We start from the raw sequence: 57,395 nt of genomic DNA on the forward strand, positions 1-57,395 counted from the left end.
GCGTTGGTGGCACGAATGTTACCCAAAAACTGGTTACCCAGACCCTCGCCTTTGCTGGCGCCTTTAACCAAGCCGGCTATATCAACAATTTCAATAACGTTGGGTACAATGCTTTTGGGTTGTACTATTTCGGTAAGTTTGGTTAAACGTTCATCCGGTACCGTAATTACACCTACATTTGGTTCAATAGTACAGAACGGAAAGTTAGCCGCCTGCGCTTTGGCGTTTGATAAGCAATTAAAAAGTGTTGATTTACCTACGTTTGGTAAACCCACTATTCCACATTGTAAACCCATATTTTATTATAAACAGTAAATTCTAAACTCTAAATTCTAAATATGAAGTCCTAAAATCAAATTCTGTCGATTCTTTAATTCTGAAAACGACGTAGCCCTCAACGGAGTTAATTCTGATTCAGACAACTAATTAAAATTCGCGCAAAGATAACACAAAATTTTGCCTATAATTTGAAAAAATAAACGACTTTTGCCAGCGTCAAAATAAGGCGAAACAGATTAATAATAACATGTAAACAACAGGGGGACACTTATGAACGAAATGGTTGAACAAATAGAATTGTTGCTGGAGCAGGAAAACAATAAACAATTAAAGGAATATTTGAACAACCTAAATATATCGGACGTTGAAGAGCTGATAGGTGAACTCCCCGAACATGGCCCCCGGTTTATTGAAACCCTGTCGCTTAACCGCGCTGTTAACGTTTTCCGGATATTGGATTCCCCTACCCAGGAACGGATCATCAAAAAACTATCCGGTCAAAAAGTAGCCGACCTGATCAACGCCCTGCCTCCTGATGATCGTACCGCCCTTTTTAGCGAATTGCATGGCGATGCTGTTAAAACGTTGATCCTGCACCTGTCGCCTGATGACCGCAAAGAAGCACTCTCTTTATTAGGTTACGAAGAAGATAGTGTTGGCCGTTTGATGACCCCCGACTATATTGCCGTTAAGAAAACCTGGGATGTTACCCGTGTATTATCCCACATACGCCGTTACGGTAAAAACTCCGAAACCATTGATGTGATCTATGTAATAGATGAAAATGGCGTGCTACTTGACGACATCAGGATACGGGAGATATTATTAGTTAAACCCGAAACCAAAGTAAGCGACCTGATGGATGGGCGCCTGATATCCCTCAGCGCCAGCGATCCGCAGGAAGAAGCCATTAACATATTCAGGATGAATAACCGCGTGGCCCTGCCTGTGGTTGATAATGAGCATATATTACTGGGTATTGTAACGGTCGACGATATTTTGTGGATAGCCAACGAAGAATATACCGAGGATATCCAGAAGATAGGTGGTACCGAAGCTTTGGATGAACCATACCTGGATATTAACCTGTTCCTGCTGGTTAAAAAGCGGGTTGGCTGGTTGATCATTTTGTTCCTGGGCGAAATGCTGACTGCTACCGCCATGGGATTTTTTGAAAAATCAATTGAAAAGGCTGTGGTACTGGCCCTGTTTATCCCATTGATTATATCAAGCGGTGGCAACAGCGGTTCGCAGGCCTCTACCCTCATCATTCAGGCCATGGCCCTGGGCGAAGTTACTGTTACCGATTGGTGGCGGGTAATGCGCCGCGAGCTGTTGTCTGGCTTAATGCTGGGCCTAACGCTTGGATTAATAGGATTTATGCGTATTTACATCTGGACCATGTTTTCGCCCATTTACGGACCGCACTGGATATTGGTAGGCTTAACAGTAGGTTGTGCCCTGGTTGGTGTTGTATTGTGGGGATCATTGGCAGGCTCCATGTTACCGCTTATCCTGAAAAAATTAGGAGCTGACCCTGCTACATCCTCTGCGCCATTTGTGGCTACCCTGGTGGATGTTACCGGACTCATCATTTACTTTAGCATCGCCGTAATGATCATGAAGGGTGTGATGCTGTAATGGCTGATTAATTATTATCACCCTCGCTCAGCTCCAGTTGAGTGACGATTATTAAGATTAACGCGTCATTGCGAAGTACGAAGCAATCTCTACTCAGACAGGTTGGTTATGCAATTCTATTTGCTCTGTATAGCATAGAGATTGCTTCGTCCCTCGCAATGACGCGTTGGGTTGTTGTGCCTGGGGCATCCGGCTTAACATAATGCTCACTCACCACTCACCACTCACCACTCACCACTCACCACTCACCACTCACCACTCACCACTCACCACTCACCACTCACCACCTAACTCATGTATGAACTTACATTGCTGTAATCAATATTGGTAACGTTGCTGTAATCGGGCACAAAGCTATCTTCGTTGCCGATGGCCATATCCAGCTCAAAGCTTGATGGGTATGGCGTATTAAGCAAACTGCCTTTAGGGATGTAAGGGAACAACTCTCCGTAGGTTTGAATCTGGCTGTGGTTAATACGGCGATAGATAAACATACGGTGCAGGTCGCAAGGTTTTACGAGACCGGCGGCACCAATCATTTGTATGGCGCTGCTTACCGTTTGATTATGAAAATTGGCTACCCGTATCTTTTTATCATCAACCACCAGGCCGCGCATCAGGCTTCTATCCTGGGTGGCTACACCGGTGGGGCAGGTATTCATATTACATTCCAGCGCCTGTATGCAACCCAGCGCAAACATCATTCCGCGGGCACTGTTGCACATATCGGCACCCAGGGCAAAATTCTTTACCAGGTCGAACCCGGTAGCTACCTTGCCGGAAGCGATGATCTTGATATATTTTTTAATGTCGAAACCGGTTAAGGCATCATAAATAAAAGCCAGGGCTTCGCGCAGCGGCATACCTACCGAGTTGGAGAATTCAAGGGGTGCCGCTCCGGTACCCCCTTCGCCCCCATCTACGGTAATAAAATCGGGATAGATGCCCGTTTTAACCATAGCCTTGCATATCGCCAGAAACTCGCTCTTATGACCAACACAAAGCTTAAAACCGATAGGCTTACCACCCGATAGCTCGCGTAGTTTTTTAATAAACTGTGTTAAGCCTATAGGATCACTAAACGCGGTATGGTATGGCGGCGATACCACGTCCTGCCCCATCTCCACCAACCTGATCCGCGCAATTTCGGGCGTAACCTTAGCAGCGGGCAATATACCGCCATGACCAGGTTTAGCTCCCTGCGACAGTTTGATCTCGATCATTTTTACCTGCGGCAAAACGGCGCGTTGGGCAAAGGCATCATAATCAATAGTACCATCGGTATGGCGGCAGCTGAAATAGCCGGTTCCTATTTGCCATATAATATCGCCGCCGGGTTTTAGGTGATAATCACTCAGACCACCTTCGCCGGTATTATGCGCGAAATTGCCCAGTTTGGCGCCGCCGTTCAGGGCAAGGATAGCGTTCTCGCTCAACGAACCAAAGCTCATAGCCGATATATTATAAACACTGGCCATATAAGGCTGCTTACAATCGGGCCCGCCTACCTTTACCCTTGGCGACAGATCAAGTTTATGGTGATCAATCGCCGCTATACTGTGATTAAGCCATTCGTAACCATCTTCATACACATCCAGTTCGGTACCAAAGGGACGGGTATCATCAACTTTTTTAGCACGCTGATATATCACGCTGCGGTTTTGGCGGTTAAAGGGCGTACCATTAGTATCGCTCTCAATAAAATACTGGTATATTTTGGGTCGCAAGTCTTCCATCAGAAAGCGCAGGTGACCAAACACGGGGTAATTGCGTACAATGCTGTGCTTTTTTTGAACCAGGTCATAAAAACCTATCGCATATATAGGTACCATGATTACGAACGACCAGGCGGCTGGTTTCCATAGTATTGTCCACCCGGTGAGCGCGGCAAAAATCACAAAGAACGAGATAATGAAAAGCTTCTTCATAAATAGATTATTTAATATAAAAATAACTCCTAAAGTTAAACATTAGCGCAATTGTATGGTTAAACTTGTACTTGATTGTCGGCGAATTGTAATGAAATGAAATTAGATGTTTAAACATCTAATTTGTTATTATCTTTGACTCAACAAAACAAATAAAAAAATCATGGCAACAGAAACAGCAACAAAATGGGTTATTGACCCTATGCATTCAGAAGTACAATTTAAAGTAAAACACTTAGTTATATCAACCGTAAGTGGTTTTTTCAAAAGCTTTGGCGGCGAAGTAATTACCGAAGGCGATGATTTTGACAATGCCGAAGTAGATTTTACATTAGATATCGATAGCATCGACACCAACCAGACTCAACGTGATGAGCATTTAAAAGGCGGCGAATTTTTTGACGCTGAAAAATATCCAAAGATCAGCTTCAAATCAACCTCATTAACCAAAACCGATGATGATGAATATGAATTGAAAGGTGATCTGACCATAAAGGACGTAACCAAACCGGTAACCCTTAAAGCTGAATTTGGTGGCTCAGCAGCCGATTTTTATGGCAACACCAAAGCTGGTTTTGAAATCACCGGTAAAATAAACCGTAAAGAGTTTGGTTTAACCTGGGATGGCGTAACCGAAGCAGGCTCGGTTGTAGTTGGCGAAGACATTAAATTGCTCATCAACCTACAGCTAACCAAACAAGCTTAATTGTTTTAATACTGTTGCTGTGTTTTAACATTTAAAAGCCGGCGTTGTTGCCCAGGTAACAACCCGGTTTATTAAAACACTCAACAGGTTAAAATACGATGATGATGAAAAAGTCACTTGCCAAAGGCAAGTGACTTTTTTTGTTGACACGATTAAAGGATTAACGGGATTCTAATAGATCAATAAAAACAGAGGTCATCCTGAACTTGTTTCAGGATCCCACAGGAAGGGTTAATTAGCATGCAGAACACTTAGTGCATGGTGTCTTTATACAAACACCAGCCGGTTCTCTTTTTATCAGAGAGCCGGGCTGTTTAGTTAATGACAAAGTCTGATCAAAATCGATCGCCTGACATGTTTTTAAATTAATACCTTTTAAAGTTTTTAAAACTGCTCAAAACCGCGTTGAAATTTGTTAAAAAGTGTTAAAATCGATGGTTTTGAATGAATTTATGAACGGTTTTTTTCCTGTTTTGGCCAGAAAAGTGTTAAAATTTGAGGTTTAAAAAGTTTTCATTAGCCAAATATTAAAATCTGCTTGCTGATATTTAACACCCCCATTTTAAACCAACTTATAAGTATATTTGTTATACAATCATGCTTATTAAAATATATCCCGAAAATCCTAACCCTAAAGCTATAGAGCAGGTGGTTGAAGTATTACGCAAAGGTGGCCTCATCATATACCCTACCGATACCGTTTACGGCCTGGGTTGCGATATCACCAATCATAAAGCCATTGAAGCCATCTGCAAGATCAGGAACATCAAACCCGAAAAGGCTAATTTCTCCTTCATATGCTATGATCTGAGCCATATATCTGATTATATCAAACCGATTGACAATACTACCTTCAGGGTGCTTAAAAAGGCCTTACCGGGGCCGTTTACCTTTATATTTAATGCCAGCCATATGGTGCCCAAGCTATTGAGCTCCAATAAAAAAACAGTGGGTATCAGGGTGCCGAATAATGAGATAGCACGTGAGATCGTGCGGGTTCTGGGTAATCCGATCCTATCTACCTCTATTAAAGATGATGATGATATTATTGAATACTCAACTGACCCGGAACTGATCTATGAGAAATATGAGGACCTGGTTGATATCGTGATAGATGGTGGTTATGGCGACAATATCGCCTCTACCGTAGTTGACTGTACCGAAGGCGATTTCGAGATCATCCGTGAAGGTAAAGGAGATCTGGAGTTGTATTTATAGTTTTTGGAGAGCAAAGAACAAAGATTTTTGGAACAAAGACAAACGCATGAAAAGAAAGTCCTTGATCCTTGCTCCAAAAATCCTTGATCACTCTATGGTCGTATATTCTGTATAAACGCTGGTATCTTTTCCATATAACCATCTTCAGCCAGCAGCTTTACAAATTTACTGCCTACAATGGCGCCATTGGCATATTCACAGGCTTTTTTGAAGGTTGCATTGTCTGAGATGCCAAAACCAATGATGGTTGGATTTTTAAGCTCCATGGCTTTAATGCGCTTGTAGTAATCCTCAATACTATTGGTAAGCTGCAGACTACCACCTGTTATAGACGACGACGACAGCAGGTAAATAAAACTATTGCTCAGTTCATCAATTTTACGAATTCGATCTGGTGACGTTTGCGGTGTAACCAGGAATATATTACTCAGGTTATTATTGATAAAATGAGTCGAATACAAGGCTTCGTACTCATACATGGGCAGGTCAGGTACAATAACGCCATCCACACCCAGTTCAGCCGCTTTTTTGCAGAAATGCTCAACGCCGTATTGTGCAATAGGGTTAAAATAACCCATCAGCAAAATTGGAATGGTAACCCGTTTGCGCAATTCGGTAAGTTCCTCAAATAGTTGGTTGAGGGTCATCCCGTTTTCCAGCGCTTGTTCAGAACTGTGTTGTATAGTTGGCCCATCAGCTACAGGGTCGGAGTATGGGAAACCTACTTCCAGGAAATCAGCACCCGCTTTTTCCAAAGCCTCAGCAATATCAACTGTGGTGTTCAAAGCAGGATGACCCGCAGTATAGTATATAGATAATAGGTTATCTTTCTTTGATGCAAAAAGCTGGTTAAGGCGGTTCATTGTGGTGTAGCTTATAGTTGATGGTTCATTGTTCATGGTAATGATTGGTTTTATAGTTGACGGTTGCACATTGTTTTTGCTATGATCCATGAACTATTATCCATGAACTAATTTAATAACCGAAATATTTAATAAATGTATCCAGATCTTTATCGCCACGGCCCGACAGGCAGATCACGACGTTATCAGTTGAATTAAATTTCATTTTTTCGAGCTGTGCCAGCGCGTGTGATGATTCGATGGCAGGGATAATACCTTCCATTTGTGAGCAAAGTAAACCGGCCTTCATGGCTTCGTCATCGGTAACACTCACATACAAGGCACGGTTTATTTTATACAAATGCGCATGCTGCGGACCAATTCCCGGATAATCCAAGCCTGCCGAAATGGAATATGGTTCAACCACTTGTCCGTCGGGTGTTTGCATCAGTATGGTGCGGCTGCCATGCAGAACGCCTTCATGGCCGAGGAAGGTTGTAGCAGCTGAATGACCGCTGTCCACGCCTTTACCTGCTGCTTCAACAGCTACCAGTTTCACCTGTTCGTCATCCAAAAAATGATAAAACATCCCCATGGCATTACTGCCGCCACCCACACAGGCCAGTACGTACTCGGGTAATTCTTTACCTGTATGTTCTGCGAGTTGTTTTTTGGTTTCTTCGGATATGATCGATTGAAAACGGGCCACCATATCCGGATAAGGATACGGGCCAACCACCGAGCCGATAATGTAATGAGTATCAACCGGGTTGGCTATCCAGTCGCGCAGGGCTTCGTTGGTGGCATCTTTGAGTGTTTTACTGCCCGATGATGCTGGTCTTACCGTAGCACCCAGCATTTTCATACGGGAAACGTTGGGTGCCTGGCGGGCCATATCAATTTCGCCCATGTATACCACGCATTCAATACCCATCAGGGCGCATACCGTAGCAGTTGCCACACCATGCTGACCTGCGCCAGTTTCGGCAATGATACGTTTTTTGCCCAGGCGTTTGGCCAGTAGTATCTGCCCAATGGCATTGTTGATCTTGTGAGAGCCTGTATGGTTCAGATCTTCACGCTTAAAAAATATGTTAGCGCCATATTTTTCCGAATACCTTTTGGCATGATACAGCGGAGATGGCCTGCCTACATAATTTTTCAGCAAATCATCAAACTCCGCCTTAAAGCCGGGATCATTGATGATGGTAAGGTATTGCTGCCTTAGTTCTTCGACGTTTGGGTACAGCATTTCGGGGATATACGCTCCGCCAAAATCGCCATAGTAACCATGTTCGTTAACTCCGTATTTCATCTGTAATAGTGTGTTTTTTGATGATATCAAATGCTTTTTCCAGTTTCTGGATATTTTTCAAGCCTGGCTCGTCTTCAAATCGGCTGTTCAAGTCAACCGCGTAAAATTGCGGATGTGTTATATTTTTCACTTCCTCTATATTATCCAGACTTATGCCGCCAGATAAAAAGAAGGGAGTATCCAATGTATATTTATTCAAAATATCCCAGTTAAATACTTTACCAGAGCCGCCATAAATAGTGGTTTTTGTATCGAACATCAAATAATCAACTTTGTTGACGTAAGCAATAAGTTTGCTGAAATCAAAGTCATTATCAATCCCAAACGCTTTTATAACGGTTACCCTGCCTTTAAAAGCATCAGCAAATTCCGGGCTTTCATCGCCGTGCAGCTGTATCGTATCAAAACCATACCGCTCAATCAGCGCGTTGATGGTTTCGGCAGTTTCATTTACAAAAACCCCGGTTTTGTGGATAGATGCAGGTATTGTTGCCAGTGCATCTGCAGACAACGCACTGATAAAGCGTGGCGATGGCCCATAGCAAATAAAGCCCATGTAATCCGGTTTTAAGGCGGCTACGGCTTTGATGTTTTCTGGTTGCTTTAGGCCACAAACTTTGATCCTCATGCTTAGTTCATCAATAAAAGATTAAAACTATTTAACGCTTTCTCATTCAACAAGGCTTCCTCTGCTTCATAATAGCAATCGGCAAAGCTTTTTTCAGGAGTGATGGTTTTGATAGCGAGCGCCGCGTTAGATAACACCACATTATTCTGGGCAAATGTGCCCTGATTGTTAAGTACATCAGTAAATATTTTAGCTGATGCAGCTACAGTATCCCCACCGGTTATTTGTTTGGGGTCCAATTTCTCGAAACCCAGGCTTTCTACTGTATTGATCTTTTCGCCTTCGGCAGAGAATGTTTTGAAATCGCAGGTGAGCGAAATCTCGTCATAGCCTTCCAGCGCATTCACGATGGTGTATTTGGTGGTTGATTTTTGATATAGATAGGCATAAACCCTCGCAAGCTCGAGGTTAAATACGCCCACCAGCTGATTCTCTGGCTTAGCAGGATTAACCAAGGGGCCTAACATATTAAAAAATGTTTTCACCCCCAATTCACGACGTATAGGGGCTACTGTTTTCATGGCCGGGTGAAACAAGGGCGCGTGTAAAAAGCAGATATTGGCTTTATCGATACTCGTTTTTAACTTATCGGCATCATTGGTGAACTGATAACCCAGGTATTCTATTACATTGGATGAACCACAACCCGATGATACCCCATAATTACCATGCTTGGCTACTTTATAGCCCGCACCGGCCACTACAAATGATGCCAGCGTTGATATATTGAAAGTATCCTTACCATCGCCACCGGTACCGCAAAGATCTATCAGTTGACCGGTTTCCAGGTCGATAGGCAAACAAAGCTCCAGCATCGCATCGCGAAAACCTTCCAGCTCATCAACAGTAATACTGCGCATGCAATAAGCCGTCATAAAAGCTGCCATTTGCGAGGTGTTATATTGTCCCTGTGCAATGTTTATCAAAATATTTTTTGAAGCTTCCCTGGTAAAGGTTTTGTGTTCAAAAAGATGATTTAGTATCTGTTTCATGCCCCCTAACCCCCTAAAGGGGGAATTTTTTAATGGTTAATTACTTTTCCCCTTATGCTCCTCTTTTAGAGGCCTGGGGGAATAAAAAAAGGGTTACCTTATGGCAACCCTTCTGAATATTATGTTAAAAAACAAAAAACGGAATTGCCTTACGATTAATCGTTAAGCCACCACCAGTTATTGTTTAATACTATCATTTTCATTTGTGCCACAAATATGGAAATAGTTTTTACTAAAAGCAAACAGAATGATAAATTTACGCAAAAGCCGAAAAGCTTACACTTCAAATGAACCATAATACACGAAAAGTAAACCCGGAAGACGATCTTGGCTTTGGCACACAGCCGGTTATAAAAAGTCAGCCGGTAATTAATAAAGACGGATCTATCAACGTAAAACGTACAGGCCTCCCCTTCTTTAACCGGTTAAACAGCTACCAGAGCCTCATTAATATGAGCTGGACAAAATTTTGGCTGGTTGTTTTAAGTGGTTATTTGGTGGCCAATATCATCTTTGCCTGTATATACGTTGCCCTTGGACCAAATAGTCTGGACGGCAAAAGTGGTACTACGTTTTTTGATCACTTTATGGATGCCTTCTTTTTTTCGGCACAAACCATATCTACTGTTGGCTACGGGCATATCAGTCCGCAAGGGATGGCGGCCAACAGCGTGGCGGCGTTGGAGTCCATGATGGGCTTATTGGCCTTTGCTTTAGCTACAGGTTTACTTTACGGCCGTTTTTCAAAACCTACCGCCAAGATCAAATACAGCGAAAATATTCTTGTGGCCCCTTACAGAGGAGATAAAACCGGCCTCATGTTCCGACTGGCCAATGCAAGACACAATGTATTGATTGATTTGCATATAGAAGTTAATTTTTCTTATAACGAAGAGGTAAATGGCAAAACAGAGCGTAAATTTTATCAGTTGATGCTGGAGCGTAAAGCGGTAAGTATATTATCCATCAACTGGACTGTAGTACATCCCATTGATGACGATAGTCCGCTGAAAGATTTTACACGGGAAGACTTTGAGAAAGCCCAGGTAGTTTTCTCGGTACTGCTCAGAATATTTGACGATACCTTTTCGCAAACCATCCACTCCCGTACTACCTATACTTATAAGGATATGGTATGGGATGCCAAATTTAAACCCACATTTGACCGTGATGAGGATGGTCGGGTTGTATTGCACCTGGATAAGATCAATGATTTTGAGAAGGTTTCGTCGGCTCAATACCCAACTTAGCTTTCATTCTCCCTGAGTTTTTTTATTTCTTCAAGTGCCATTACATCTATTTGATCTTTTGGCCGATTGATGACTCTTTTATTCTCAATTAATTGATTTATATGGAGGAAGGGGATCATTATACCATCAATTTCTGCAATAGAAGCCATTTGCAGGCATTCATCAAATGAATAATTTTCAAGCCCTTTCATTTCTGTAAGAATATCTAATCGAAGATTGTTATTCAGATGAAAATCTGTCCACCCGGCTAAAAATTGCATATCTTCTATCATCGGATAGTCACCGATATTACACTCTATAAAAACTTTTCGAAGTTGTTGCCGATTTGATAGATCATCTTTTAACCAGATATCTAAATCACCTGTAAAACGTTGATAACCGTGCATATTTATGGCGTATCCACCAATTAGAATATATTGCACCTGATGGTTTTGGAGAGATTTCCAAAAACTTAATATGTCCTCATCAAAAACATCCACTAATTATTTGCTGATAAAGGGTTTATGTAAAATAGATGCTTTGCTCAGAGTCTGTTGAATTTTATATAAACGGGTGGTCATTTGAAAGCGCTCTTTATAAGTGCGTTTTAAACCCTCTTTTAAAAGCCGTATCTCAGCTTCACTAAAAACCTGTTTAGCCTTTTCCATACTATCAAATTTAAACAAAATGTCACCAATAAACAATATGGATGCAGAGCCTCAATCAGGAAATAGCTCAATAAATTGATGAGTTATTTCAGCAACGGATTTTTCTCTTTCGCGAAAACATTATACACCATCTTGTCCAAAAATGCCGGCAGAAATTTGCTAATGGCTACGGTTAGCTTACCCTGTGTGGTCATGATGAGGGTACGTGAACGGTTTTCGATGCCATCAGCAATGATCCGGGCAACTTCTTCGCTGCTCATCATCTTATTCTCGTCCATAGAACTTTCACCTTGCTGACTACCATCTTTTGCCAAAGCGGTATTGCGGATGTTTGACGCCGTAAACCCAGGACAAGCCGTAAGCACATGAACCCCTGTTTTTAAATTCTCAACCCGCAACGAATCTAAAAAACCGTTCATCGCGAATTTAGAGGCCGAGTAGCCTGTGCGGCCGGGCAGACCTTTATACCCGGCTATGGATGATATGCCCACTATGCTGCCCTGGGTTTTCAAGATTTCGGGCAAGGCATATTTGGTACAGTATACCGTTCCCCAGAAATTAACATCCATCAGACTTTTTAATACTTTCAGATCAGCATCCTGAAACAAGGCCCGCATAGAGATGCCCGCATTGTTGATCAATACATCTATTTTACCAAATGTGGTTAGTGTTTGTTTGATCAGATGAGCGCAATCCTCCTCAACGGCTACATCGCATTGCACGGCAAGAGCTTTAATACTATATTGCTTTTCCAGATCCTGTGCTATTTCGCAAAGGGTAACATACTGACGGGCAGCCAGTACTATATTTGCCCCGCGTTTAGCACATTCAATAGCCAATGATTTGCCAATGCCCGATGAGGCGCCGGTGATGATAATGGTTTTATTATTCAACTTCATACGATGGAGGGTAAAGCTGCGGTAAGCCCTCCACTTTTATTTCGGGCACCTTAAACAAGTATTTGGTGGCGAATATAATCATAGCCCCATAAAATTCCCTGATATAAGCACAGCTAAATTTAGCTTTACCCCTTGTATTAAAGTTGATGATATACGTTTTTGGAAAATAGTAGTTTTTAAACCCCGTAAGCCTTACCCTGTATGACAGGTCAATATCATATCCATAAATATGGAAACGCTCATCGAGTACACCCGCCAGGTCAAGGGCTTCTTTGCGGTACAGCATAAAAGCGCCATTCAGCACATCGGTTTCAGAAGTTTGAAACTCTTCTACCCAGTCTTTACGCAGAACATCAGTCAGGCGCGATTTTGAAAAATACTTAGCCAGCCCGGTCAGTTTAAAAAATATGCCCCAGGGTTTAGTAAAGCCATGTTTCGACTCTTTCAGGAAACTACCATCAGGTGTGATCATACGAACGCCAAGTCCACCGGAATCGGCATGCGCATCCATAAACTCCAGTGTTTTCTCTATGGTCTTTTTGCCTGTAATAGTATCCGCATTGACCATTAAAATATACTCTCCCGAAACCAGTTTTAGGGCCTGGTTATAGGCTTTGGCCATACCCCCATTTGTGGTATTGGCTATCACCTTTACTTCCGGAAACTCTTCCTGCACCATTGCCAACGACCGGTCGGTTGAACCATTATCAACCACAAAAACCTCATTCACGATGTCCTGGGCGGCTCTTACCACAGAGTTAAGTGCCAGTCGGAGCATGTTGCAGGTATTATAATTAACAATGATAACCGATAGTTTCATTTTTTACTTTGTCAGTGAGTTTTCATACGGAACACGTGTAGCGATAGATCGCCCGAGGGTAATTTCATCAACGTACTCCAACTCACCTCCAAAAGCTATGCCACGGGCAATGGTGGAGATAGTAATATTAAAGTTTTTTACTCTTTTATGAAGATAGAACAAAGTAGTATCCCCTTCCATAGTGGCGCTGAGGGCAAAAATGATCTCTTTAGTTTCATTTGCCTTCAACCGTTCTATTAAAGTATCCACCTGCAGATCTGATGGCCCGATGCCGTCCATAGGCGATATCAGGCCGCCCAGTACATGATATACACCGTTGTACTGGTTGGTGTTTTCAATAGCCATTACATCACGGGTATCCTCTACTACGCATATCAGGCTATGATCGCGTTTATGCGACGAGCAGATCTCGCATACCGATTGGTCTGAGATGTTATGGCAAACGCTGCAAAACTGTATCTCGTTGCGTAACTTACTGATAGCCTTGCTAAACTGCTCCACATCCTGCTTATCCTGATTCAATAAATGCAGTACCAGGCGCAGGGCGGTTTTTTGTCCTACTCCCGGCAGTTTGGCAAATTCGGCAACGGCATTCTCCAGCAATTTGGACGAAAAATTCATAGCACGAAGTTAATGAATAACCCGCAATTCAGAAAAACCGGGTACATCCTTAGTTCTACTTTTAAAGTGGGGATATTTGGGGTGTAATATTCCGCGTTCAAATTCTTCGAGAGCTACCAGACCGGCACTGCCTTTTGTTAAAATAAGGGCTCCAAAACTTTTTAAACCTCAAATTTTAACACTTTTCTGGCCAAAACAAGGGCAAAAACGTTCGAAAATTCATTCAAAACCATCCATTTTAACACTTTTTAACAAATTTCAACACGGTTTTGAGCAGTTTTAAAAACTTTAAAAAGTATTGATTTATTGATTGTCAAATGGCTACATACCAAACGGTCGGTTTTTGGCTTGGTTTTCTCTTAACTAAACAGCCCGGTTACCCTTTTTGCAAGGTAACCGGGCTGGTGATTTTATAAATATACGGATTTTTTTGTATTATTTGTCAGATAGCTTTTGAGTTCCTTTTTTATTTCAATTCAAGGCTGGATATATCCTTTTTGCATTGGCATAATAAAGCTGGTAGAGTACGTCTTCGGGTAAATCGATTCCCTTAAAAATGCCTTTTACTTCTGCAGATTCACCATATTTATTTGTTGTAAAATACTGCCAGTCGTTGATCAGGGAGCTTATTAGTTTCTCGGGGTTATTATAGGCATCCGTACCATACATGATACGATCGGCATATTTAATGAAAAAATTACGTACCCCATCGTAGTCCTTAACAGACTGCATTTGCAAATGCCCTAAGCGCGAAGATAAATCAACATAAAAGTTACTGTATTGGTCAAAACGTTTGGCAAGCTCTTCATAACTCCATTCCAAACTCCCCAAATGAGCGCCAACTAATGTCAGCTCCGGATATTTCACCATTAAATGATCTCTTGCCGCTATCTGCGTTTCATAGGAAGGGATTTCCGGATGTAAATAAGCATGAAATTCCGGATTTTGGGTATAATATGCTTTGTTTCGTTCAGACGTCATTTCTTCAAGGGGAAGCCAGCAATTCCTGGGTTCTCCCAGATGGGTAAGTACCGGAATTTTATTTTCACTTAAAAAAAGAAAAAGCGGATCAAAAAACTGGTCGTCGATCATTAAAAATGACTTATCATCTGATTTTAAAACCTCCATACCAATATTTTTCCAGATCTTAACACCCACTGCTCCCTGGTCAATTGATCTTTTCAGTCCATTTGATACCTCCTTAAACCAATTTGGATGCTGCCATCCTTTCATCTCAAAACTGGCTATGTAAGCAAAATGTGCGGGTGCTTTTTTTATATAGGATAAAGCCACGCTTTCCTGCACTTCCATTGGCGGAAAAACACTCGCATCTGTATTGATGTTAATGTATTTCAAGTGATAGTCGTTCGCTATTTGTTCATACACCGGATCATAAAAAGTAGAGTGAAAATGCGCGTCTATTTTGGGGAAATGTTCAAACTCAAGCATAACTATCACTCATTAAAACCGTTTTGTAAACCCGTAATTTCTTAATCTCCATGCCCGGTTTCTGTTTATCAGATTTTGTTTCAAGTTTATTGGATACACTAACAAGTAACTGGATTAAAAACAGAGCGAATCCATCAACGGGAATCCAAGGTCTAAAGATATAAAACCACTATTGATAATTATCACGCAAACGATTGATCAATTCCAGCCCGTTTCAGCAAGCGTCCTGCTTGTGGTACACTTGAATGATATAAACTTAGCACAATAGCCACAAGGCCGCCGCTTGTAACAGCTAAAAAACTTTCCGCGCGTCATTGCGGTACGAAGCAATCCCTACATAGGCAGTACCAATCAGAAAAGTTCGCTCTGTATAGCTTAGAGATTGCTTCGTACCTCCAATGACGTGTGGTTTTATATTACTCCCACAACTTGATCTTAACTATTATCCTTCCCGCCAAAAAACTCATACCCGGGCAGTATATACGCTGCTACGCCGAACAGGATGATGGGGATAAGCAGATCGACGGAGGTAAACTCTTCCAAAACGTAATGCCCTACTTCCAGGGAAATAAAATAGAATATCCATACCACGATAAAAAATCGGCGTTTGAAGGATGTGAGCAGCGCTATACCTATTCCCATTTCAATAAAAGGGATCAGGCCCAGGTAAATATCAAACAAGGTCGATGGCAGGTTGATACGAAGGTTTGGATTGGTAAATTGTTTGAGGTAGTATTTATGGAAATTCCCATGGCTGCAAAATTTGCTGATACCGGCAACCAGCAGGGTAATGCTCATGGTAATGCGCAACAGCAGTTCCGCGTTTTTTAATGTTTTTGTACTGATAGCGTTTTCCATGCTTTTGTGATAATGGCTCTTTGTTTACACTGAATACTAAGTGGTTAAAACAAAGTTATTAGATTTTGCCAAATCGCAAACGCTGGAATTTAATCTTTCGAATACTCCAGCAGATCGCCCGGCTGACAGTCCAGCGCCTGGCAAATGGCTTCGAGCGTACTGAAACGAATGGCTTTTGCTTTGCCGGTTTTGAGGATAGAAAGATTGGCCAGCGTAAGATCCACCTTTTCCGAAAGTTCATTTAATGACATTTTCCGTTTAGCCATCATCACATCCAAATTTACAATGATTGGCATGGCTTATATGGTTAATTCGTTTTCTGCCTGAATTTCGACACCTCTTTTAAAGATCTGCCCGATCACAAAAAGAGTAACACTCATAAACAGCCATACATCAGCGCCGCCCAGGCGCAAATATTGTACATCGGGCATGGCTACCCCCTGCCCAACCAGCCAACCGGTATATTTAACGCCCCACCAGGAAAACAAACCGATCATGAAGGTAATGCAGGCTATATTAAAAATAAAACGCCTTACTTCCTTATTGAAAGGCTGAACCATACTGAAGTTTTTATCGTGCATAATTTTGATGATGAGGTAAAACAACCAGGCTTTTAGTACGGCTACAACGCTCATCAGCAGCATCTCGGCAAAAAAGTACCCGGTATTGTATTGTAAAAGGGCCGACAGATCGGTTTCGTGCCAAAGATGCTTCACAACAGCGGGGTTCACCAATGCAAAAAATGCATTTACTATAAAGCCACCGGCCTCAACACATACGCCAACAAATATTACCCACGAAAGGATGAGCAATACGTTTAGTGTTCGTTTGGTAGTAATTTCCATAAAGTTCCAGTTTTAAAGAATGATAGTACAAACGTAATATTATTTATCGAAAAATAATAAATTTTTATTGAAAAAAATCAAACAGTTATCGACTCACCCCGACGTCGCTGCGCTCGTCACCCTTCTCTCCGCTTCGCGCATAGAGGGGTTTTCTTTCTTTTTTTCTTTACCCTCTTTACGGCAAGCCGCAGAGAGGGTGGTCCAGCGAAGCGTAGACCAAGTCGATTCTGCGACTTGAATTAACGCTACAGGTTTGATACCCGACGAGATTCGAACCTTTATATCGAACATAATGCTTAATTTGTAACACCGTAAATCAGATCCAAAAACTAATTATCAATGAAACCGGAATACAAAATATTACTGATAGGGATATTGGCTATTACCCTGCTTGATGGGCTTGGTTCAATCGCGTCCAAACAATTGGGATTTAAGTACACCTCCTTAGCAGTGCTCTCCTTTATCATTTACGCCGCGGTTGGATTTTTTGCCACCAAACAAAGGGATTTAAAAACGGGAATATTAATGGCAGCAGCAACCGGCCTTTTTGATGCCACCGTCGGGTGGAAAATCAGTATGGTGCTTGGTGTAAATGCCGGTGTCGATGTAACTCCTTTACTCTGGTTTATCACTATCCTATTTGTAACCGGTTCGGCAGCCGTATGCGGCCTGCTTGGTGGCTGGCTGACAAGGTTTGTGAAAAGAAGCACATAAGAATAACTACCTGTTATGCAATGGCGCGGTGATAACACCACAAGTGTTCGGAAGATTAAAGGGTAAATAGACCTATTGCATTTTATTGTCGATATGCTCCGTTAGGAGCTACCTGTTTGTAGAAATACAAGACAAAATATCTTTTTGCTCCGTTAGGTGCAACCCTAAATGAGCAGGCAAATTGTATAAGGGTTTAGCCTATCTGTGGTCGGTGTTATCACCGTACCACCTCCACATAATGGTCGGTGATAACACCGACCACAGGCTGGAATTTAAACCAAAAAGCCCCCGCCGTGCAGCGGGGGCCTCATCAAAATGAAAAGGCTTACTGTATTTTAACCGACGACACAACATCATTTGCCGTAGGCGATAGATTAGGAAAATGAGGAGTATCGGCATTGAGCTGCCATGAAGTACCCTGGAAATTATCATCGCTGTATAGGGTTACTGTCCATCCATCAGGGATACTTGCCGATGATGCCCAATTATCAACAAAGCCATACTTTTGCAGCTGGGCCAGGGTATAATTCCCTTTGGGGATAGGTTTGGTGGCGGTACCGCCATACATGGTGTTGGCGTAAAATGTTACTCCCGGCGGAAACAGGCAAACATTTTTAGGGAATAGCTGCAAAAAGGTAACCAGGCTGCTGGCTTCGTACGATTGTATGTAACCCGTTGGGCAGGTTACGGCATAATTACGGTAAGTAAGGTTGCGGGCCCTGTCGCGGTTTAGCCAGCCGGTGGTTAAATTTTGTTTGATCCAATCCAGGTACTGGTTTTGCCCGCCTTCGTTCACCAGTTGCATCATGTAATCGGCAAATATGGCTTTCATTACGCCTTGCTCGTTAAAGTCGCCCTCGGCAGGCAGGATACCATCGGTACACAGGTTGTTTTTTACATAATCGGCATATCTTTTGGCATCGGCCAGGTAGGCGGCATTATGCGATTGCTTGTACAGCGCGTATGCAGCGCCTATAGCAGTACCGGCATTATAAGTATAAGCCTGGCCGCCCGGAGGGTTAGCCCCTATTTTATTATCATACACCTCGCCTGTGCTGGCATCCGTAAGGTTGGTTTTCGACCAGGCATAAATGGACTGCGCCTTGGTTAAATAGGCTTTGTCATGGGTTATATTATACAAGCGCATAGCCCCTATAACAGTTGGGAAATTGATGCAGGAGTTTTTACCGCTATGGTTAAAATCCCAAAACATACCACCCTCAACCGGATCATAAGAACCCGCCCAAACCCGATCAAACCCAGCCTGGGCCTTTTGCAGGTAAACGGCATTACCAGTGAGTTGGTTAGCACGTGCCAGGGCCATCACCCACCACATCATATCGTCATATATAAACCAGGTGGTGGTATTGTTCCAGTTGTAGCCATCGTACTGGTTAAAGCCACCCTGGTACATCGCGTTTACGCGGGCCAGTTGGGCCGGTTTCCTGTTGCGGTTATAAACATCCATGGCCATATCCCAGTAAATAGCCTGTGTCCATATAGCAGCTATACCATCCTTGTTGGTTGTACTGTAATATAAATTAGTATTTGGATTAAAACAGGCGGCATCAAAGGACGAATAAGCCAGATCGGCGATGGCATCGTTTGTTACGGTGGAGCTTAGCGCATTGGTTTGCTGCTTATTTACATCGGCGGCGTTATCAGCCTTCAAAGAAGTGTCGCGTGTTTTACTGCAACCCCACAAGGCGGCACAGGCACCCAAAAGTGCCAAAACGAAAGTTTTTTGTTTGTTCATAGATGAAGTATTAAGGTTTAATAATTGGTTATTATTTACAACAATAATAAGGCGAACCAATATGTAAACCGGGGTTAAGCCCCATAAAAAAATCGTTAACCCCTTTATTAACCGGGGTATTAACCTCTGCTTAATTAGTGATTTAGTGAATAACGATTTAGCGAATGTTTTATTGAATAATTCTCCCCGTCATCCCCTTCCGCTCGTTTGCAACAAGTGCAAGGGGATAAATCCGAAATCAAACGTCCGAATTCCGAAATCAAAATTACTTTTTGTAAGAAAAGTTTCCGACTTTCGGATTAAACAGAGATCTGAACTTCCGGAATCCCCGACTTTCGGTCTTGCAGACTTAAAACAAACATATGTCGCCCGGAATACTGCTTTCATTTATTATCGGTTATTTTTTGGTATTGTTGATCATATCATGGCTTACCTCCAAAAAATCATCGGATAACGATACTTTTTTTGTGGCCAACCGCAATTCCAAATGGTACCTGGTAGCCTTCGGGATGATCGGTACGGCACTCAGCGGCGTTACCTTTATTTCGGTGCCAGGCAAGGTTGGCGCCCCCTCCGGCGATCAGTTTTCTTACTTTCAGTTTGTATTGGGTAATGCCGCGGGCTTCATCATTATTGCCACCGTATTGCTGCCATTATATTATCGGCTTAAACTCACCTCTATTTACAGTTATATTGAAGGCGCGCTGGGTACCTGGAGCTATAAAACCGCGGCTGGCATTTTTTTGATCAGCAGGGTTATTGGCTCGGCATTCAGACTTTACCTGGTGGTTATCGTACTGCAAAAGTTTATTTTCGATAGTTATCATATTCCTTTCGCCGTCACAGTGCTTATTTGTTTGCTGCTCATTTGGTCGTACACGTTCAAAGGCGGCTTAAAAACCATTATTATAACCGATAGTTTGCAAACTTTTTTCCTGGTGCTGTCGGTATTTTTGTCGATATTTTTTATTTGCCAGAGCCTGCACATGAACATTTTTGAGGCTGCCAATGCCATTAAGGACAGCAGTTATTCCAAGATATTTTTCTTTAACGATTTCCTGAGCAGCAAACTTCACTTTAGCAAAGCCTTTCTGGGTGGTTTATTCATTACCGTGGGTATGACCGGTCTTGACCAGGACCTGATGCAAAAGAACCTGAGCCTTAAAAACATCAAAGATGCGCAAAAAAACATGTTCAGTTTTACAGGTGTATTTGTAGTGATCAATATCTTTTTCCTGAGCGTGGGCGCTTTGCTTTGGATATACGCAACCAAATACGGTATCCATGTTGATAAAACCGATTACCTGTACCCTACCATCGCCCTTAAATACCTGGGCATAGTGCCGGCCATGGTGTTTATGCTGGGTTTAACAGCCGCCACATTTGCCACTACCGATTCGGCCTTGACCGCATTGACCACGTCTTTCTGCGTCGATTTTTTGAACTTTAACAAAAAAGGCGATCTCAACAGCAAAAAAATGGTTGGCATCAGGCATGGGGTACACGTCGCCTTTTCGGGCCTGATGTTTTTAACCATTGTGATATTTAATGCCATTAATAATGACGCGGTGGTTAGCGCCATATTCGCGGTAGCCTCCTATACATACGGGCCATTATTGGGGCTGTATTCCTTTGGCCTGTTTGTTAGCAGCCGGCAGGTGCGCGATAAACTGGTGCCCTTTATTTGTTTGATATCTCCTGCGGTATGCTACTTTTTAAGCTCCGAATCGGCCAAAATTTTAGGCGGCTATGTTTTCAGTAACGAACTGATCATTGTAAACGGGTTAATTACTTTTGTAGGTCTTTGGATCACCTCCTTTCGGAAACCCGAAAGTTGGGGAGACTGGAAGCCCGAAAGTTTTTAACTCAATTTATCCTGCAAAGCAAAACATAATTATATTTTTACGTTATTAATTTTCCGGACTTAGCGAACTTTCCGATTTCCGGACTTATAAAAAATAAACTTCCCGGACTTGCGGACTTTTCCGACTTCCGGACTTATAAAAACAATAATGACAGGCGAAGAAAAGATAAGACAAGCGTTTGAGAACAAGAACTGGCAGGAAATAAAGGTTACCGACTCCTGGCAGATATTTAAAATAATGGCCGAATTTGTTGACGGCTTTGAGAAACTGGCCAAAATAGGCCCTTGTGTATCCATATTCGGATCGGCACGTACCCATAATGATAACAGATATTATAAGCTGGCCGAAGATACTGCACGCCTGCTCACCGAACATGGTTATGGCGTAATATCTGGCGGTGGACCAGGTATTATGGAAGCGGCCAACAAAGGCGCGTATGAAGCTGGCGGTAAATCGGTAGGATTAAATATAGAGTTGCCGTTTGAGCAATTTCATAACCGATACATCGACAGGGATAAGATCCTGGAGTTTGATTACTTCTTTATCCGCAAGGTAATGTTCATGAAATACTCGCAGGGCTTTATTATCCTGCCGGGTGGTTTTGGTACTATGGATGAGTCGTTTGAAGCGATTACCCTGATACAAACCGGTAAAATTGCACGTTTCCCTATTATTTTTGTTGGGGTAGAATACTGGAAAGGCCTGTTTCACTGGGTGGAAGAAAAAATGCTTGCTGAACAGCACAACATCAACCCCGACGACCTTAACCTGTACCGCGTGGTTGATACCGCCGAAGAAGCCGTAGAGCACATTACCCGTTTCTACAACAAGTATGTGTTGAAGCCGAACTTTTAACAATGATAGAATATATCAGAAATGCCGCCCCAACAAGCGGCATTTTCTATTTTGGTGGATACCCGGTAAATAAAACAATTGTGGATATCTTATTTGTAACAAATAGTTCCTTAGTGAGTCTCTTTTATCTTTAAGCCGCTTACCAATACTGTTTAATCACCTAAAAGATATCATTATGTCATGATGCGCCCCTAAACGTGTCGTAATCGCCCCTTTCAGGTTTTATTATGGGAAGGTAAATTTGATCTGTAAATAATTTGCAAAACATATACTTATGAGCACTAAAGTTAAACCACAGGCCGCCTTAGGCTTTATTTTTGTTACGCTGCTGATAGACATTATTGGCTTTGGTATCATTATACCGGTATTGCCTAAGTTAATACAACACCTTATTCATGGTAATTTGAGCGATGCTTCGCGCTATGGGGGATGGCTGGCTTTTGCCTACGCCTTTATGCAGTTTATATGCGCCCCGCTGCTGGGTAACCTGAGCGATAAATATGGCCGGCGCCCGGTGCTGCTGGCATCCTTACTGGGCTTTAGTATCGATTATACCTTCCTGGCCTTTGCACCATCCATAGGCTGGCTGTTTGTGGGCAGACTTATAGCCGGTATTACCGGAGCCAGTTTCACCACTGCTTCTGCCTACATTGCCGATATCAGCACACCCGAAAAACGCGCGCAAAACTTCGGACTCATCGGTGCGGCCTTTGGTCTGGGTTTTATCATAGGTCCAGTGTTAGGCGGTATACTTGGGCAATATAGCACCAAATTGCCTTTTATCGCGGCAGCAATACTGGCGCTCATTAATGCCTTGTATGGCTTTTTTATTTTACCTGAATCATTGTCGATAGATCACCGCCGTAAGTTTGAATGGAAAAGAGCAAACCCGGTGGGTTCACTGATGCAATTAAAAAAATACCCGGCCATTAGTGGCCTGGTGGTATCATTGATCCTAATATACATAGCCGCGCAGGCGGTACAAAGCACCTGGACCTTTTTCACCATGGAAAAATTTAGCTGGACCGAGGCTTGGGTAGGTTATTCACTTGGTTTTGTGGGGGTAATGTCTGCATTGGTACAGGGTTGGCTTATTCGTATCACTATCCCCAAATTAGGTCAGCAAAAAAGTATCTGGATTGGTTTGTTATTTTACAGTGCAGGCCTTTTCCTGTTTGCCTTTGCCACCAAAGGCTGGATGATGTTTGCCATACTGGTTCCCTACTGCCTGGGTGGTATTGCGGGCCCGGCGTTACAGGGTTTAATAAGCCAGGAGGTACCACCAAATGAGCAGGGCGAACTACAAGGCGGCTTAACCAGTTTAATGAGCGCCACCACCATTATAGGGCCACCAATGATGACCAGCCTGTTCGCCTACTTTACCAGCAAAAGCGCGCCCGTACAATTTGCCGGGGCTCCTTTTATGATGGGCGGTGTATTGATGCTGTTGAGTACAATATTGGTCATAAGGAGTTTTAGAACCGTTAAGAAACATCAGATAGAGTCTGTAGAAGAGGTAAAAATAGAATCGTTACCATAAAATTACCTACTTTTAAAATAGGATACGCGGGTAAAAGTTTAAAGTGTAATGCTCCAAAACTTTTACCTGCTTTAAACGCTTTATACTTTTAATGACCTCCAAACCTAAAAAAAAGCACTCGGCTGCGCTGGGATTTATATTTGTTACCTTATTTATTGATGTACTTGGCCTGGGGATCATTATACCGGTAATGCCAAAGCTGCTGGAAACCTTGGGCCATATTGATGTAAGTACGGCTACACAGTATAATGGATATTTAACATTCACCTATGCATCCATGCAGTTTCTGTTTTCGTCGGTATTGGGTAACCTGAGCGACAGGTTTGGCCGCCGACCGATATTGCTAAGCTCCCTCCTTGGTTTTGGGATCGATTATATTTTTATGGCTTTTGCACCTACTATAGGTTGGCTTTTTGTTGGACGCACCATCGCGGGGATTACCGGGGCAAGCAACTCTACCGCTACCGCTTATATTGCCGACATCAGTACCGGGAAAAACCGGGCAGCCAACTTCGGACTGGTGGGTGCCGCATCCGGTCTGGGTTTTATTATTGGCATAGGCCTGGGCGCCTACCTGGGCGAGCTCAATGTGAAATTCCCTTTTATGGCTGCTGCCGCTTTTGCGCTCATTAACGCTGCTTATGGTTATTTTGTGCTGCCTGAGTCTTTAGCTATCAAAAACCGCCGCCGCTTTGAGTGGAAAAAATCAAACCCGATAAGCTCATTGCGTAATCTGGGCAAATATCCGGCGCTTATTGGCCTGGTAGCTTCATTCTCGTTGGTATATGTAGCCCAAAAAGCTGTGGAGTATGTTTTATCCTTTTTCCTGATAGAGAAATTTAACTGGACGCTGCCCAGCATCGGAACGCTGGGCATTTTTATTGGCGTGGTACTGGTAGCCATACAAGGCGGACTGATCCGTTATACCATTCCCAAATTCGGGCAGGAAAAAAATATTGTGGCTGGCTTACTCTTTTATACGCTTGGTTTAACATTGATAGCCTTTGCAAACCATGGTTGGCTCATGTACCTGTATATGATCCCCTATTGCCTGGGTGGCATATCCGGCCCGGCATTACAGGGCTTGATCACCGGCACCGTATCGCCCAAAGAACAGGGCGAACTACAGGGCTCCTTAACCAGCTTAACCAGTGTGGCTGTTATTATTGGCCCTTTGTTAATGAGCTCGGTTTTCCACCTGTTCACCCATCGCAATACAAGTACCTATTTCCCGGGAGCACCCTATATTCTTGGGGCTGTGTTAATGCTGATCAGTACGCTTTTGGCTATCAGAAGCTTTAAAAAAGCTCAAGGCTTAAAGCCGAATGCTGAAAGCGAAAAGCAGAAAGTAGAAAGCCCAAAGCTGAAAGCCGAAGGCTAAAAGCGAACCTCCAAAAGCATATCTTAATATCAACGAATTATGGCTTTACAACCTGCCAATCAAAGCTTTTTGCTTTCAGCTCAATGATCCAGCCCGCTTACCCCGCCGGAGATGACAAATTTCATCATGTCGGCGGCGTTTTTGTCCAGGTGTTTTACTTTTGTTGCTGATATGATCACTACCTGCCCCGCGAAAGAGTAGGAATACGGGAAATAAACAGCTACTTCACCCGGGAGATCCAGAGAGGCCAGATCTTTTTGTACAATGAACCCTATTTTTTTTAACCCGAACTCATTGACTTCCACGATAACAGGTTCGTTAAATTTCTTCTCTTCACCTACGATAGCCTCGGTCAGATCTTTAATGGATGAGTACAGGAATTTTATTAAAGGCAACCGGTTAAGCCAACGGTTAAACCAGCGTTTTATAGGATCGGTAATTACATTAGTAACCAATATGCCCGCTATCAATATAACTACCACCACATTCAGGATACCCAAACCAGGTATGTATACGTGCTTGCCATCTTTATCAACCCAAAGCACATCGCTCAAATTCAAGGCTTTATCAATAGTTGATACCGCCCAGTAAATTAAAAAGAATGCCGCGCCTATAGGTACTACTACCAATAACCCTTTTACAAAATACCTTAATAATGCGCCTGCTAATCTGTTCATATCTTTTTTTTGGAGTAAGGATTTGGGGAGCAAAGAGTAAGGATTGGAAGAGTAAAGATCTTGAGAGCAAAGAACAAGGACAATATTCAGTCATCTTTATTCCTTATTCCAGAAATCCTTGCTCCAAAAATCCCTAAATCCTTGCTCCAAGAATCTTATTCATAAAAATACACTCTTTTTACCCGTTGTGAAACATTAGTTAATATTTCATAAGGAATAGTGCCTATTTGTTTGGCCAGTTCCTCTATGCGGTGCTTATCGTCAAAAATGATCACCTCGTCGCCTTCGCTTACATCCAGCCCGCTTACATCCAGCATACACATATCCATGGTAATGTTGCCTACTGTGGGTACAAGCGTACCTTTTACCAGCATTTTACCAACACCATTGCCAAATGCACGCAGATAGCCATCGGCATAACCTATACGTACGGTGGCTATTTTACCATCTTTGAGTAAACTGCCGCTGCGGCCATAGCTAATGGTATCGCCCGCACCTATCTTTTTTACCTGGGCAACACTGGTTTTTAAGCGTGCAACAGGCTGTAATGCCTGCTCGCTGGCCGGCACCGACGAATCGATACCATATAAACCGATTCCTAACCGCACCATATCATAATGAGCGCCGGGAAAACGGATAATACCGGCGGTGTTACATATATGCTTGATCACTTTATAGCCCAATGTCCTTTCTATTTCCTTAAAGGCTTTTTCAAAACTCTTGATCTGTTTTTTACTAAACTCATCGTGCTGGGGGGCCTCGCTGGCTACCAGATGTGAAAATACCGACTCCACCCGGATATACCTGTTTTGCTCCAGCATATCGCACAGCATATCTATCTCAAAACCTTCAAAACCCAACCGGTGCATGCCTGTATCAATTTTCAGATGCACTGGATAGTCCGACAGACCATGGTCACGACTATAGGTTACAAAATCATCCAGCAAACCAAAGCTATAAATTACGGGCTGAAGTTTATGCTCGGTTAGTTTATCAAACGCCGATGCCTCGGGGTTTAGCACCACCAATGGCAGGTTGATGCCAGCCTGGCGCAGGGCCACGCCTTCGTCAATATAGGCTACGGCCAGGTAATCGGCCTTGTTGTATTGCAGCATATTAGCCACCTCAAAGGTGCCGCTACCGTACGAGAAAGCCTTGACCATAGCCATCACCTTTACGCCCGGTTTTAATTTGGAGCGATAAAAGTTCAGGTTCCCCAGCAACGTATTCAGGTTGATCTCCAGGATGGTTTCATGCGCCTTTTGGGTAAGCGCACTGCTGATACGTTCAAACTCAAAACTACGTGAGCCTTTGATCAGAATGGTTTCTTCTTTAAAATTGAGTGTCTTGAGCTGCTGTACCAATGCCGAAGTATCAGCAAAAAAATGCTGCTCGGGTAACGCAAAACAGGTTTGGTTATTCATGAGTGCCGGACCTACCCCAATAAACCTATCGATCTTTTGTGTGCCGATGAGCGTGGCTACCTGGCAGTACAGCACATCCTGCTGCAAGCCCGATTGCAAAATATCCGACAGGATAAGCGTTTTTTTCTGATGCTGATTTTGCTGCCCCAGGAAGTTAAGCGCTATCTCCAGCGATTGCAGATCGGAGTTATAAGTATCATCAATAACAGAGCAATTGTTGATGCCGTTTTTCAGCTCCAGGCGCATGCTTACCGGGTTAAGGCGTTCGATGCGTTTATCTGCCTCAGCCGGACTATAACCCAAAGCCAGCATAGTGGCCCAGCAGGTAATCGCATTTTCGACAGAAGCCTGATCGGAAAACGGGATCAGGCATTCTATTTCCTTTTTTTGATAATAGGCCCGCAGGTAATATTTTTTAGAGATCACGGTCTCGCTGAAAACATACAGATCGGCCACCTTGAATTTGCGGCTCCAGGTAAAGGTATCTTTCACTGGGATGTCTTTCTGATAATCCAGCAGATCATCATAATGATAAATCAATTTTTTACTCCTTTTAAACAGCAGCAGCTTCTCCAGCACCTTTTGCCGCCTGTTGGTAAAACCTTCATCATGGGCCGAGCCTATGTGTGTCAACACCCCTATCTGCGGCCTGATGATCGCCCATAGCTTTTCCATTTCGTTTATAGTGGAAATACCTGCCTCAAAAATCCCCAGGTCATTCCGGCTGTTGATCTGCCATACAGACAGCGGAACCCCAATTTGTGAATTGTAGCTTTTGGGGTTACGAACAATATTTTTATCAGCCGTAAGCAATTGATACAGCCACTCTTTTACAATGGTTTTACCGTTACTGCCGGTTATGCCTATCACCTGTAGCTTAAACTGGCATCGGTGAGCTGTAGCCAAAGCCTGTAAAGCAGTCAGCGGATCGTCAACACGCAAAAAATTGGCGCCGGGCAGGTTAAATTCAGGCCCGTGTTTAACCACAAAATTACGTACCCCGGCGGCATAAGCCTCGGCCACAAACTCGTGCCCGTTGCGCCGGGCGCTCAATGCAAAAAACAATCCCTCGGCCGCGTTGCTGATCCGGCGGCTATCAGTAAGCAGCGTACTTATTACACTCTCATTTACAATATTGCCTTCGGCGTTAATGATGACCTTTACCTCAGTGATGGTGTATTGATTGTTATGCATGCCACGAATTTGAGTATATTATCTAACAATAGAAGAATTTTTAACGAATTTTGACATTGATGGACGAGCCAAAAAAAATCAAAATAAGTAACCCGGAAGTAGCATTGACCAAGGCCGAACATTTTTGCGCCTACCAGGAACGTTCGCAGCAGGAAGTTAGGGATAAGCTTTACGAATGGGGACTTTGGCCCGACGCCGTTGAGCAAACCATCAGCCGGCTGATAGAGGGAAATTTTTTGAATGAGGACCGCTTTGCCAAAGCCTATACAAAAGGTAAGTTTAACCAGAAAGCCTGGGGCAGGATAAAAATAAAACAGGGCCTTAAACTAAAACGTGTACCTGATGTACTGATAAAAAAAGCGTTACTCATTATTGACCTTGACGACTATATGACCGCCCTAACTCGCCTGCTGGAGAAAAAAGCGGCATCCGTAAGCGAAAAAAATGAGTATAAACGCCGCTATAAACTACAGCAGTACGCCATGAGCCGCGGATATGAGGCCGACCTGATAGCTGAAGTTTTGAAAAACAGCGACTTATAAAAAACTTTAAAATATTTCTGTTTTGTATTTGCAGAATATGGTTTTCTGTCTATATTTGCACTCCCAACGCGAAAGTAGCTCAGTTGGTAGAGCACGACCTTGCCAAGGTCGGGGTCGCGAGTTCGAATCTCGTCTTTCGCTCAAAGCCCTTCCTTCAAAAAGTTGGGCTTTATTTTTAAAAGGTTAACACCTGCTCAGATGGTGGAACTGGTAGACACGCAGGACTTAAAATCCTGTTCCCGTAAACGGAGTGCGGGTTCGATTCCCGCTCTGAGTACAAAGCCCTGATACTGGCGTATCAGGGCTTTTGTTTTTATACCTTTTTCATTGCGTTAATTTGAAGACTATAGGTATAGTGTGTCTGAGTCAGAGAATAGGACAGCGAGATAGTTAATAGGATTTTACCATTCGCTCCTCCCCCATGTTAACGAAAGATCATTTTTTCAGCGGTCCAACGTGGCGATAAGTGTTAACGAGTAAACCTGTGGGGGTGCTCTTCGAGTCAACAAAAACAAGTTCCCGGGCGTCAATACTGTCAGCCAATAAGCGTTTACCCCGACCAAGCAAAACTGGATAGGTGATGAGCACAACCTCGTCGGCCAGTCCCTGGTCAAGTAATACGGACGTTAGGGTCGAACTTCCCACAACGATCAGGTCGGGACCGTCTGTTGATTTAAGATCGCGAATCGCCTTTATAATGTCCTGGTCCAAATGCTGCACCGGCCCCCATTCCAGGCTGTCTGGCCTGTGGGTTACGATGTGTTTCGTTGCAGCGTTTATAGCATTTGCCATTGGGAAATCGCCGGCAGTAGGCCAAAAGCCACTAAATATATCGTAGGTATGGCGGGCAAGCAGCAGGTCAAAGTTCGGCCCGTATGCCTCCAGGAGCATTGCCGCCCCGGCAGGGCTTCTATAAGGTGTAGTCCATGCGCCATAGGTGTAGTCTCCGTCATGTTCTATCACGCCGTCCAGCGAGATATGTTCGAAAATCCTGATCTTTCTCATTTTATTGTTTTAGGTTAATGTTAATGTTTGCACTAAGTTAAAACGGACGAGATACGCTCGCAAGGGGCAATCATGACAATTTGAGGGGGTATTTTGCGGTCCTTGTATTTGCCAAAAGCAAACGAGCTAATCTATTCGGCAAAAACAGCACATCTTTTTCAATTTTAGTGTCTATTCAAAATCAGGGAATACTTGCTTGATTTTATAGCCGCTTAAAAACACGAATTAAAAGGGGCACAATTTTCTGATGAACCCATCCTTGCAATTATACATTTATGCTTTCGCTGTGTATTTCCTTATAACAAAGCTTTATTAAACATTACTCCTGTTTCTTTAAACTTTTTTCAACAAGTACCGTTATAAGTTAAATCCTATTAAACTATTTATTATGAGAAAGTTAATTTACACATCAGTTATGCTGCTTTGCTGTTTTTTTACTAAGGTAAGCAACGCGCAGATCAATGTCAGCTTAGGGGTAAATATTGGCAGTCAACCATCATGGGGACCTGTGGGTTATGATCATGCCGATTATTATTACATGCCTGACATTAACACTTACTATTCCGTCACTACCCATCAGTATGTTTATTACCAAAACAACAGGTGGATCAGAACCGTCAGCTTACCCGCTACTTATCGAAATTATGATTTATACCGCGGCTATAAAGTTGTTATTAACGAAAGAGATCCCTGGTTGCGGGATAATATTTACAGAACCCGGTATGCCAATTATAAAGGCCGGCATGATCAATTGATCATTCGGGATAGCCGGGATGAAAAATATCGTGATCATTGGGATAATGGTAAACACAAAGGCTGGTATAAACAAAAGGATAAGGAGTATAAACAACAGGATAAAGAAATGAAAAAGGAGTACAAAGAACGGGATAAAGACATGAAAAGAGAGATGAAAGATAGAAAACATGAGGATAAGGGCCACGGTCATGATTAGTTGAAAATGAATAAACCAACATCATTGTATATAAAAACAATAAAGCCTCTATATGAATACGCATAGAGGCTTTATTGTGAAATAGTTATTTACTATTTAAAGTTAAGATGGGCCACAGAAGTGGTATACCCCAGATGTTAACGGGGGCGACCAAAGAGTTATACATAACCATCTATATCCTTGAGCTCGATACCACGCAAATCATCATGGGTATCCTGAAGAGGTACAGAGAATGTAGCGCCACGCGATATAAATTCCTTTGCCAGAGTATCAGGTGCAGGGATAAATAATAAAGTTAACTCATTTTGTCAAAATCCCCTTACTCAATAGCAGCGTGTTTAAATATCTTGAAAAAAATCGCAAATAAATTGCGTAGTTAAATAACTACATATATATTTGTAGTCAAATGACTACGCAATGAATTTAAGACGAGACGTATTCCAGGCCATAGCCGACCCTACCAGGAGGGCGATACTACTGTTGTTAGCTTCGCAAGCCTTAACAGCAGGTGCCATAGCAGCCAATTTTGATACTGCCAGGCCAACAGTTTCCAAGCACTTACAAATACTCACCGAGTGCGAATTATTAGAACAAAAACAAACTGGACGAGAAATTTACTATCACATTAACGCACAGAAAATGAAAGATGTAGCTGATTTTATTGAACCGTTCCGTCAAATGTGGGACGACAGATTTAACAAACTGGAAGCCATTATGAAGAATTATCAAACCAAAAAATAGAAGAGTATGGAATTAAAAACAAAGATCCATGCCGAAAACGGCAAACAAGAACTAATAATCACCCGCGAATTTGATTTACCGCTGGAGCTGCTTTTTAAAGCCTATGAAGAGCCTGAGCTTGTGGAACAATGGATGGGTACAAAGGTGCTGAAACTGGATAACCAAAAGCACGGCGGCTATCAATTTGAAACATCCGACGCCCAGGGAAACGTCGTCTTCCGGGCCAATGGCACCATCCACGAGTTTGTTCCGAACCAGAAGATCACGCGGACATTTGAAATGGAGAATACACCGTTTGATATTCAACTTGAGTTTTTGGAATTTGAACAACTTACCGGAGAAACAAGCAAACTCACTATGCATGTTGTGTATAAATCAACTGCTCTGCGTGATCAAATGTTGCAGCTGCCTTTTGCCCAGGGTATTAACATGGCACATAACCGCTTGCAAAGCATCGTAAACAAATTAAAATAACTCAAAATGGAAAAGAAAAAAACACTTTGGTATTGGATAATTACGGCAATATTATCCTTCTGTATTTTTTCGGGCGGGTTGGCTCAGGCAATGCAGGTTGAGGGGGTGCTGAAGGGATTTAAGCCGCTGGGATATCCTACTTACTTTATTTCAATTATAGGTATTTGGAAAATGCTGGGCATAATTGCGATACTGATTCCAGGATTTAAATTACTAAAGGAATGGGCATACGCAGGTATATTTTTTGTGATGACAGGTGCTGTAATTTCACATATCGCCAGCAATAACATCTCCGGCCAAATAGTTGCTCCGCTTTTATTAGCTGTTTTTACTGTTTTATCCTGGTATTTAAGACCCGCTAACCGGAAGATCATTTTGGTAAACTGATAAATGAATAGCATGAAACCTAAGGTAAATGTATATTTAAATAACAAATCCTGCTAACCAGAATAATATAGACCTATAAAAAACATGAAAAACAATAAAAAGCAATTGTCGCCAGAACAATGCGAGGAATTACTGCATGTGCTGAAAGTCCGTTTTGAGAAAAATATGAACCGCCATAAAGGAATGGAGTGGGCTCGGGTACAAACTAAGCTGGAAGCAAATGCAGAGAAACTTTGGATACTTGACGAAATGGAACTAACTGGTGGCGAGCCGGATGTTGTTGGCTATGATAAAAAGACGGACGAATACATTTTTTTTGACTGCTCGGCAGAAAGCCCTAAAGGTCGCCGGAGCGTTTGTTACGACCACGAAGCATTGGAGGCCAGGAAAGAACATAAGCCGGAAGACAGCGCTGTGGAAATGGCGCGGGATATGGGGATTGAACTTTTAACGGAAGAACAATACCGGGAGCTGCAGAAACTGGGAAAGTTTGATACCAAAACATCGAGCTGGGTAAAAACGCCCGCCGATATCAGGAAATTGGGTGGAGCGATCTTTTGCGATCGCAGGTACGATACTGTTTTTATGTATCACAATGGCGCGGAATCTTATTATGCCGCGCGGGGTTTCCGGGGTTCATTAAGGGCTTGAATTATGTGTGCAATTAAAAGAAATAACATGAATTCTAATGTTGATTTTTATTTTAATAAAGCCCAAAAGTGGCAGGAGGAACTGGATCAATTAAGAATGATCGTACTTGACTGTGGACTTACCGAAGAATTAAAATGGGGTTGCCCCTGTTACACCTTTCAGGAGCGTAATGTTGTTTTAATACATGTGTTTAAAGAATACTGTGCCCTTTTGTTTTTCAAAGGTGCCTTATTAAATAATACCGATGGGCTCCTGATCCAGCAAACGGAGAATGTGCAAGCTGCGCGGCAAATCCGGTTCATTAATGTTCTGGAAATAATAGAGCAGAAACCCATCCTTAAAGCTTGTATTCACGAAGCTATAGAAGTAGAAAAAGCCGGTTTGAGGGTGGAATTGAAAAAAACTGATAAATTTCCCATCCCCGAAGAGTTTCAAGCTAAACTGAATCAGATCCCGGCCTTAAAAACCGCTTTTGAGGCATTAACGCCTGGGAGGCAAAGAGCCTACATTTTCCATTTTTCTAAACCCAAACAATCCAAAACTCGCGAAGCAAGGGTCGAAAAATATATGCTGCAAATTCTAAGTGGAAAAGGATTAAATGATGAGTAATTCTATGTGAAAATAAATTGATGAAGGTGATACTCTACAGGGCAGCTTTTGACCCAATCCGGAGATTCTCCTTTGTTTCTTATATTTGGATATTGTTTCTACAAACAAATGCATCCACTTATACAACACATTCAAAAAATCACTTCCAGTCACGGGATAGAAGAAGATAGCCTATTACCCTTTTTTGAAACAAAAACATTTAGGAAAAAAGATATTTTACAGGAAGAAGACAAGCGTTGTTTGTTATATTTTTTTGTAGTAAAAGGATGTCTTCGTTTGTATTTTACAGATTATAATGGCGTAGAACAAACATTGCAATTTGCATTGGAAAACTGGTGGATGACGGATTTGAACGCTTTTCGGACCGGTCAGAAATCAGGATACACCATCCAGGCATTAGAGGCAACTGAGGTAATGGCTATAACAGCTTCTGATTATGAATTGATGCTGGCAAAGTTTCCCGTTATCGAAAATTATTTCCGATTGATTTACGAGCGGGCATACGCGGCGTCGTTGCTGCGTATCCGGATGATTTCCAGAATGCCCAAAGACGAATTTTATGAACTGTTTCAATCCAAATACCCTGAATTTATTCAGCGGATACCACAAAAAGTATTAGCATCATTTTTAGGCTTTACACCAGAGTATCTGAGCGAGTTAAGAAAAAAGAAAGTAAGGGGGAAAAAATAATTCATGACCGAACAACTATATTACCATATTCAAAAACTTGTTCCTGACTTTACTGTAACACAGGAAAAAATAGCGCCCTTCCTCCACACCAGAATGGTAAAAAAAGAGGAATTGCTTTTGCGCGAAAACGAGATTTGTGATACCATTTATTTTGTTAATAAAGGTTGCCTCTATTTATTTTATGAAGATAAGGCAGAAAGACAGGTAATACATTTTGCACTGGAAAACTGGTGGATAACCGATTACAAGACTTTTGCCGATGGTAAACTTGCTGTTTACTCAATTGCGGCGATGGAAGATTCGGAAATTACCTGCATGAGCAGAAAAAACTACGAATCACTACTGTTACAATATCCTTTGCTGGCATTATATTTCAATAAAATTCATGAACGTGCCTATGGAGCGGCCTTAATGAAACAAAAAACATTTGCTACGGTATCTAAAGAGGATTTCTATCGCTATTTCAAAAACACCTATCCCCAATTGATCCAAAGAATTCCCGATCCCATTTTTGCCAGTTACATGGGTGTTTCAATGGAAATTTTAAAGACTTACCAGGACCTCTATGTTTCTTAAACCAGCTTAAGTTTTTGCGGCCAGGCTATTTCCATCTTTGTAATATAAAATTAACCTTAAATATTACAGACCATGAAAATAGTAGTAATCGGCGGTACCGGCCTTATTGGTAGCCAAACAGTAAAACAATTACAACAGAGCGGGCACGAAGTGATTGCCGCTTCACCCAACAATGGTGTCAATACACTAACCGGCGAAGGTTTAAAAGAAGTATTGCAAGGCGCAAACGTTGTGATAGATGTATCTAACTCACCTTCCTTTGATGATGTTCCGGTAATGAATTTTTTCAAAACCGCTAACGAAAACCTGTTACCTGCAGAGAAAGCGGCTGGTGTGCAGCACCATATCGCCCTATCGGTAGTAGGTACTCAAAAACTACAGGCCAGTGGTTATTTCCGCGCTAAACAAGTGCAGGAAGATATGATCAAAGCATCGGGTATACCTTATACCATTGTGCATGCCACACAGTTTTTTGAATTTGCCGGCGGTATTGTGGGCATGAGTATGGTTGATGGCAAAGTAATAGTACCAGCAGCTAATATTCAGCCAATTGCGAGCAAAGATGTAGCCGCTTTTATGGCCAAAACCGCATTAGAGCAACCCGCTAATAAGATCCTGGAAATAGGCGGACCTGAAAAATATGATATGGCTGCATGGGTGAAACAATATTTGCAGGCAACACATAAAAACTACGAGGTATCCTCAGATCCTCAAGCCCTGTATTCAGGAGCGCCAATTACTGCTGATACCATAGTGCCCGAAGCTGCTGTTTCCCTGGGCAAAACCCATTATGCAGAATGGATAGCAATGCCTGAAAATCAACGATAAGGATAAAAAAGCCTGATGCGATTACGTATCGGGCTTTTGCTTAACCTATTTGTATCAATTTCTAAAAGTTAAAAAAATGAACAGCGAGCAATTAATCGAATTAACTAAAGAACTCATTTACGAAGCCACACATTTTAATGTGCCCTATGTGAAGCAAATTTATGCTGATAAATTGCTGATAGTTAAAGTAGATGAAAATGGCGTAGTAGATACCATGAACAAAGAACAGCTTGTAGGTTTTGTTCAGGGAAACAAAGATTCAAATGCGGTGCCACTTTCTACCAAAGCCGAGTTTCATTACGCTGTTTGTGATGAAAGCATGGGTATGGTGATCATCACCCGTGATCTGGAACAAGATGGGCCGTCTGGACGAAAGTTTATTACGCTGATCTGGGAATATTTATCAGGGCGATGGCAGGTTGTCAAAGAATCATTCGTGCCACATAACTAATACAAAGCCCGACACCGGAGTGTCGGGCTTTGGTATTTCTAAAATCATTGTTCTCTCAAATAAGGCTGGGTAGTTGATCACAACTCAATCGTTATCAACTTCTATTATAGCTTCAAATTTGTTGATGTGTTTTCGTATTGGTATTGCGGAACACATCAAAAAAATAGGCTGATAAAGTTCAATTTAACGGGTAGCGATTTTAAGTGTTGATTTTCCAGGAGCAACCTAAGCTTTTATAAACTTTAACCATCCCCAAATCTTACGATGTTTTAAATAGGTATGATCAGCTTCGTGAGCGTACGCCTCGCGTTCAAAAACAATATTCAGGTAAGCTTTTTCATGATCCCGATATCTGATCCGGTTGATTAAATAGTTAGCCAGGTACAAACCATAGAAGGGCACTATTAATAACTCCAACTCCTGTATTAAATGAATGGTTTCGTGCCTGATGAGCTGATCATCGCTTTTTAAATCCCGGTGTTTTACCAGGATAAAAGGAAAAACGGCCATACCGCTTACCTTAAGAAAGGGAGCCACAATAACAATAGGTAGTTTCAATTTATACTGTTTATAGCACATTACCGATGTAAATATAGCGCAGTTCCAGTCAACTGAATATCAAATACTCATCATCCGTTCGCATTAAAGGAAAATACTATTATTTTCAGTTTTTAAACATACGCCATCAATAAGCAATCAGATGCCAGACTATCCAGACGAAAAGGAAATAATTAAGACTATTACCATTAACACCCCGGTGTCAAAAGTGTGGAATGCATTGATAGCTCCGGAATTAATAAAGCGATGGATGCTGGACACGGAAATAAATGTGACTACCGACTGGCAAATTGGAAGTTCTATTATTTTTAGCGGGAATTTGCACTGGACAGATTTTGAGAATAAAGGAACCATCCTGCAATTTGAACCGGAAAAGGCCCTTCAATATAATTATTGGAGCACACTTTCAGGGCTGCCGGATATACCCGTAAACTATATTATAGTTGGTTTTACGTTGAATCCAATAACAGCAAATGAAACTGTGCTAAACTTAACCTTAAGTAAGATTACAGATGAAGTAGCCTATAAACATCTTGATTTTTACTGGACTATTACACTTGATGTTTTTAAGAAGTTTTGTGAATTATCATCGTAACCCGGTTGTTTTGATAACAGCCGAATCATTCCGTTTCATGGGCATAAGCCAGCAGGGCTATCAGCCTTTTATTAAAATCGGCAGCGCCGGCACCCAAAGCCAAGAAAAACCGCCGGTCAAAATCTTCAACTACAATAACTGCCTGCATGATAACCTGCTTACCGGTTTCAGTAAGGGCAACACTTTTGGCCCGGGTGTCTGTAGCATGCTCCCGTCTTTGCAAAAGCCCTTTCGTTTGCAAGGCACGCAACACCGTTGAAGTTGTCATCGGGTCGATTTTGGTATGTGTTGAGAGTAAAACCTGGGTTACATCCTGCTTTTGCAAGGTTAGCCAATGTATACTTGCCAGCAATACATATTGGGAATGGGTGAGGTCATACTGCACTAATGCTTTTTTAATTTCACGCTGCCACAAATTGGTAACCTGCCACAATAAAAAGCCACTGCTATCTTCGGCCTTATCAACACTAAAGGTGTTATCAGTTAATTCCATTTTTAACATTCTCTGTAGGGAATATAGTTTACCTTATATATTACAAATTTTTAGCAGCAGCAATTTGCTTCTGCATATCTGCCGGGGTATCATCAACAATTTTTTGGGCTACCAGTTTTACCCATACAAAGCTTAACAAGCCGGTTACCCAAATGGTATTGGTTATTTTTACACCTTCGGGCGTATCTTCAAACAAATGCTCATCGTACATTTTGGCCAGCGGAAAATTGGTTACATCAATGTACTTATTATCCTTGATGGTTTCAAGCAGTTGTATCTTAACGTTTGGGCCGCCCTTTGGTCGTAATATAAAACTATTGCCAGCTTCAAACTGGCCATCTATTTTGGCAAATTCAATATTAGTATCCCAATTGTGCCAATTGTTTACATCAGCAAACAACTTCCATAGTTGCTCTTTGGTTACTTCTGTTGTTACGGTTGAATAGGTTCTTTTCCACATGATTTTAAGATTTAGTTTATTGTATGTTCAAATATAATATGTATACATATTATATACAAATTTATTTTCAACTTTTTCTCCCCAGCCTTGCCAATAGCTTATCGCCTAATGCAGCATATAGTAATCCACACCCTGTAATTGTCGTAATTGCACCCTCTGTTTTTAAATATGGTGCCTTACCTTTATTTTATTAAAACCAAACATTAATTAAAATGGAAACAACAAATAACATCGCAATTACAGTTGAAACTATCGTAAGCGCTCCTGTTGCAAAAGTTTGGGAATTTTGGAGCGAGCCCGAACATATTACCCAATGGTGCCAGGCATCTGACGATTGGCACGCACCTTATGCAGATAATGACCTACGCGTTGATGGAACTTTTAAAACTACCATGGCCGCTAAAGACGGTAGTTTTAGCTTTGATTTTGGAGGCGTTTATACCACGGTAGAAAAACATCGGCTTATTGAATACACTATGGGTGATGGCAGAAAGGTTTCGGTTACTTTTGAAGACCAGGGAAATAGCACTAAAGTAATTGAAACCTTTGATCCGGAAAGTACAAACCCTATCGAAATGCAACGCGGAGGATGGCAGGCTATCCTTGATAATTTTAAAAAGTATACCGAAACCTTGTAATAAACTACATTTACAGTAACCAGGATAATTTTTTTATTCAGCCTGCAACCAATGGGACTTAGTTGCAGGCTGAAGTGATATATTACCTTAACTGACTTGGCGTCACCCCGAATTTCTTTTTAAAAGCAGCGCTAAAATGCTGAACGGAGGAATAGCCCAGTTCAAAAGCGATCTCTGTAACTGATTTTCGGCCCTCGAGCAGATCAATTTTGGCCAGTTCCAGCCGGTTTTCGGCCAAATACCCAAATACGGTAGTGCCAAACAGCTCTTTGAATCCCCGCTTTAATTTATACTCATTAATACCTGCTGCACGGGCAAGTTGGGATAAACTTGGCGGTACCTCTATATGCTGTATCAAATAATCCCGGGCATATACCAGGCGCTCCTTATCATAATCTGTTTTGGCGTATATTTTTGTTGGCGTAAGCAGCTGATTATAGGATTCGGCCTGTAAAACCAGTATTTCGATTGCTTTAGAAAGCAGGAACATCTTTTTTAACGCACCTGTAAATTTGCAGTTAATAACAGCATTGATACAGCTTTGAATAGCCAGATTGATATTTAAGTTATCGGCAGATAACGCTGCCGACTCTCCTTTTAATATTTTGTCGGCAAATCTTTTCAGAGTATCGTTACCATCACGGGTAATGTTCAGGAAAGCATCTTCGGTAAACTGAATCATGAACGATCGCATTTTTAATTCCTCCACCTTCATCTTACCTTCCGCCTCAGTTCCATAAAAAAGATTGTGTTGATTGGTGTTTAACTCAAATTGCTTATTCAGGCGCTTATCTACCATGAGCAATTTACCTTTCAGGCTAAAGTACATGGTCACCATTTTCATATCCCCCCGCCAATCCAGCGTACCCAGTTCCCTGAAAACAGATTCAGCGTAACTCATCCGGATGCCATTAAATATCCAGATACGCGTTTGCATGTCACCAAACGGCAAGTTCAAGGTAACCAGCTCTGTTTTTAGTTCATCCGTATTAAACCCGGCCTCGTTAAGCGGATGGCTATACAGGATATTGTTAGTGGCTGTATCTTTTAATTCAAATGGCATTACTCCGTATTATATAAATCATACTCCTTTTGATATAACAAGCGACTACCGCGTTGCGGGCATCTTTGTAATATAAAAACTGATCGAACCCTGGTTATAAATAGTAAGATACAGAAAAACACTTCTTGTTACTAACGCCAGACATAGTAACCTAAAAATGAATTTTAAAAAATTAAGACAAATGATTGAAATAAAAGGAAATGGGAATATAGTTTCCAAAAAGATACCGGTAAGCTCCTTTATCAGGCTTCACCTGGCAGCAAAAGGATTAATAGAATTGGTACCATCTGATGAAGAAAAAGTAATAATAGAAACCGACGAAAACCTGCTTGATTATTTTGAAGCTGTTAATTCTGGTCGTACGCTGTATATATCCTCTGAGGCAAAATTCAAAAAACCCGCTTTTACCAAATGTGTGATCAAGATTTATTTGCGTCGGATAGATGCGCTATACGTTCGTTGCGATGGTGGTGATGTAAACTGTAGTAAGGTAATTACGCTCGATTACCCACTTGAAATAAAAATACAAAGCATAGGCAATACCAACCTGAACATTTGTGCCCCTGCTATAAAAGTATTAAGCCAATGCTCCGGAAATGTTACACTTAAAGGTAAATGCGGTTCGCTGACCATCAAAAACCAAAGCGAAGGAAATTTATTTGCCCTAGAAATGATTGCAGATGACTTGAGTATCAGAAACATGGCTGAGGGTAATGTAGAACTATATGCCAACAGATCCATCAGTATTGCTCATTGGGGCCAGGGCGATGTACATTATGCAGGCAACGCGGTACTAACAGACGTAAAGCAGTATGGAAATGGCATTATTAAACACGTTAAATAATATGGAAACTATCAATAAGCCCGTAATTATTATAGGGGCCGGCTATGCAGGTTTATCTCTGGCTCTGTTTTTGAAAAAAGCAGGTATCACTGCAACTGTATTTGAGGCATATCCTGATGTAAAAGGCATTGGCGGCGGTATAGGTCTGGCTCCAAATGGCATAAATGTATTGCAGGAGCTGGGCCTGGATGAGAAAGTGATCAATGCTGGAAAGATTTTTGATTATAATAATTTCAGAAACTACAAAGGAAAATTCCTGGCACGGATCAAACTCAATGCCATCAAAAAATTTGGGCAACCATTTGTGATGATCTCCCGGGCCACATTACATCAGATACTTTACCAGGAAGCAGCTACACAAGGCATAACAGTAAACTTTCAAAAACGATTGAAGGGCATTCATGAAAGCACTGAAGGAATAGCCGCCGTTTTTGATGATGGGAGCAGCATGGATGGTTCGTTAATAATAGGTGCGGACGGTATCCACTCCACAACCCGGAAAATCATTTTTAATAATGCCTTTCCTGAAGAATATACCGGTTTTTATGGCGCCGGGGGATTTGTTCAAAAATCAGCCGTTGAGCAATATTTGGGGCAATATGACCATGATGCGCTTAACCTGTCATTTGGCTTAAGTGGGTTCTTTGGTTTTAGTTTTCAAACATCAAATGAACTCATGTGGTGGTGCAGTTTAGAATTATCTGAACAGGATGCCAAATACACGCAGATAAACCTTTCAGCTGAAGCATTAAAAAGTAAATTAACTGCCGATTATGAAGATTTTTATCAGCCTGTCCCACAACTGATCACTAACTCAGATCATGTCATCAAAACCGTTATGTATGATATGCCCAGCCTACCCAAATGGTACAAAGGTAGAACAATTTTAATAGGCGATGCCGCGCATGCGGTAAGTCCTACCAGCGGCCTGGGAGCATCATTAGCCCTGGAAGACGCAATGATATTAGCCAAACTGCTCAGAAAACACACAATGGCTGAGTATTCTAAAGCTTTTTCCGATTTTCAATCTATCAGAAAACCACGGGTGGAGAAAGTACGTGCCGATGCCCAAAAACATAACACCGATAAAAAAGTGCATTCACCGGCCTCTGCCTGGTTTAGGGACACTATGATGTCAATTTTCCTCAGATTATTTGGATTGGAGGCGGTAGACTGGAAGTACAGCTATAAAATTGAATTGGATGATTAATAACAAAACCTCCCGACAATAATATCGGGAGGTTTGTTGTTTTTATGAGTTTAGACAACTCAAACGGTTGCCACAATAAATAATCTTGGGAATGGTAATAATACCGAACCATCTGGATATTGCTGGTATGCTTTCGCTATTCCTTCTTCATATTGACGAAGAAAAGCCTTGCGTTCGGCATCATCAAGCGGTTCAACAAACGGGTGGAGACCGGTGCCCTTAAACCACTCCACAATTGCCGCAGGGCCGCCCTGCAACGGATGATGATAAACCGTACGCCAGATATCCAGTGTGGTAACCTTATCGCGAAGGTTACGATAATACCATTCGGCTGTTTCCCTTTTTATTCGTTTTGATGCTTCACTTAATTTAACAGCCCAAGGCCCGTTGGTAGCGGTTTCACGCATAAGGCGGTGCGCAGGCTCCTCAAAATTATCGGGCATTTGTACAGCAAGACACCCCCCTTTAGCCAGCTTACTGATCAGCGCGGGGAACAGCGTTTTATGATCAGGCACCCACTGCAAGGCAGCATTGGCCAGGATAACATCATATGGCCCGGGATTGTGCCATGTTGAAATGTCATCAACCTCAAAACGAACACCGGGCATACGTTTGCGTGCCGCTTCAATCATATTTTCGGAGCTATCCATACCCATGATTTTAGCATGGGGGAATTGGGTCTGTAATAACTCTGTTGAATTACCTGGCCCGCACCCGATGTCGGCAGCGGTATTTATTGTGGTCAATGGAATATTAAAAAGCAGATCCCGGATAGGGCGATTGCGTTCATGCTCAAATTTTGAATACTGCCCGGACGACCAGCTCATATATTTTTATGTTTAATACTTAAACAAAATACGGCAAAAAAAATTGCCCATTCAGTTCCGTTCGTTATTAGTTTAAGATGACGATTGACTCTGGCATTTCTTTTAATTTTGCACTACTACACCTAAATAGAAAATGGAACAGCCGCTCGACAATCCTATCTGGAATGCTTTAATATCAGGAAACAGTAACCTGGCCCGCGGCAACAACCAGGTTAAATATTTTGCTGAAAACGTAGCGCCTTTTGTTGGTTTTGAAGATTATTCAGCGGCTAACTTTAATATTTTACATAAACAGGTGACCGATCAACGCGTTTTTGCAGTTGTTTCGGCAGAAGAAATTATCATTCCCGATCAATGGAAGGTACTGAACAACATGAAAATATTACAGATGGTATTTGATGGCTCCCTGCCATCAGAACCATTAAACTATGAATTGGTCACCTTGGAGGATCAACATATACCGGCCATGCTCGCATTAACCAAAATAACCAATCCGGGCCCTTTTACTGAGCGCACTATTGATTTTGGGAATTACAAAGGTATTTTTAACAATGGCGAGCTCATTGCAATGGCCGGATACCGTACGCAACCATCACCTTATGTAGAAATTAGCGCCGTGTGTACCCACCCCAATCATTTTGGCAAAGGCTGTGCTGGTACACTCATTAATTATCATATACGGCAAATTATAGCGGCATCGGGAATCCCCTATCTTCACTCACGTACTGATAACGCAATAGCTATTAAGCTTTATCAAAAACTGGGTTTCGTAGCCAGAAAAGAAATGACCTTTAATATTATTCAGAAAAATTAAAGATTTATACTGTCATTATTTACTAACAAACAGGCCCGATATTTTCCATGCCGAGCCTGCTTGTTTTTAACAATAACGGCTGTATAAGTAAACTATGAATTACCCTTAATGAGCCTTGATATCCACACCAGCAGCACAGCGCCCAAAAAGGCAGTGATCAGGTAGCCAATACTACCTCCCCAATGAATACCCAGCCATCCTAAAATGGCACCACCCACCCATCCGCCAACCAAACCCAACAGAATATCTATAATAATTCCGTAACCATCTCCCTTCATTACTTTTCCGGCGAGCCACCCGGCAATACCGCCTAATAAAATTTGAAATAATAAGTGCATAATTATATGAGTTTAAGTTTAAAATTTGACAAAACGCAAACAGCTATAATAAATGTTCTACATTATAGAATAGACTATGTGGTATCGTGAAGCGTATTTTTAATAATTTTACAGGCAGAAATACCTAATTCAATTATTTAGGTTTACATAAAGGTATCTATAATTTAGTAATACCTTGCTATATCGAGTGTAATTATTTAACACTGATATTCAATCTACTATCGCTGTTTTATTCCCTCATTTTGCTAAAAACACACTCATCTTCTTAAACTCTTTGTAATACAGAAAACGCCAAATTTATTTTCTGCTTGCAGAATATGGTTTTCTGTCTATATTTGCACTCCCAACGCGAAAGTAGCTCAGTTGGTAGAGCACGACCTTGCCAAGGTCGGGGTCGCGAGTTCGAATCTCGTCTTTCGCTCAAAGCCCTTCCTTCAAAAAGTTGGGCTTTATTTTTAAAAGGTTAACACCTGCTCAGATGGTGGAACTGGTAGACACGCAGGACTTAAAATCCTGTTCCCGTAAACGGAGTGCGGGTTCGATTCCCGCTCTGAGTACTTGCAAAATAACTCACTGATAATCAGCGGGTTATTCTGTTATTTTAAGGCCACTAAAAAGAGTCGGGCTCAGAATTCCACCACCACAACTTCCTATATTTAAAACAGTTACAAATATACTATTTAAAAAAGATGCATCTTTTGAGCCAAAAATTCGCAATCAGGTCGCGTCTTTTTGAACGTCTTTCCTTGTTTTAAAAGACGTTTTGACTTTAAAAATTCTTACTCCCGATTTCAATATGAGATTTTATTGACGTCAAGTTTTATCAACTATATCGGTACCTCTTTATTGATCTTTTAATGTGGTGATAATCAATAAAAATTAAAATCTTACATTCACTTAGATATTAATTGTGTAATTATCTTTAATCGCTTTTTAGATGTTCGATCTGAATCTTTTGGCAAAAAAATGGGCAGGTTGCAGAAGCAGACTGGGGTGTTCTTATCTTGAAATTTCTGAAGGGCACTGGAATAAAAGAAGAGTTGTATCTTTTAAAATTTACATAAAATCAAATACTACCACATTGCACAGGTACATCATTTAAAAATGACATTTACTAAAAAAAAATTCCCGAAATAACATCCAGGCATTCCCACGTTCTCACTTCATTCATCAAAGGATTCGGGTGGCTAATGTCTGTATTTGTACCCATTGCTTTGATAGGAATGACGATACTCGTTTTTAATTCAAGACACATTTCAATCAGTTTAAAAATAGGAATGCTTGTACTGTCCTTACTGCTGGTGTGGTTTTTCGGATGGCTGATAGTAACGATGCGAAAAAAAACGAAAAGTAATGTTACCAAAATAACGGTAGATAAAAATGGCATTAATTATTACAACGACATAGAACTGATTAAAACATTAAATTACGATGATTTGAAAATCCGTCCGCAGAATGAAAAATATGATGTATTTTTGAGCGAGCTCGGAGAGGACGGTCCTTTCATAGTAAACTTTTATGTTTTGGATTCTGAATCTGGTAGGCTCCTGAGAAAATACCCTGTTTTTGATTCGGACGCTGTTATCACCAACAGTAACCAGCTCACCGCCCATTTTGTAACAGGCATATTATACTTTAGACCCGATTTAAAAATTGAACCTGGCGTATTAAATTTGTACCAATGGAATGGGTTAAAAATAAAATGCCGTACTAGCAATTTTCCTTAAAAAGCTTTTCACCCCCCAACTGCTTTAAACCTGGTTGTTGCAGATCGTATTAGGACTTTTGTTTTTACATCTGTTATTTGAAATCTTTAAGTGGAGGTTTCGCTAAAAGTGGCCACTGGTTTTCATCCATCGTGGCTTTTTTTCAGGGATAGCCTTTGGGGATAATCTTTCAATTTCTGCAAATAATCGCTCCTGGGAGCCCTTGGCCATTATAAATAAATATAAAGACCATCCCAGATGAATATATGCTTAAATAAGCTCCTTTATTATTGGTGAATTTATCCGGTACAATCTGCGATTGCTCAAATATATTTAAACGGCTCTCTAATTCAGATAACGGATGCAACACTCCATCAAATATTCATTTTTCAATTCGAATAATTTGATAGTTGCTCATTTTGTTGTTTTGTCAAATACACTCAAATCCCAGTTATCAAACCAACTGATCTCTATATTGTCACCTTTAAAAGTAATAGGAAGCCAAATGTAACGGCCATCAATAGCATCTTTCGGAGTCCACTTATCGGCCATAAAAATAAAGGTATCTTTTTTACCAGCTACAGGTAAAACATAGGTACTTTGGCCGCCGAAGGTAATTTCGGCATCTTTGCCAACACATGGGTTGCCCCGATAGGTCCAAGGGCCATAAATTGATTTGGCGCTAAACCAGCGGGCCGGATTAGGAGCCCAGCCGGTAGTGCCCGAACCTATCAAATAGTAAATACCATTGTGTTTAAATATTGCCGGGGCCTCGGTTTGGTGTCCGGCGTATACACGGGCAAATTTACCTGTATGGCCGGTGTAGGTATCATTCATTTCGGCAATATCGAGAGTAAAATTTTCTTCAGCCGAAAATATATGGTAGGCTTTTCCGTCATCATCAACAAAAACATTCATATCCCTTGCCATTTGGCCGCCGTGTACATCACGGCAAAAGAAACCGTCGCTTTTATTTTTGGGATGCTCACAGTTAACCATATCGGCATCCGATGTGCCGGTAGGATAGTAAGGCATGAAACCAGGATTAGGGCGATAACTACGGATAAATGTATATGGCCCCGTAACTTTATCACTTATGGCTACCCCTGCGCGGGCCGCTTTATAACTTTGCCCTAACAGCTCAAGGTGGAACCACATGACATATTTTTTTATCTTTTTATTATATACAACCTTTGGCCTTTCCAATATGCAGCCTTTTGCAATATCATTCGTTGTATCCGGTGATACGGCCAGGGCTATGCCTTCGTCTTTCCAGTTATACAGATCTTTTGATGAGTAGCAATGTACGCCTACCATGGCCCTATTACCAGCGCCGCCGGCAATTTTATGCTCACCAAACCAGTAATAAATACCTTTTTGATAAAGCAAACCACCGCCATGCGCATTTATGTGCACGCCTTTATCATCGGGCCAAAGCTGACCTGGGGTAAATTGCTTTTGCTGTGCTGCCGCAGTAAAATTTAATAATACCAGCATAAAAAAGCAGGCTATTGTAGCCAAAAGTGCGTTTTTGTAAAACTTGATCATGATTGTAGTAGTTTTGTATAAGTTTTCATCATCATTTTGTGGTTTGGGTTTTATAAGTGTCTAAAGCTTCAACAACATAGTAATCAGCTTAAGGAAGTGGCACGTCAGCAACCACGTTTGCAAAACCAGCAAAGCTAAGAACAAACGACAAACCGATAAACACTGTTCATGAAGGGTATAAAATCACTTAAACGAAATGTATAACGCCCGAATTAGTTACTGGTAAACCCGCACATAATCTATCTCAAAACGCCTTGGAAATGTTGTCGTTGATGTTTCACCGCCGTTGTCACCCCCCAAAGCCAGGTTAAGTAATAAATATTGAGGCTGGTTAAACGGATTTGTTCCTTTAGCATCTCTATTGACCAGATCTTTGAGATCAACATGATTCATCAGGGAATCATCAACATACAGGCTTATTCCTTTTTCATCCCAATCCATTCTCCAGATGTGGAAATTGTCCACCCATTTTTTGTCAGTAAAATCACTGATCAGTTTAGAATTGCTGTACCATTTGGCCTTGTAACGGGTTGATGTTCCACAGGCAACATTGGCTAACAACTTTCTCTGATAATATTCCATGATATCGATCTCACCGTTTGACGGCCACTCTCCCGATACACCTAAAGTCCAAAAGGCCGGCCATAAACCAGCACTTGTATCAATTTTGGCGCGCATCACAAAACGCCCGTATTTCCAACTATGTAAGCCGCTGGTATTTAGACTTGCTGATGTGTATTCCTTGAATTGCCGGTTTGTTTTCCAGTTAGCGCTTTGAGCGTTATAATTGGGATTGGGCAAATGTTCTTTACGGCCTTCGATGATAAGCAAACCGTTACTGCACCAGGCATTCTGCGATTGGTACCACTGTAACTCGTTGTTACGTACAAATCCCTGTTCAAACTTCCAGTTGGTGGCATCAGGCGCCCCATTATTGTTAAATTCGTCGGCCCAAACCAGCTTATAGGCTTTAAGCGTATCAATTGTCGAAATTGCGCTTTGCGCGTAACCCGTTGACGTTACAGCTGTCAAACCAACCAGACAGCAATGCCATATCATGCTTCTCATCTAATTAACATTAATCATATTAATTGAAGCCACCCTACCGATGGCAAGGCGGCTTCTTTAATAAACATTTGCTTTTAAAAACAGCTTACAGATGTTTCGGATAGTTATATAGGTGAACGCCATGTGTTTTGAAACCTTGCTGATCCTGCGTATAGTTAACGACTACGCCAACAGTAACCTTTGTTGACGCCGTTAATTTAAATGAAACCGCTGAATTAGTAAAGGGCGCATAGTAAATGCCCGTGTTTCCTGGGATCGAATTATAGTCGGGTAAGGAATCGCTGTTGGGAGCTACGACCACGTAAGTGATATCTTTAGTACCCTGCCACACAAATGGTGCGAGATCAAAAGTATAGCTGCCAGCTGGCAAAGTGATGGTTTGGTAAACCTTGCCGTTTAGAATTTGAGGGGAGCCCCAGCCCGACTCCAAATCCATGTTGATACCGTCGCCATCTGTTCCATATCCGCCCTTGCCGTTATGGCTAAGGATAGCCGCGTTGGTAGTCCAGGAGGCTAGCGTACCCCAGCGGCCGCCGGCATCCATACTGGATGCGACAAAATTATTGCCCGGATTTTGAATATACTTGGAAGTAATATCATTGGCAGGGCCAATTACCAGTGCATCTACATCAATAATAACTATTGTTGTAGCTAAGGCCCTGTTCAGGGCATATTTTGACGGATTGGCTATCGACACTGCTAAGATTAGTTTTTTACCGGCATATTCGGCTTTTTTCATGGTGGCCAGGTCTACAGACAGGTAAAAGGTACCGGCTACGTTACCAGATGGGATATCGATGTGCGATGGCAGCGTAAACATGGCATCCGGCATTAATTTATAGTTGACTGAATCAATGACTCCTGAAGTAAATAATTGACCGACGGTGTCAGTATTCGTTTTGATATCTACCCCATAGCCACTTTTATCCGGACCCGATACAGAAACACCTAATATTATGTTCACCTTGCCTTTGGCCTGATCAACCACATAATTATAGGTTGATGTGTCAGTACCGGACGGCACAGGATAATTGTTATTCACACCGCCGGATTTGAGTATGGATTGCGGCATATAAACCATTGAAAAGCCGTAAGGCAATTGCGATGCACCCTTTTTGCAGGAGCCGATCTGCAGAGCAAAAACGATTACTGCGACAGGTAACCATAGTGTTTTATTGAACTTCATAACTTGTTATAATTTAGTTAATGATAATTTACCAACCTTGATTTTGGATAAGAATGCCCTTTGACTTAGAGACCTCTGATTGCGGAAACGGATAATAGTACATTTTTGCCGCATCAAATACCCGGTTCTCCACAACGACATTAGTATTGTAGGTGAACTTTCCCGAAGCATCCTTACTCACGGCAACGCCCCGGATAGGTTGGTTTAATGCCGCAGCGGCATCTTTCCAGCGCAGGAGGTCCCAATACCGGTAATCTTCAAAAGCCAATTCAATACGGCGCTCATGCTTTACTGCTGTTCTAAAAGATGCCTGGCCGGCAGCAGTTATTAAGGGCATTTGTACGCCAGTGCGGCTGCGCACCATGTTAAGCGCCATTCGGGCGCTTAGCGCATAACCATTGGCATTATCTGGGCCGTAAGCTTCGTTCATCGCCTCGGCATATTCCAGTAACACTTCCCCGTACCTGAAAATGGGAAAATTGTGGACCGCGGTTTGTCCCTGCGTGAGGTTGAAGCTGTCGTTAACAAACTTTTTAAGGTAATAACCGGTGCGGCTGGTGTTGGTTATTGACATATCATCTGTGCCGCCCGAAGCCTCGTTGATAATGCGCCCATTCCAGGTACTATTGTTGGTTACGATAGAAAAGCTCAGGCGTGGATCTCGATTGGCATACGGGTTCAGGGGATCGGGTGCCGAGGTATATTCATAATCATCTACCAGGTTTTGCGAAGGCGTTATCCCGCTGGCACCTCCTTGTGTTGTTATCGGATAATTTTGCGTTTCCAGCACGCTATTCGCCGGATACCGGATGGCCCAGATAGTTTCAGTGCTTGTCAGCGTATTGTTAAGTAAAAAGTATTTGCGGTAATCACCGTCTAACGCATACTGGCCTGCTGCCTGACCGAATGCCACCAGGTCATGTAAAGCAGTTGCGGCGCTTTGCCAACGTGTAACATCATTTGCGCTGTTGTGTAAAGGGCTTGCGGCAAATAGAAGCGCACGGGCCTTTAATGCCAGTGCTGCCCCCTTGCTCAATCGCCCATCGTTGTTGCTAAATGACGAGGTTTTCCAGTTAACCTGGAGGCTGTCTTTAAAATTGTCTACCTCGGAAGTAATAAAATTGATAATATCATTATAAGATGCCTTGGCAATGTTCGTATTATCGGTTATAGACAAAGTTTTTGTGACGAGCGGTACACCACCATACCGTTTCGCCAGTTCAAAATAATACCATGCGCGCAAAATATGGGCCTCACCACGGTACCAGGCAATATTAAGAACGTCATTATGATAGGTCAGTTTTCCGCTGGCTGATATCGTGTCACGGCTCATGGCTAAAAACGATTTATAATTACCGGAATTTTCCAGGAAATAATTAGCAGCCCTGATGCCACTGTAATAATTAGCGTAGTTATTATCGGGGTTGTTGCTGGCGTTCCAGCTGCCATTATTAAACAACATGACGTTTGAACTTGCCGCAGTTTGTTTAGCTTCGTCAGAGACGGGGGCAAAAAGATTATTATCTATAATTGTAAACTCATTGCGCAGATAAATATATGGTGCGTTGCCAAACCCGTATAGTGAGTTATAATTCGAATTAAGGGTCTGCGCTGTTTGAGAAGTATCAATTTTGGTATCAAGAAAGCTTTTTTTACAACTGCTGATAGTTGCCGCAAGCATGCCTGTAAAAAACAACTTAACGTATATATTTTTTCTTTTCATGTTAATCATATTAAAATTTGAATGACAGGCCAAGGTTATAGGATTTCAAGGCAGGATAGCCAGATGTTGTTTCAGGGTCGATATTGTAATGTTTGCTTAAATATGACCAGGTAAGCGGGTTAACCGCGCTGACATAGATACGCAGGCTCTCCGTGTGGATTTTTCTGAGCAGCGCGGGGGAAAAAGTATAACCGAATTCGGCATTTCTTACCCGCAGGTAATCCCCGCTTACCATCCAAAAGCTTGATGCCCGATAATTGTTATTATTGGCCAGGGTAGATAACCTTGGATAAGTTGCCGTCGCCCGCGTGTCAATACCTTGTGCCGGGAAATAAGCCCAGGCATTTTGCGCTATCGGATAAACGTTGATATTATTGACGAAAGCTACGGTTTGGTAATAGGCCGCTGAAAGTAAGTTTACGCTATTGCCAGATGCACCCTGAAATTGTACCGAAAAATCGAAACCACTATAACTTACTTCAGCGTTGAAAGTATAAGTAAGTGTAGGTAACGGCGACTTGCCGATTGCTGTCACATCGTTTTGATCTATCTTTCCATTACCGTCTAAATCCTTGTATTTGATATCGCCAGGCTGCACTGCGCCGAACGCTGGCAGGGATTGTCCCGTCTTAAGCGTACCATCGCTATTGAAGTCTGTGATATTATAAAAGCCGGTGGAAACCAGCCCGACAGGGATCCCGATGGCCAACCCGGTAGTTTGGGAAAATTTATTGACGGTGGGGATCTCAGATTGGAAATCGACTGTGTTTTTGGCAAACGACGCGCTCCCGCCAAAATTATAATTCAATTTACCGACATGATCGCCATACCGGGCGCTTACTTCAAAGCCTTTGTTGGTCACTTTGCCAATATTAAGGTAGGGCTGTGAGCCGCCAAAGGTGCCTAAAAGATCATTGGTCTTGGTAACAATACCACTGCGCTTATCCAGAAATACATCGGCCGTCACTGATAGCTTCTGAATTAATGTCATATCAAAGCCAATATCGTATTTCAAGCTTTTTTCGGCGGTGATGTTTGGATTGGCAATGTAGCTCTGCACGGTGCCGTTGTTACTTGCCAAACCGTTGTTACCGGTGTAGTAAGTGCCGTTTTGTGTAAAGTATTGCTGGTATAGATACCTGCCATTGTTGGTTTGATCGTTTCCTGATAAACCAACAGAGCCTCGTAATTTAAGGAAGCTAAGCACAGAGGACTTGAGAAACGATTCTTCGGATAGAATCCAACCTGCACCAATGGCCGGATAGGCTTTCCACCTGTTGCCAGGCGCATAGCTGTCTGAGCCGCTGTAACCTACATTAATATCCAACAAGTATTTTGCATTGTAAGCATAATGAACCGCCGAACCTAAGTTCTCATAATGATAAAAGATATTGTTGCCCGTATTTAAACCAGGGTTATTGGTCGAATAGTCGGTCATAAAATTACTGGCCAGGTATTCCACGGCGGCACTGATCCGGTGTTTACCGAAAGTACGGTCGTAACCTGCAGTTAAGGTTCCTTGTTTCCAATCATACTGATTAACAGGCGATGACCCGTTGGCTACAATAGTCGCCTGTTTGTCGGTCGTAGTTTGCAGGCCATTATAATAACGCGCATAAGTTGCTGTATAGCTAAACGCATTGCGTGTCCATGTATTTAGGGAGGCGGCCTCTTTTAAATAAAGGCCGGGGGTAATGAAATCGAGCCGCTCTTTAAGACCAAAGTTTGCCTGCAAAGTGCGGTCATGTGTACCAATCCAACCTAATCCATGCAACGTGGCAACCGGATTATTAGGGTACAGCGCCGTACCCGACCAGTGGCCAGTCAGGCTGTCCCGAACAGGGTATATATTTGATGGATAAGTAGCTAAGTTCTGCCATAATTGCGAACCATTGTAGTTTGGATAGTGCCTGTCTTCAATTCTACCTCCCAGATCTATCCGAGCCTCAAATATTTTAAAGAAATTAAGATCGAGATTTGTCCGGATATTAAATCGCTGTATTTGCGCGTTTGATGTGGCAGCCGTGTTTGCTATATCATATATTCCCCCCTGATTCATGTAGTCGAGGATCACCATATATTTCGTTGCTTGGTTCCCTCCGTTAAAATTCACGTTAGCATCGGTGTAAGGTGCATTTTTCCGTAGTACCTGATCAAACCACTCTACATTGGTGGCTGAACCATTTTTATAAGCTTGTAATTGCTTATCGTTGTATTTGGGTGTCCATAAAAATTGATAGCCATTTAAACTATAGTTATCGTTACTTATCGCCTGGTTGTACAATCGCGCATAATCATAGGCACCAAGCGGTTTATCAATACGCATCGCTTGCTGCAGACCGCTAACTACATTTACTGCTACCTTGGAAGGGCCGGCTTTTCCTCTTTTCGTTACAACCCATAAAACGCCATTGGCCCCCTTCATTCCAAAACTGGCCAGCGCGGCCGCGTCCTTCAGAACTGTGACGCTTTCTATTTCGGCCGGCGACAAGTACTGAAAGTATGAGGAAGTTGTCTGAAAGCCATCTACATAGATTACAAGCGAACTATTGTCGTAAGTTCCAAGGCCACGGATGTATAAGGAGGCTGCGTCATACCCTGGCTCGCCCGATCCCTGCAGCACGGTTAGGCCAGGCAAGCGCCCATAAAGGGTATTAGTTATATTAGCGGTTGGCGTTTTATATAGTGTTGAACCGCTGACCGAGGCTTGCGCTTTTACATTTTCTGTTTCTGAAATAGTTAACAAGTGACCGTCCCCCATTCGTTTCAGCGAGTCGGCTGCGCTAACACCTGGGGAGATATTTTTCTGCTGCGCATTTAACAACTGTGTACCTAATGGCAAAGTGATAAAGGCCCATATAATTAGTTTAATCGTTTTTTTCATATCATCGCGTAATTGTGGTTAATAAAATCAGAAACAACTAATAGCCTGGGTTTTGAACGATAATGCTTTTGTTGACTTCCGTTTGGGGGAATGGGTTGAGGTATTCACGATCTGCCCAAAACGCCTGATAAAGTAATTTGTCCTGATAATCGGTGTTGCCATTAAGTTTGGCTCCGGTGTTGCCATTGTAGGTAAAGGCGGTAATGCTTCCACCAATCAGCCCATTATTAATACCGGCCAGCTTCCAGTGTTTGATGTCATGGAGGCGATAGTTCTCATCAAAAAATTCAATCATCCACTCGCGCTGAATGATTGCTCTCAAAAGACTTTTATCCTTTTCGGTAATTGCAGGTAAGCCCGCACGAAGATGTATTTTATTGAGCCTGTCCAGTGAAAGCTGGGTTTGCCCGAGTTCGTTGTAGGCTTCAGCAGAACTCAAGTATGCAGAAGCCAGCCTGAAAACAGGAAACTCAAACCATGAGCGTGTGCCTGCTTTATAATAAAATTTGGTAATGCGGGCGCATCCTGGATTTTGCCACTGGAACATACTCTGGTTGCTCCAGTTGTTGTCGCCGGGATTGTTCCAGGCATCCATCTGCCAGGGCTGAAAACAAGCTTTAAAACGGGCCTCGATTGCGTTCATATTGGCCAGATATTCTGAGAACGGCTTTACGGTTGTGGTATTAGGCCAAACCTCATCTGTCCCGTCGCTTTTATAATAAAATTTCAATTGATTTGTATTCAACAGGTTGCCATACGCCTGCCATGTATGCGCATTATAAAAAGTGTACATTGACGACGAGTTGTCCGATTTATAAGCCAGTACCACTTCCGTATTTCCGGGAAGAGAGGTGGCTTTGCCATAGTCATCAAGCGGGTTGCCGGTATTGATAATGGCTAATCCACCCTGGCCCTCTGCTTCAGCGATCTCGGCTTCAGAAGCTTTAGCGGCTGCATCCCATCTCGAAGGCTCATTACCGCCTAAGCAAACCAGATTATTGTTGCCACCAAAATTGAGATAAGGCGTAGCTGTGTTAAATAAAGGTCTTGCGGCATATAATAGTGCCTTAGCTTTTATTGCCATAACTGCACTTTTAGTCATACGTCCCCGCCATGTGGACGGCCATTGTGACGGCACGATGGCAGACGCGTAATCGCACCAGGTAACAATAGAATCCAGGACCTGTTTCAAGGGGTGCCGAGGTACGGCCAGGTTATCGGTAGCGGCGAAACTTCTGCTGACAATGGGTACGCCACCATACATTATCATCATTTGTTCATACCGGTATGCTATTAAAGCCTGCATCTCGGCCCTGACAACGGCCTTATCAGCGTCAGACATGTCTTTCACCTTACCGATATTTTCCTTGACCAGGTAATCTTGCCGGATGGCGGTATAGTTATAATTAAAACCGTCCATGTCTTCGTTGCCACCGTTCGAACTCATGCCGTTTAACACCATTGGATTAGCTATGGTCCATGCAAAACCATAATTCATAGCGCCGGAAAGATTGTCTTGAAGCATCGAGTTCCAATAACCCTGATAAGGCAGCCCCTGTGAAAGACTTTGCTGGTAAGCCGAGGCAATAGCAGCCTGGGCATTTATCGAAGTCGAGAAAACGGTATCGACGGTAGTGGAATTAGAGATGGGCATCTGTAAAAATTCCTTTTGGCAGGACGCTAAGCTAATTATGACTGCAATAGCAGCTAATAATGTCGTATTTTTCATATTCATAAAAAGTTTACGGTTAAAGTTGAATGCTGGCCCCAATGTTATAAACCCTGGTCAGCGGATAGAGATAACCCATGCTGTTTTTTCCTGCATCGGCTTGCTCCGGATCAATTCCTTTTAAAAGAGCAGAACCCCAGGTAACGAGGTTATTACCATTCAGGTACAAGCGCATACCTTTAATTTTCGCTTTTTTGAGAAAACCCATGGTGCTTGGAAAAGTATAACCCACCTCCAGGTTTTTTAATCGGGTGAAGTCATTTGATTTTAGCCAGAAGTCACTAAGTACCGCGTTATTCGGTCCGCCTCCGCTAAAAGAAATCTCCGGATAAGTGATTTTTTCGCCGGCCGCATACTTTGCAGCTGTCCAATGCCCATCATAAGTTGTTTGTAATACTTCACCAACATTTTTTGCAAAAGGGCTACTCAGGATATAACCAAATTGCGGAAATGAACCTTTGGCAGTACCTATAAATAATGCCGACAGATCAAATCCTTTGTAGGAAAAGCCTACTGTCCAGTTATAGGCTACTTCGGGTAAATTAGGGTAGCCGATAGGTACCACATCTTTCTGGTCGATAGTTCCATCACCGTTTACGTCAACAAACTTCAAATCGCCAAGCCTTGCGTTGTTACCATAGGTATTATAGGGCCGGTTATTGAGCTCTTGCTGCGTATTGTAAAAACCATTGGTAAGTAAGCCCTTATATTGCCCAATAGGATAGCCTGTGTCGTTCATCCAGGGGTACGGGTAATTAGCTTCAGCTTTATACTCGACCTTATTAACCGCGTACGAAAAATTACCTTTCACAAAGTAGTTAAACTTGCCTATTTTATCGGCCCAGCCGGCCTCAAGTTCGAAACCGTGGTTACTTACCCGGCCAACATTGGCAGGCGGTACATTGGAAGACGCAACACCGTAAGTGCCCGGAATAATACCCAGGGTTACTAAAATATTATTCCGGGTTTCCCAAAACAATGACGATGTTACAGACAGTCGGCTTTTAAAAAATTGAAAATCTGCAGAAAGGTTGGTTTTTTTAGCGCGTTCCCATGTTACCATAGGGTTACCCAGCGCCGTCTCTTTGGCAGGAGAATAATACGGGTTTGCGCTTGAGCCGTCGGCGTTGCCGAAATAGTAACCGTAACCTGTGTATCCCCATGTATTAGGGAGATACAGGTAACGGCGGTTGTTCAACTGATCGTTTCCCACCTCGCCGTACGAGCCCCGGAACTTAACCAGGGTGAGCCAGTTGTTTTTCGGGAAGTAGGGCTCGTTCGATACGATCCAGCCAGCCGATACGGCCGGAAAAAAGCCAAACCGATGGCCAGGCGCAAATTGTTCTGTGCCGTTATAGGCGAGGTTACTCTCCAAAAGGTAGCGCTCGTTATAATTATAAGTAACACGGCCTACTACGCCCATCAGACCGGACGGCGCATTGTAAGACATACTATTAGACG

Annotated in this window: 58 protein-coding genes and 4 tRNA genes (2 of these 62 cut by a window edge); 30 read left to right on the forward strand and 32 right to left on the reverse strand. The window is 42.3% G+C overall.

Annotated elements, in window-relative coordinates:
- Positions 1-296, reverse strand: the 5' end (the start) of a protein-coding gene (gene ychF, locus ACNURT_RS19960; RefSeq protein ID WP_370998929.1) for a redox-regulated ATPase YchF. 808 nt of this gene lie to the left of the window's left edge; only the first 296 of its 1,104 coding nucleotides appear in the window; its start codon is at positions 294-296; its stop codon lies beyond the left edge, outside the window.
- 253 nt (positions 297-549) lie between these two features.
- On the opposite strand from ychF, the gene mgtE reads away from it, so the two are divergent.
- The gene (gene mgtE, locus ACNURT_RS19965; RefSeq protein WP_370998930.1) at positions 550-1,920 is read left to right on the forward strand and encodes a magnesium transporter; all 1,371 of its coding nucleotides are present in this window, start codon (positions 550-552) and stop codon (positions 1,918-1,920) included.
- A gap of 287 nt (positions 1,921-2,207) precedes the next feature.
- Here mgtE and ACNURT_RS19970 read toward each other — a convergent pair whose 3' ends face one another.
- Positions 2,208-3,848, reverse strand: coding sequence for an FMN-binding glutamate synthase family protein (locus ACNURT_RS19970; protein ID WP_419699224.1), 1,641 nt, complete (start codon positions 3,846-3,848; stop codon positions 2,208-2,210).
- Positions 3,849-4,011: 163 nt separating this feature from the next.
- Between ACNURT_RS19970 and ACNURT_RS19975 the strand changes: the two genes are divergently transcribed.
- Positions 4,012-4,554, forward strand: coding sequence for a YceI family protein (locus ACNURT_RS19975; protein WP_370998932.1), 543 nt, complete (start codon positions 4,012-4,014; stop codon positions 4,552-4,554).
- Positions 4,555-5,151: 597 nt separating this feature from the next.
- Positions 5,152-5,772, forward strand: coding sequence for an L-threonylcarbamoyladenylate synthase (locus tag ACNURT_RS19980; RefSeq protein ID WP_419699225.1), 621 nt, complete (start codon positions 5,152-5,154; stop codon positions 5,770-5,772).
- Between the two features lie 92 nt (positions 5,773-5,864).
- On the opposite strand, the gene trpA is transcribed toward ACNURT_RS19980, so the two are convergent.
- From trpA to trpD, 4 genes are all read right to left on the reverse strand, one after another.
- Entirely contained in the window at positions 5,865-6,635 is a 771-nt protein-coding gene (gene trpA, locus ACNURT_RS19985; protein WP_419702138.1) for a tryptophan synthase subunit alpha, read from the reverse strand.
- Between the two features lie 112 nt (positions 6,636-6,747).
- A complete protein-coding gene (gene trpB / locus ACNURT_RS19990) occupies positions 6,748-7,929 on the reverse strand; it encodes a tryptophan synthase subunit beta (protein ID WP_419699226.1) in 1,182 nt (393 codons plus the stop codon).
- A complete protein-coding gene (locus tag ACNURT_RS19995; RefSeq protein ID WP_419699227.1) occupies positions 7,913-8,557 on the reverse strand; it encodes a phosphoribosylanthranilate isomerase in 645 nt (214 codons plus the stop codon). The genes trpB and ACNURT_RS19995 overlap by 17 nt, the downstream gene beginning before the upstream one ends.
- A 2-nt stretch (positions 8,558-8,559) precedes the next feature.
- Positions 8,560-9,549, reverse strand: coding sequence for an anthranilate phosphoribosyltransferase (trpD, locus tag ACNURT_RS20000; RefSeq protein WP_419699228.1), 990 nt, complete (start codon positions 9,547-9,549; stop codon positions 8,560-8,562).
- A gap of 287 nt (positions 9,550-9,836) precedes the next feature.
- Here trpD and ACNURT_RS20005 point away from each other — a divergent pair, with 287 nt between their 5' ends.
- Positions 9,837-10,799: an ion channel gene (locus ACNURT_RS20005; RefSeq protein WP_419699229.1), complete on the forward strand. Its 963-nt coding sequence runs from the start codon at positions 9,837-9,839 to the stop codon at positions 10,797-10,799.
- Here the strand turns inward: ACNURT_RS20005 and ACNURT_RS20010 are convergent.
- The 9 genes from ACNURT_RS20010 to ACNURT_RS20050 form a co-directional block, all read right to left on the reverse strand.
- Positions 10,796-11,278 (reverse strand): nucleotidyltransferase, encoded by a 483-nt coding sequence (locus ACNURT_RS20010; protein ID WP_419699230.1) that lies wholly within the window; start codon positions 11,276-11,278, stop codon positions 10,796-10,798. The two genes, ACNURT_RS20005 and ACNURT_RS20010, sit on opposite strands and share 4 nt — an antisense overlap.
- A 3-nt stretch (positions 11,279-11,281) precedes the next feature.
- On the reverse strand, positions 11,282-11,446 hold the full coding sequence (locus ACNURT_RS20015) for a hypothetical protein (protein ID WP_419699231.1): 165 nt from the start codon (positions 11,444-11,446) through the stop codon (positions 11,282-11,284).
- An 83-nt stretch (positions 11,447-11,529) separates the two neighbouring features.
- A complete protein-coding gene (locus ACNURT_RS20020; protein ID WP_419699232.1) occupies positions 11,530-12,345 on the reverse strand; it encodes an SDR family oxidoreductase in 816 nt (271 codons plus the stop codon).
- A complete protein-coding gene (locus ACNURT_RS20025) occupies positions 12,332-13,165 on the reverse strand; it encodes a glycosyltransferase family 2 protein (RefSeq protein ID WP_370999334.1) in 834 nt (277 codons plus the stop codon). Before ACNURT_RS20025 ends, ACNURT_RS20020 begins: the two co-directional genes overlap by 14 nt.
- Before the next feature lie 3 nt (positions 13,166-13,168).
- Complete coding sequence (gene recR, locus ACNURT_RS20030; protein ID WP_419699233.1) at positions 13,169-13,786, reverse strand: recombination mediator RecR; 618 nt, start codon at positions 13,784-13,786, stop codon at positions 13,169-13,171.
- A gap of 471 nt (positions 13,787-14,257) precedes the next feature.
- Positions 14,258-15,235 (reverse strand): amidohydrolase family protein, encoded by a 978-nt coding sequence (locus ACNURT_RS20035; RefSeq protein ID WP_419699234.1) that lies wholly within the window; start codon positions 15,233-15,235, stop codon positions 14,258-14,260.
- Positions 15,236-15,670: 435 nt separating this feature from the next.
- Positions 15,671-16,093 (reverse strand): hypothetical protein, encoded by a 423-nt coding sequence (locus ACNURT_RS20040; protein ID WP_419699235.1) that lies wholly within the window; start codon positions 16,091-16,093, stop codon positions 15,671-15,673.
- An 89-nt stretch (positions 16,094-16,182) separates the two neighbouring features.
- The gene (locus ACNURT_RS20045; protein WP_370999338.1) at positions 16,183-16,389 is read right to left on the reverse strand and encodes a helix-turn-helix domain-containing protein; all 207 of its coding nucleotides are present in this window, start codon (positions 16,387-16,389) and stop codon (positions 16,183-16,185) included.
- 3 nt (positions 16,390-16,392) lie between these two features.
- Positions 16,393-16,938, reverse strand: coding sequence for a hypothetical protein (locus tag ACNURT_RS20050; RefSeq protein ID WP_419699236.1), 546 nt, complete (start codon positions 16,936-16,938; stop codon positions 16,393-16,395).
- A gap of 339 nt (positions 16,939-17,277) precedes the next feature.
- On the opposite strand from ACNURT_RS20050, the gene ACNURT_RS20055 reads away from it, so the two are divergent.
- Complete coding sequence (locus tag ACNURT_RS20055) at positions 17,278-17,652, forward strand: hypothetical protein (RefSeq protein ID WP_419699237.1); 375 nt, start codon at positions 17,278-17,280, stop codon at positions 17,650-17,652.
- Positions 17,653-17,977: 325 nt separating this feature from the next.
- Here the strand turns inward: ACNURT_RS20055 and ACNURT_RS20060 are convergent, their stop codons facing one another.
- Positions 17,978-19,408, reverse strand: coding sequence for a glycoside hydrolase family 76 protein (locus tag ACNURT_RS20060; RefSeq protein ID WP_419699238.1), 1,431 nt, complete (start codon positions 19,406-19,408; stop codon positions 17,978-17,980).
- 362 nt (positions 19,409-19,770) lie between these two features.
- Between ACNURT_RS20060 and ACNURT_RS20065 the strand changes: the two genes are divergently transcribed.
- The 4 genes from ACNURT_RS20065 to ACNURT_RS20080 all read left to right on the forward strand — a co-directional run bounded on the left by ACNURT_RS20065 (position 19,771) and on the right by ACNURT_RS20080 (position 25,049).
- Positions 19,771-21,273: a sodium:solute symporter gene (locus ACNURT_RS20065; RefSeq protein ID WP_419699239.1), complete on the forward strand. Its 1,503-nt coding sequence runs from the start codon at positions 19,771-19,773 to the stop codon at positions 21,271-21,273.
- A gap of 147 nt (positions 21,274-21,420) precedes the next feature.
- Complete coding sequence (locus ACNURT_RS20070; RefSeq protein WP_370999343.1) at positions 21,421-22,128, forward strand: TIGR00730 family Rossman fold protein; 708 nt, start codon at positions 21,421-21,423, stop codon at positions 22,126-22,128.
- 274 nt (positions 22,129-22,402) lie between these two features.
- A complete protein-coding gene (locus ACNURT_RS20075; protein ID WP_419699240.1) occupies positions 22,403-23,668 on the forward strand; it encodes a TCR/Tet family MFS transporter in 1,266 nt (421 codons plus the stop codon).
- Positions 23,669-23,759: 91 nt separating this feature from the next.
- Complete coding sequence (locus ACNURT_RS20080) at positions 23,760-25,049, forward strand: TCR/Tet family MFS transporter (RefSeq protein WP_419699241.1); 1,290 nt, start codon at positions 23,760-23,762, stop codon at positions 25,047-25,049.
- Positions 25,050-25,129: 80 nt separating this feature from the next.
- Here the strand turns inward: ACNURT_RS20080 and ACNURT_RS20085 are convergent, their stop codons facing one another.
- Together ACNURT_RS20085 and ACNURT_RS20090 are read right to left on the reverse strand one after the other, a co-directional pair.
- Positions 25,130-25,726, reverse strand: coding sequence for a DUF502 domain-containing protein (locus tag ACNURT_RS20085; RefSeq protein WP_370999346.1), 597 nt, complete (start codon positions 25,724-25,726; stop codon positions 25,130-25,132).
- 155 nt (positions 25,727-25,881) lie between these two features.
- Positions 25,882-28,344 carry a bifunctional UDP-N-acetylmuramoyl-tripeptide:D-alanyl-D-alanine ligase/alanine racemase gene (locus ACNURT_RS20090; RefSeq protein WP_419699242.1) on the reverse strand — a complete coding sequence of 821 codons (2,463 nt, stop codon included), beginning with the start codon at positions 28,342-28,344 and terminating at the stop codon, positions 25,882-25,884.
- Between the two features lie 59 nt (positions 28,345-28,403).
- On the opposite strand from ACNURT_RS20090, the gene ACNURT_RS20095 reads away from it, so the two are divergent.
- The 3 genes from ACNURT_RS20095 (at position 28,404) to ACNURT_RS20105 (ending at position 29,163) form a co-directional block, all read left to right on the forward strand.
- Positions 28,404-28,886 carry a regulatory protein RecX gene (locus ACNURT_RS20095; protein ID WP_419699243.1) on the forward strand — a complete coding sequence of 161 codons (483 nt, stop codon included), beginning with the start codon at positions 28,404-28,406 and terminating at the stop codon, positions 28,884-28,886.
- Between the two features lie 68 nt (positions 28,887-28,954).
- Positions 28,955-29,027, forward strand: a tRNA-Gly gene (locus ACNURT_RS20100).
- A gap of 51 nt (positions 29,028-29,078) precedes the next feature.
- Positions 29,079-29,163, forward strand: a tRNA-Leu gene (locus ACNURT_RS20105).
- Positions 29,164-29,321: 158 nt separating this feature from the next.
- On the opposite strand, the gene ACNURT_RS20110 is transcribed toward ACNURT_RS20105, so the two are convergent.
- Positions 29,322-29,891, reverse strand: a complete 570-nt coding sequence (locus tag ACNURT_RS20110) for a dihydrofolate reductase family protein (RefSeq protein ID WP_419699244.1) — start codon at positions 29,889-29,891, stop codon at positions 29,322-29,324.
- Positions 29,892-30,279: 388 nt separating this feature from the next.
- On the opposite strand from ACNURT_RS20110, the gene ACNURT_RS20115 reads away from it, so the two are divergent.
- The 10 genes from ACNURT_RS20115 (at position 30,280) to ACNURT_RS20160 (ending at position 36,250) form a co-directional block, all read left to right on the forward strand.
- Positions 30,280-30,843 (forward strand): hypothetical protein, encoded by a 564-nt coding sequence (locus ACNURT_RS20115; protein WP_419699245.1) that lies wholly within the window; start codon positions 30,280-30,282, stop codon positions 30,841-30,843.
- Positions 30,844-31,260: 417 nt separating this feature from the next.
- On the forward strand, positions 31,261-31,584 hold the full coding sequence (locus ACNURT_RS20120) for an ArsR/SmtB family transcription factor (protein WP_370999351.1): 324 nt from the start codon (positions 31,261-31,263) through the stop codon (positions 31,582-31,584).
- 6 nt (positions 31,585-31,590) lie between these two features.
- Positions 31,591-32,058, forward strand: coding sequence for an SRPBCC family protein (locus ACNURT_RS20125; protein ID WP_419699246.1), 468 nt, complete (start codon positions 31,591-31,593; stop codon positions 32,056-32,058).
- A 6-nt stretch (positions 32,059-32,064) separates the two neighbouring features.
- Positions 32,065-32,445 (forward strand): DoxX family protein, encoded by a 381-nt coding sequence (locus tag ACNURT_RS20130; protein WP_419699247.1) that lies wholly within the window; start codon positions 32,065-32,067, stop codon positions 32,443-32,445.
- 84 nt (positions 32,446-32,529) lie between these two features.
- On the forward strand, positions 32,530-33,096 hold the full coding sequence (locus tag ACNURT_RS20135; RefSeq protein ID WP_419699248.1) for a DUF4256 domain-containing protein: 567 nt from the start codon (positions 32,530-32,532) through the stop codon (positions 33,094-33,096).
- A 27-nt stretch (positions 33,097-33,123) separates the two neighbouring features.
- On the forward strand, positions 33,124-33,705 hold the full coding sequence (locus ACNURT_RS20140) for a YdeI/OmpD-associated family protein (RefSeq protein WP_419699249.1): 582 nt from the start codon (positions 33,124-33,126) through the stop codon (positions 33,703-33,705).
- Positions 33,706-33,813: 108 nt separating this feature from the next.
- Entirely contained in the window at positions 33,814-34,395 is a 582-nt protein-coding gene (locus tag ACNURT_RS20145; protein ID WP_419699250.1) for a Crp/Fnr family transcriptional regulator, read from the forward strand.
- Between the two features lie 3 nt (positions 34,396-34,398).
- On the forward strand, positions 34,399-34,971 hold the full coding sequence (locus ACNURT_RS20150) for a Crp/Fnr family transcriptional regulator (RefSeq protein WP_419699251.1): 573 nt from the start codon (positions 34,399-34,401) through the stop codon (positions 34,969-34,971).
- 72 nt (positions 34,972-35,043) lie between these two features.
- Complete coding sequence (locus tag ACNURT_RS20155; RefSeq protein WP_419699252.1) at positions 35,044-35,799, forward strand: SDR family oxidoreductase; 756 nt, start codon at positions 35,044-35,046, stop codon at positions 35,797-35,799.
- A gap of 76 nt (positions 35,800-35,875) precedes the next feature.
- Positions 35,876-36,250 (forward strand): hypothetical protein, encoded by a 375-nt coding sequence (locus tag ACNURT_RS20160; RefSeq protein ID WP_419699253.1) that lies wholly within the window; start codon positions 35,876-35,878, stop codon positions 36,248-36,250.
- 225 nt (positions 36,251-36,475) lie between these two features.
- On the opposite strand, the gene ACNURT_RS20165 is transcribed toward ACNURT_RS20160, so the two are convergent.
- Positions 36,476-36,808, reverse strand: coding sequence for a hypothetical protein (locus ACNURT_RS20165; protein WP_419699254.1), 333 nt, complete (start codon positions 36,806-36,808; stop codon positions 36,476-36,478).
- A 142-nt stretch (positions 36,809-36,950) separates the two neighbouring features.
- On the opposite strand from ACNURT_RS20165, the gene ACNURT_RS20170 reads away from it, so the two are divergent.
- Positions 36,951-37,403, forward strand: a complete 453-nt coding sequence (locus tag ACNURT_RS20170) for an SRPBCC family protein (RefSeq protein ID WP_419699255.1) — start codon at positions 36,951-36,953, stop codon at positions 37,401-37,403.
- 25 nt (positions 37,404-37,428) lie between these two features.
- Here ACNURT_RS20170 and ACNURT_RS20175 read toward each other — a convergent pair whose 3' ends face one another.
- Positions 37,429-37,896, reverse strand: a complete 468-nt coding sequence (locus tag ACNURT_RS20175; protein ID WP_419699256.1) for a MarR family winged helix-turn-helix transcriptional regulator — start codon at positions 37,894-37,896, stop codon at positions 37,429-37,431.
- Positions 37,897-37,936: 40 nt separating this feature from the next.
- Positions 37,937-38,356, reverse strand: a complete 420-nt coding sequence (locus ACNURT_RS20180) for an SRPBCC family protein (RefSeq protein WP_419699257.1) — start codon at positions 38,354-38,356, stop codon at positions 37,937-37,939.
- Positions 38,357-38,568: 212 nt separating this feature from the next.
- On the opposite strand from ACNURT_RS20180, the gene ACNURT_RS20185 reads away from it, so the two are divergent.
- Positions 38,569-38,994, forward strand: coding sequence for an SRPBCC family protein (locus ACNURT_RS20185; RefSeq protein WP_419699258.1), 426 nt, complete (start codon positions 38,569-38,571; stop codon positions 38,992-38,994).
- A gap of 82 nt (positions 38,995-39,076) precedes the next feature.
- Here ACNURT_RS20185 and ACNURT_RS20190 read toward each other — a convergent pair whose 3' ends face one another.
- Positions 39,077-40,057 carry a helix-turn-helix transcriptional regulator gene (locus ACNURT_RS20190; RefSeq protein WP_419699259.1) on the reverse strand — a complete coding sequence of 327 codons (981 nt, stop codon included), beginning with the start codon at positions 40,055-40,057 and terminating at the stop codon, positions 39,077-39,079.
- A 181-nt stretch (positions 40,058-40,238) separates the two neighbouring features.
- On the opposite strand from ACNURT_RS20190, the gene ACNURT_RS20195 reads away from it, so the two are divergent.
- Positions 40,239-40,901, forward strand: coding sequence for a GIN domain-containing protein (locus ACNURT_RS20195; protein ID WP_419699260.1), 663 nt, complete (start codon positions 40,239-40,241; stop codon positions 40,899-40,901).
- 1 nt (position 40,902) lies between these two features.
- Positions 40,903-42,111 carry an FAD-dependent oxidoreductase gene (locus ACNURT_RS20200; protein ID WP_419699261.1) on the forward strand — a complete coding sequence of 403 codons (1,209 nt, stop codon included), beginning with the start codon at positions 40,903-40,905 and terminating at the stop codon, positions 42,109-42,111.
- 59 nt (positions 42,112-42,170) lie between these two features.
- On the opposite strand, the gene tam is transcribed toward ACNURT_RS20200, so the two are convergent.
- Positions 42,171-42,938: a trans-aconitate 2-methyltransferase gene (gene tam, locus ACNURT_RS20205; RefSeq protein ID WP_419699262.1), complete on the reverse strand. Its 768-nt coding sequence runs from the start codon at positions 42,936-42,938 to the stop codon at positions 42,171-42,173.
- A gap of 133 nt (positions 42,939-43,071) precedes the next feature.
- Here tam and ACNURT_RS20210 point away from each other — a divergent pair, with 133 nt between their 5' ends.
- Positions 43,072-43,752, forward strand: a complete 681-nt coding sequence (locus ACNURT_RS20210) for a GNAT family N-acetyltransferase (RefSeq protein ID WP_419699263.1) — start codon at positions 43,072-43,074, stop codon at positions 43,750-43,752.
- Positions 43,753-43,844: 92 nt separating this feature from the next.
- On the opposite strand, the gene ACNURT_RS20215 is transcribed toward ACNURT_RS20210, so the two are convergent.
- Entirely contained in the window at positions 43,845-44,090 is a 246-nt protein-coding gene (locus ACNURT_RS20215; RefSeq protein ID WP_370998825.1) for a GlsB/YeaQ/YmgE family stress response membrane protein, read from the reverse strand.
- 348 nt (positions 44,091-44,438) lie between these two features.
- Between ACNURT_RS20215 and ACNURT_RS20220 the strand changes: the two genes are divergently transcribed.
- The 3 genes from ACNURT_RS20220 (at position 44,439) to ACNURT_RS20230 (ending at position 45,817) form a co-directional block, all read left to right on the forward strand.
- Positions 44,439-44,511 (forward strand) — tRNA-Gly (locus ACNURT_RS20220).
- Between the two features lie 51 nt (positions 44,512-44,562).
- Positions 44,563-44,647, forward strand: a tRNA-Leu gene (locus tag ACNURT_RS20225).
- Between the two features lie 633 nt (positions 44,648-45,280).
- Positions 45,281-45,817, forward strand: a complete 537-nt coding sequence (locus tag ACNURT_RS20230) for a hypothetical protein (protein WP_419699264.1) — start codon at positions 45,281-45,283, stop codon at positions 45,815-45,817.
- Positions 45,818-46,210: 393 nt separating this feature from the next.
- Here ACNURT_RS20230 and ACNURT_RS20235 read toward each other — a convergent pair whose 3' ends face one another.
- The 7 genes from ACNURT_RS20235 to ACNURT_RS20265 all read right to left on the reverse strand — a co-directional run.
- Positions 46,211-47,344, reverse strand: coding sequence for a glycoside hydrolase family 43 protein (locus ACNURT_RS20235; RefSeq protein WP_419699265.1), 1,134 nt, complete (start codon positions 47,342-47,344; stop codon positions 46,211-46,213).
- A 216-nt stretch (positions 47,345-47,560) separates the two neighbouring features.
- Positions 47,561-48,412 (reverse strand): glycoside hydrolase family 16 protein, encoded by an 852-nt coding sequence (locus tag ACNURT_RS20240; RefSeq protein ID WP_419699266.1) that lies wholly within the window; start codon positions 48,410-48,412, stop codon positions 47,561-47,563.
- 85 nt (positions 48,413-48,497) lie between these two features.
- Positions 48,498-49,598: a DUF5013 domain-containing protein gene (locus ACNURT_RS20245; protein WP_419699267.1), complete on the reverse strand. Its 1,101-nt coding sequence runs from the start codon at positions 49,596-49,598 to the stop codon at positions 48,498-48,500.
- Between the two features lie 28 nt (positions 49,599-49,626).
- Complete coding sequence (locus ACNURT_RS20250) at positions 49,627-51,321, reverse strand: RagB/SusD family nutrient uptake outer membrane protein (protein WP_419699268.1); 1,695 nt, start codon at positions 51,319-51,321, stop codon at positions 49,627-49,629.
- A gap of 10 nt (positions 51,322-51,331) precedes the next feature.
- Complete coding sequence (locus tag ACNURT_RS20255; RefSeq protein WP_419699269.1) at positions 51,332-54,205, reverse strand: SusC/RagA family TonB-linked outer membrane protein; 2,874 nt, start codon at positions 54,203-54,205, stop codon at positions 51,332-51,334.
- Positions 54,206-54,242: 37 nt separating this feature from the next.
- Positions 54,243-55,859 carry a RagB/SusD family nutrient uptake outer membrane protein gene (locus ACNURT_RS20260; protein WP_419699270.1) on the reverse strand — a complete coding sequence of 539 codons (1,617 nt, stop codon included), beginning with the start codon at positions 55,857-55,859 and terminating at the stop codon, positions 54,243-54,245.
- A 94-nt stretch (positions 55,860-55,953) separates the two neighbouring features.
- Positions 55,954-57,395: the final stretch of a TonB-dependent receptor gene (locus ACNURT_RS20265; protein ID WP_419699271.1), read on the reverse strand. It continues 2,140 nt past the right edge of the window; only the last 1,442 of its 3,582 coding nucleotides appear in the window; its start codon lies beyond the right edge, outside the window — the gene reads right to left on this strand; it ends in the stop codon at positions 55,954-55,956.

The organism is Mucilaginibacter sp. NFX135, assembly GCF_048565145.1.
Taxonomy (GTDB): Bacteria; Bacteroidota; Bacteroidia; order Sphingobacteriales; family Sphingobacteriaceae; genus Mucilaginibacter.

Coding starts and splice junctions, on each gene's coding strand:
- ACNURT_RS19980 (WP_419699225.1), top strand. CDS start 5,152: ATGCTTATTAAAATATATCCCGAAAATCCTAACCCTAAAGCTATAGAG.
- ACNURT_RS20200 (WP_419699261.1), top strand. CDS start 40,903: ATGGAAACTATCAATAAGCCCGTAATTATTATAGGGGCCGGCTATGCA.
- ACNURT_RS20185 (WP_419699258.1), top strand. CDS start 38,569: ATGGAAACAACAAATAACATCGCAATTACAGTTGAAACTATCGTAAGC.
- trpA (WP_419702138.1), bottom strand. CDS start 6,635: ATGAACCGCCTTAACCAGCTTTTTGCATCAAAGAAAGATAACCTATTA.
- ACNURT_RS20125 (WP_419699246.1), top strand. CDS start 31,591: ATGGAATTAAAAACAAAGATCCATGCCGAAAACGGCAAACAAGAACTA.
- ACNURT_RS20240 (WP_419699266.1), bottom strand. CDS start 48,412: ATGAGAAGCATGATATGGCATTGCTGTCTGGTTGGTTTGACAGCTGTA.
- ACNURT_RS20070 (WP_370999343.1), top strand. CDS start 21,421: ATGACAGGCGAAGAAAAGATAAGACAAGCGTTTGAGAACAAGAACTGG.
- ACNURT_RS20075 (WP_419699240.1), top strand. CDS start 22,403: ATGAGCACTAAAGTTAAACCACAGGCCGCCTTAGGCTTTATTTTTGTT.
- ACNURT_RS20050 (WP_419699236.1), bottom strand. CDS start 16,938: ATGGAAATTACTACCAAACGAACACTAAACGTATTGCTCATCCTTTCG.
- ACNURT_RS20005 (WP_419699229.1), top strand. CDS start 9,837: ATGAACCATAATACACGAAAAGTAAACCCGGAAGACGATCTTGGCTTT.
- recR (WP_419699233.1), bottom strand. CDS start 13,786: ATGAATTTTTCGTCCAAATTGCTGGAGAATGCCGTTGCCGAATTTGCC.
- ACNURT_RS19975 (WP_370998932.1), top strand. CDS start 4,012: ATGGCAACAGAAACAGCAACAAAATGGGTTATTGACCCTATGCATTCA.
- ACNURT_RS20135 (WP_419699248.1), top strand. CDS start 32,530: ATGAAAAACAATAAAAAGCAATTGTCGCCAGAACAATGCGAGGAATTA.
- ACNURT_RS20095 (WP_419699243.1), top strand. CDS start 28,404: ATGGACGAGCCAAAAAAAATCAAAATAAGTAACCCGGAAGTAGCATTG.
- ACNURT_RS20020 (WP_419699232.1), bottom strand. CDS start 12,345: ATGAAGTTGAATAATAAAACCATTATCATCACCGGCGCCTCATCGGGC.
- ACNURT_RS20065 (WP_419699239.1), top strand. CDS start 19,771: ATGTCGCCCGGAATACTGCTTTCATTTATTATCGGTTATTTTTTGGTA.
- ACNURT_RS20235 (WP_419699265.1), bottom strand. CDS start 47,344: ATGATCAAGTTTTACAAAAACGCACTTTTGGCTACAATAGCCTGCTTT.
- ACNURT_RS20015 (WP_419699231.1), bottom strand. CDS start 11,446: ATGGAAAAGGCTAAACAGGTTTTTAGTGAAGCTGAGATACGGCTTTTA.
- ACNURT_RS20215 (WP_370998825.1), bottom strand. CDS start 44,090: ATGCACTTATTATTTCAAATTTTATTAGGCGGTATTGCCGGGTGGCTC.
- ACNURT_RS20155 (WP_419699252.1), top strand. CDS start 35,044: ATGAAAATAGTAGTAATCGGCGGTACCGGCCTTATTGGTAGCCAAACA.
- ACNURT_RS20035 (WP_419699234.1), bottom strand. CDS start 15,235: ATGCTTGAGTTTGAACATTTCCCCAAAATAGACGCGCATTTTCACTCT.
- ACNURT_RS20195 (WP_419699260.1), top strand. CDS start 40,239: ATGATTGAAATAAAAGGAAATGGGAATATAGTTTCCAAAAAGATACCG.
- ACNURT_RS20245 (WP_419699267.1), bottom strand. CDS start 49,598: ATGAAGTTCAATAAAACACTATGGTTACCTGTCGCAGTAATCGTTTTT.
- mgtE (WP_370998930.1), top strand. CDS start 550: ATGAACGAAATGGTTGAACAAATAGAATTGTTGCTGGAGCAGGAAAAC.
- trpD (WP_419699228.1), bottom strand. CDS start 9,549: ATGAAACAGATACTAAATCATCTTTTTGAACACAAAACCTTTACCAGG.
- ACNURT_RS20260 (WP_419699270.1), bottom strand. CDS start 55,859: ATGCCCATCTCTAATTCCACTACCGTCGATACCGTTTTCTCGACTTCG.
- ACNURT_RS20120 (WP_370999351.1), top strand. CDS start 31,261: ATGAATTTAAGACGAGACGTATTCCAGGCCATAGCCGACCCTACCAGG.
- ACNURT_RS20180 (WP_419699257.1), bottom strand. CDS start 38,356: ATGTGGAAAAGAACCTATTCAACCGTAACAACAGAAGTAACCAAAGAG.
- ACNURT_RS20190 (WP_419699259.1), bottom strand. CDS start 40,057: ATGCCATTTGAATTAAAAGATACAGCCACTAACAATATCCTGTATAGC.
- ACNURT_RS20230 (WP_419699264.1), top strand. CDS start 45,281: ATGTCTGTATTTGTACCCATTGCTTTGATAGGAATGACGATACTCGTT.
- ACNURT_RS20250 (WP_419699268.1), bottom strand. CDS start 51,321: ATGAAAAGAAAAAATATATACGTTAAGTTGTTTTTTACAGGCATGCTT.
- ACNURT_RS19970 (WP_419699224.1), bottom strand. CDS start 3,848: ATGAAGAAGCTTTTCATTATCTCGTTCTTTGTGATTTTTGCCGCGCTC.
- ACNURT_RS20085 (WP_370999346.1), bottom strand. CDS start 25,726: ATGAACAGATTAGCAGGCGCATTATTAAGGTATTTTGTAAAAGGGTTA.
- ACNURT_RS20025 (WP_370999334.1), bottom strand. CDS start 13,165: ATGAAACTATCGGTTATCATTGTTAATTATAATACCTGCAACATGCTC.
- ACNURT_RS20175 (WP_419699256.1), bottom strand. CDS start 37,896: ATGGAATTAACTGATAACACCTTTAGTGTTGATAAGGCCGAAGATAGC.
- ACNURT_RS20080 (WP_419699241.1), top strand. CDS start 23,760: ATGACCTCCAAACCTAAAAAAAAGCACTCGGCTGCGCTGGGATTTATA.
- tam (WP_419699262.1), bottom strand. CDS start 42,938: ATGAGCTGGTCGTCCGGGCAGTATTCAAAATTTGAGCATGAACGCAAT.
- ACNURT_RS20140 (WP_419699249.1), top strand. CDS start 33,124: ATGAATTCTAATGTTGATTTTTATTTTAATAAAGCCCAAAAGTGGCAG.
- trpB (WP_419699226.1), bottom strand. CDS start 7,929: ATGAAATACGGAGTTAACGAACATGGTTACTATGGCGATTTTGGCGGA.
- ACNURT_RS20145 (WP_419699250.1), top strand. CDS start 33,814: ATGCATCCACTTATACAACACATTCAAAAAATCACTTCCAGTCACGGG.
- ACNURT_RS20110 (WP_419699244.1), bottom strand. CDS start 29,891: ATGAGAAAGATCAGGATTTTCGAACATATCTCGCTGGACGGCGTGATA.
- ACNURT_RS20160 (WP_419699253.1), top strand. CDS start 35,876: ATGAACAGCGAGCAATTAATCGAATTAACTAAAGAACTCATTTACGAA.
- ACNURT_RS19995 (WP_419699227.1), bottom strand. CDS start 8,557: ATGAGGATCAAAGTTTGTGGCCTAAAGCAACCAGAAAACATCAAAGCC.
- ACNURT_RS20060 (WP_419699238.1), bottom strand. CDS start 19,408: ATGAACAAACAAAAAACTTTCGTTTTGGCACTTTTGGGTGCCTGTGCC.
- ACNURT_RS20090 (WP_419699242.1), bottom strand. CDS start 28,344: ATGCATAACAATCAATACACCATCACTGAGGTAAAGGTCATCATTAAC.
- ACNURT_RS20130 (WP_419699247.1), top strand. CDS start 32,065: ATGGAAAAGAAAAAAACACTTTGGTATTGGATAATTACGGCAATATTA.
- ACNURT_RS20210 (WP_419699263.1), top strand. CDS start 43,072: ATGGAACAGCCGCTCGACAATCCTATCTGGAATGCTTTAATATCAGGA.
- ACNURT_RS20045 (WP_370999338.1), bottom strand. CDS start 16,389: ATGCCAATCATTGTAAATTTGGATGTGATGATGGCTAAACGGAAAATG.
- ACNURT_RS20150 (WP_419699251.1), top strand. CDS start 34,399: ATGACCGAACAACTATATTACCATATTCAAAAACTTGTTCCTGACTTT.
- ACNURT_RS20055 (WP_419699237.1), top strand. CDS start 17,278: ATGAAACCGGAATACAAAATATTACTGATAGGGATATTGGCTATTACC.
- ACNURT_RS20255 (WP_419699269.1), bottom strand. CDS start 54,205: ATGAAAAAAACGATTAAACTAATTATATGGGCCTTTATCACTTTGCCA.
- ACNURT_RS20170 (WP_419699255.1), top strand. CDS start 36,951: ATGCCAGACTATCCAGACGAAAAGGAAATAATTAAGACTATTACCATT.
- ACNURT_RS20115 (WP_419699245.1), top strand. CDS start 30,280: ATGAGAAAGTTAATTTACACATCAGTTATGCTGCTTTGCTGTTTTTTT.
- ACNURT_RS20040 (WP_419699235.1), bottom strand. CDS start 16,093: ATGGAAAACGCTATCAGTACAAAAACATTAAAAAACGCGGAACTGCTG.